A 57,671-nucleotide genomic window follows, 5' to 3' on the forward strand; every position below is an offset into this window, starting at 1 on the left:
GTCATCTTGATCATCGGATTAAGTTTGAGGTCAATACGGAGTTGCAAAAGGTTGTCAGCAGCATTAACGCGCTTGTTGATTCAACCGTCAATTCAATGGCCGAGGAACGGCGGATCGAACAGAGTAAAGATGAGCTGATTACTAATGTCAGCCATGATATTCGAACGCCGCTAACGTCCATTATCGGTTATCTTGGCCTGATTGAAGATCATCAATATCGCAGTGAAGAAGAGCTACTCAAGTACACGCACACGGCTTATTTGAAGGCTAAGCAGATGAAAGTACTGGTTGAGGACCTTTTTGAGTACACCAAGGTTAAATCGACCACGACCAAGCTGAATCCCGTACGTTTTAACATGATTGCGATGCTAGAGCAACTGGCAGCTAGTTTTGAGCTGGAGGCGCATAAGAAGCATATGCGGATTCTGGTCAGCGGGGAACCTGACCCGTTGATGATGGAAGCTGATACCGAAAAATTAGGCCGAGTGTTCAACAATTTAATTGTTAATGCGCTTAAGTACGGCCAAGGCGGGCGTCACATCTTTCTTGATGCACAACGTATCGGTAGTGAAGTCGTTGTTAAGGTCTCAAATGATGGCGCACAAATTCCGAATGATGCTTTGAGTCAGTTGTTTGATCGTTTTTATCGCGTTGAGGAAAGCCGATCGCAGGAAACTGGCGGGACTGGTCTTGGGTTAGCGATTGCCCAAAGTATCATCGCTTTGCATGGCGGGTATATTTATGCCGATTCTAGCCCGGAGATAACAAGCTTTGTGATTCATTTACCATTAAAAGTTGGCGCTTCGCTGACAGACAATAAAAATAAATCTAATGAGGAAGCAGGAAAGTCAAAATGAAGAAGTTGATGCGCGGGTTGATTGCCGCAGTGGTGGCGGTATTGATGATTGGGGGTGCTGCGCCAGCAATGTCTGTATCTGCGGCAGAGAGCAGCGATACCAATCTAGTTGACGCCAAGGCAGCAGTAGCCATTGAACCGACTACTGGCAAGATATTATATGCTAAGAATGCCAGCAGTGTTTTACCAATTGCATCTATGACCAAAATGTTGAGCATTGAGTTGGTGCTTGACGCAATTAAGTCCGGTAAGATCAATTGGGATGACAAAGTGACACTGAATAACGCAATCTGGGAACTCAGTCAGAATCGTGACCTTAGTAATGTACCGTTGCGGCGCGATGGCTCTTATTCAGTCCGCGAACTGTACGATGCTTCTTTAATTTATTCGGCGAATGCAGCGATGATGTTATTAGCTGAAAAAGTAGCGGGTAGTCAGGAGAAATTTGTCAGTCAGATGACTGCAAAACTCAATAGCTGGGGTATCACCGATGCAAAAATTGTCAACGTTACCGGTTTGAATAACAGCCAATTGAAAGATGCTAAGGTACCCGGTACAGATGATAACGCGGAGAACGAAATGTCCGCAAAAGATATGGCCCAGGTGGCACAACATTTACTGAAAGATCATCCAGAAGTCCTTAAGACCACGAGTATTGCTAAACAGACATTCCGTAAGGGAACCAGTGATGCGATCGATATGGAAAATTGGAACTGGATGCTCAAGGGCCTAGTGTCTTATGATAAGAACCTCCCAGTTGATGGCTTGAAGACAGGTACTTCTGATGCCGCTGGGGATTGTTTTACAGGGACGGTTGAGAAAAATGGCATGCGAATTATTACGGTTATCTTGCATGCAAATGGTGATGCTAAAACTCGCCGTTTTGATCAAACCAAAAAATTGATGACCAATGTTTTGGAAAATTGGAAAACGATGACGTTAGCTGAAGCTGGTCAGGGGATTAAAGGGTACGACAGCGTCAAGGTCAATCGTGGTCAATCACGGACAACGCCGATTGCGCCGTCAACCAAGGCTGTTGCTGTTGTGCCATCTAACAGCAGCAAACAATCACTTCAATATACTTACACGCCAGCAAAAGGCGTGAAGAAGAATACTGTCGAAGCACCAGTCAAAAAAGGTACCACGATTGCGCAGCTGGAAGTTAGCGCCAAAGGTGACAACCTTGGCTTTGTCGGCAGTTCAGCAAGCGAAGGCATTACCTTAAAGACCACCAAGACCGATAACAAAGCAAACTTCTTTGTCCTGATCTTCCGTGGCATTGGCGATTTCTTCAGCAATATTTTCTAGTCCAGCAGTTACCTCATTGATCCAAAAACGAAAAAGTGGTGAATGTCCTGAACTCTGAATGGAGATCATCACGTTCACCTTTTTTGCAACAAGTAGAGAGTTAGTTTTCAGATAAAAAAGAAGGCATTGAAATGGTCACCTATCACGAGATCACGCCAACAGGTTTGGCTAACTTGAAGCAGGAAGTTGAAGACCTTAAAACTATTCGGCCTGCAAAGATCAAGAACTTGGCCGATGCGGCAGCGTTGGGGGATCGCTCGGAAAATGCGGAATATAGCGCTGCTAAGCGTGAGTTGCGCCAGCTAGAAGGCCGATTGCGATATCTGGATAAACTCATTCGTTATGCTAAAGTCACGCACCCGGCCGCTAGTGATATTGCCGATATTGGCAATAGGATCACACTTAAGTTCGATGATGACGAGGACCAAGCGACTTATGAACTTGTCGGCCCTGCCGAAGCTGGGATGGGCCAAGACAAGCTTGCCATCAATTCTCCCTTGGGCGCCGCTATTCGGCAGCACCACGCAGGCGATACCGTCACGGTGACAGCGCCAAGCGGTTCGTATCAGGTGACGTTAATGAACATTGCATCTGCATAAAAAAAGATAATCAATGAACTTTGAGCATGAACCAAGACGGCACACAGATAGTCGTGACAGTCCGACTGGTTTAATGCCAGTACCGCGCTTATGCTATAATGAAGCTTGAATTCACGGCATATAAAAAGGAGTAGCAGCCCAATGGCACTATCACTTAGAGCATGTATCTTATTATTAAAGGAACATCATCTGCTAAAGAGTGCAGCAATTCAGAATACTGAAGATGTCGATATGACCGGCATCGCCTATGATTCACGCAAGGTCTCTGGACCAACGCTGTTTTTCTGCAAAGGCGATAAGTTCCGACCAATTTATCTTTCCATGGCCAAGGACAACGGTGCGCGAACTTATGTTGCCGAGAAACCTTACGTTGAAGGCAACGGCTTAAACGCCTTGATCGTGCGGAATATTACTAAAGCAATGGCGATTTTGAGCGCTGCTTTCTTTGATTATCCGCAAGATGATTTGTTTGTGATCGCTTATACAGGAACCAAGGGGAAAACCACAGCTTCCTATTTTACAGAAGCTATTTTAAATGAGGCTCGTCCACGACACATCGCGCTTTTTTCTACAATTGATACGGTTGTTGGTCCTGAGCCCGATCAGCGTTTCAAGTCTAATCTGACAACGCCAGAGAGCCTCGATCTTTTCCGCGATATGCGCGAGGCTGTCGAAAACGGTATGACCCATCTCGTGATGGAAGTGTCGAGTCAGGCATATTTGCGCAATCGCGTTTTTGGATTGACGTATGACGTCGGCTTCTTCCTGAACATTACGCCAGATCACATCGGACCGAATGAACATCCAACCTTTGCTAATTACTTACACAACAAGCTGCAATTGTTGGTCAATGCGCGCAAAGTGGTCATTAATGCCGAAACCGAGCATTTTGACCAGGTTTATGCTGCCGCAACGACCACCACTTATCCAGAAAGTATCTACCTGTTTGCCAGTGCTGGCTTCAGACCTAAACGCGATGATATCGATATTGATTTTCGCTTTGATAGTCAGGAAGCTGACGTTGCTGAGAGTCGTTTCACTTTAGTACCAGTCACGGAAAAAGCAGCAGCATTGAACATCGGCGGTCACTACTCGCTTGCTTTGATTGGTGATTTTAACGAAAGTAACGCGACGGCTGCTATTATTGGTGCTGGATTGGCTGGTGTGGATGCATCTGCCGCTGTTCCCGGTATTGCAAAAGTTAAAATCCCCGGTCGCATGGAGCATACGAAAGTTGCCGGACATGGTGCTGTCTATGTTGATTATGCGCACAATTACGCTAGTATGAAGGCGTTATTGTCGTTTTTGAAACACGCTTACAAGGATCCTCGATTACTGGTTGTGGTTGGATCCCCCGGTGATAAAGGTGTTTCTCGTCGTCCCGGATTTGCTAAGGTTCTCACTGAGTTTGCAACTGAGGCATTCTTGACTACCGACGATCCTGGGTACGAAGATCCAGCAAACATCATTGAGGAAATCGATAGTAAAATCGATCATAGCAAAGTTAAAGTACACAAAGTGCTTGATCGGCAAAGGGCCATTGCTGAAGCTATTAGCGACAGCAGACCAAATGATATCGTGGTGGTGGCTGGCAAAGGGGCCGACCCCTATCAAAAGGTACGCGGCGTCAACACACCATGGCCAACAGACATGGCTGTTGTAAAGCAAGTCGCTAAATCGCTACAGGAAGGCTGATACGAATGCGTCAATTTTTCACCGTTATTGGCGGCATGGGCACGCCGGCAACCGAGAGTTATGTCCGTTTGTTAAACCAGCGTACCCACGCGCACAGCGATCAGGAATATCTGAATTACATTCTGGTTAACGATGCGACTGTTCCTGACCGTACGGATTACATTTTGGATCATAGCAAGCCTAGCTTTTATCCGGATTTGTTGGAAGACATTCAAGATCAAAGTTTACTCAATCCGGAGTTCATGGTCATTGTCTGCAACACGGCTCATTATTTCTATGACCAATTAGCCGCAGCGACACCGATTCCATTGCTACACATGCCACATTTAGCCATCAGCGATATGTGTGAGCGTTTTCCAGATGAAAAGCGGGTGGGACTGATTGCGACCCAAGGGACGATCCAAGACGGCATTTACAGTCATGAAATCGAAACTAGCGGGCGTGAAGTCGTTCTTGGCGATCAGGCGCTGCAAGACATGGTCACTGAGTTGATTTATAAATACGTCAAGGAAAAGGGCGAAGTCAACGCGGCCCTGTATCATCGTATTCTTCAACGGATGCATGACGATTTTAATGTCAACGTTATTGTCCTTGGCTGTACTGAGCTATCGTTTGCACAGGAAAAAGCCGGTGATCATCCGTATCATGTGATTGATGCGCAAAGCATTATTGTTGATAAAACAATTGCGTTAGGCAAAGCTTTCCGTCAAAGTGAAGCAGCTGGAAAGGCATTGTTGAATCAAATGATGGCGCGTTAATAGCGTGTTAAAAGAAGGTGCTTGGTTTTGCTAGATGTCTTAGCAACCAAGCATTTTTTGAATGCTAAGAAAGACGACTGATCAGGATATCGCTATTTTTGACTGATGCAAGTGTGACGCTGGGCTGCTAACACATTCAATCAACTACTTACTTGTGGTAAGCTTATAGTAGTACCCAGTAAAGGAGATGCTCATTTTGGCACATTTAACCAAATTGACCGACACATATACATTAAGTAATGGTGTTAAGATTCCGATCGTCGGGTTCGGCACTTGGCAGACCCCTGATGGCGACGTTGCCAAGCATAGTGTCGAAGCGGCATTGGCTGCAGGCTATCGTCATATTGACACGGCGGCTGCTTACGGTAACGAAGAAAGCGTTGGTGCAGGTTTGCGCGCATCCGGCGTACCTCGCGATCAGATCTTCTTAACCACTAAGCTTTGGAATGGTGATCACGGTTACGAGGCGACTAAAGCAGCGCTAGATAAATCACTCAAGAAACTGGGCGTTGATTATGTGGATCTATATTTAATTCATTGGCCAAACCCGATTAAGTTCCGTGATAATTGGGAAGAAACTAATGCAGGGTCATGGAAGGCCATGGAAGAAGCCTACAAAGCCGGCAAAGTTCGAGCAATTGGGGTTTCAAACTTCCGCGCCAAGCACATTGACGCTTTGCTAAAAACAGCTACTGTTAAGCCAATGGTTAACCAGATTTTCTTGAATCCAAGTGATTTGCAGCCAGAAGTTGTGGCGTATAATGACGCCCATGATATTTTAAGTGAAGCGTACAGCCCACTTGGCACAGGCAAAATTTTCCAAGTTGATGCCTTAAGGAAAATTGCCGCACGCTATCACAAGAGTGTTGCTCAGATCGTCCTCCGCTGGTCATTGCAACATGGTTTCTTACCATTGCCAAAATCCGTTCATGACGATCGGATTAAGGAAAACACCGAGTTGTTCGATTTTGAACTGAGCCATCATGATATGACCTTGATTGATGCTTTGCACGGTGAAGCCGGCTTAGCAACTGACCCAGATACAACGGATTTCTAAGGCAAGCGTCTATATAAGGGGATTCAGTGTAACTGATTGCTTAATGATCAAGTATTCCTGATGAACTTATAAATAAAAAATGACTTCATTCCAAATTTTGGGGAATGAAGTCATTTTTGTTTTTATTGTGTGTCAGGTGAATGCCGCAACAGCTGATTGAGGCGTTCAACTAGATGAAAAGCGGGGTTATTTATCGGCTGACTCGGAAACGATGCTGCCTGTTTGTGCATTAATTAGCTGAACGTCATTTTCAGCAAGAAAGTCGATATACTTGGGCGCAATGTCGCCATAGGTGATAATGGCATCAATGTCCTTCAAAGTACCATAGGTCAGTAATGAAACACGATCAAACTTAGTGTGATCGATTAACAGTATTTTTTGATGCGCTTTTTTAAAAATCTCAGATTTAATCAAATATTCGTTATATTCAGAGTTTGACAGCCCTCTAGTAATAGAAATGCCTGTTGCTGCCATAAAGGCTTTGCCAATATTAAAGCGACTGAAAATATTCATATTGTCAATTCCTGTAAAGGACTGGGTTCGTCGATCAAAATTCATGCCAATAATGACCAACTTAATATTCCCAAGGGGAGCAGCTTTATTAATGATCTCTAAATTGTTAGTGACGAGTGTAAATGAAAACTCGGAAGGTAAATAGGCGCCCATTTCAGCCGTTGTTGTACCAGAGTCAATGAAAATCAAATCGTCTGGTTCGATTAATTGCGCAGCGGCTCGACCAATTTGACGTTTTTCGGAGGGAGCAGAAAGTTGCCGTTCACTATAGATGGTTAGCGCGTTGGGCTTCGCTCTGTTAAAGGTAGCAGTGACACCGCCGTATACTTTTTTGACAGTACCAGCATCGATTAAGTTAGCAAGATCTCTACGGAGTGTGCTAGGGGCTATAGAAAATTTGTCTTCGAGTTCCTTCATGGAAGCAGTTCTGACTTCGTTAATATAATGCTGCATCGCATCAATTCGTTCTTTTCTAAGCATGGATGTCACCTTCCTTTCTAAACAATTGGTCAACCTGATTATAGCATAAGGCGGTCAACTTAATGACCATATTTTGACTAAAAGAAGAACACCTATTTATTGATCAAGTGACTTTATCAATAAATTGAGAGTTTGGCTAATACAATCAAGCCTGAATGAATTCGACCGCGTGATTTTCGCCGTTGTCTCAGACATGATCAATAGCATCGATTAGAATCATGCGAAACCAAGTTCCTAAAAAATCTAGAAATCGTGATTCTTCGTAGGCAAGGGGATGGCCACAAATGAACGTTTAAACATACTGCATTTTGAGTGGTAGCATGCTGAATAACTGTTTGAACTGACTTAATCATACCATCGTGCGAATTCACATTTCATCTTTTAAGACGTATATAGATAAATGGTGAACATGTTGTGAACAAGTGTTGAGTACATTTTAGTTGACTTTGATCTGATTAAACTCTATGATGGCAATGTGATCATAAAGTAAGCGCTTAATTCGTTGCTCTTATAAAGCTTTAGTCAGTTTGGAGGGTTTAAGAAATGCGCAAAGAATTAGAAGCCGTTGCGAACAAAGCCGATGTTGCACTCGCTGCACAAAAAGAAGCGGCTATGCTTTCGGAAAAACTGCCTAAGTCAGCTCGTAAACGACTACGCATTATTTCAGTGATTGCCACTTTTGGCGGCATGCTGTTCGGGTATGATACGGGTGTGATTAATGGCGCACTACCATTTATGACGCGAGCAAGTGAACTTAACATGTCGCCTGGAATGGAAGGATTTGTTGCCAGCTCATTAACACTTGGTGCTGCATTCGGTGCAATGCTGACTGGGAGAATCTCTGATCGAAAAGGGCGCCATAAAGTCATCACTGGCTTAGCCATGTTGTTTGTCGTTTCAACCATTGCATCTGCGTTATCACCAAATGCCCCTATATTAGCTGGTGTTCGCTTTATTCTAGGGCTGGCAGTTGGCGGAGCTTCGGTGATCGTGCCAACATTCTTGGCTGAGGTGGCGCCATCGAACCTGCGCGGAAGAATTGTGACGCAAAATGAGTTCATGATTGTGTCAGGACAACTTTTGGCCTTTGTCTTTAATGCTATTTTGGGCACAACTTTGGGACACATTCCCGGCATTTGGCGTTGGATGCTCGTATTGGCGACCATACCGGCCATCATTTTATGGATAGGCATGAGCTTTGTGCCTGAGTCACCTCGATGGTTAGCAGCAAATGGTAAATTGGATCAAGCGTTAAAAGTATTGCGTGAAATCAGAACAGAAGCACAGGCTAAAGATGAAATGGAAAAAATCAAAATTTCATTGAAATCAGCGCAGGAAGTTGGAAATGCTTCGATTAAGGATTTAAAGATTTCCTGGATTCGGCGCTTGGTCTTAATCGGCATTGGGTTAGGCATCATGCAACAAATTGTCGGGATTAATGTCATGATGTATTACGGCACGACGATTTTGCAAACAACTGGTTTCGGACAAAATGCGGCATTAATTGCGAATATTTTAAATGGTGTTACGTCTGTCGTTGCAACCATTGTGACTATGCATTTGATGAGCAAGTTTAAACGGCGACAGATGCTTTTAACTGGTATCAGTGGAACGTTGTTTTCGCTGGTCGGCATTACGTTAACTAGCCATTTTCTAAATGGCAGTCCCTTGTTACCTTATGCGACAATTCTGTTGACCATCATTTATTTAGCCTTTTTCCAAGGAGCTTTAGGGCCGCTAACTTGGTTATTATTGTCAGAGATTTACCCAGCCCGTCTTCGTGGATTGGGCATGGGCTTTGCGACCTTCTTCTTGTGGATCAGTAACTTCTTTGTCGGTTATTTCTTCCCAGTTATGTTGGCAGGACTGGGCATGTCGAATACCTTCCTAGTTTTCGTTGGCGCCAATATTCTCTCATTGATCTTTGCTTGGAAATTTGCTCCGGAAACCGCAGGCAGATCTTTGGAAGAAATTGAACTGGATAATAAATACGATGACAAGTTTCCTGAAGAAAGTCAGATTAACAAGAACTAGCTAAGCATCATTTTCGGAATATTTGAAAGCGCTTTAATGAGTGCCGTTACTTCTGCATTGAAGGGAGAAACTCGAAATGGATACAACTAAGCAAAATGTTAAGACGCTAAAGAATTTTATCAATGGTAAATGGGTGGATGCAAAAACAGAAACTTTTGAGAATGTTTATAACCCGGCCACTGGAGATGTTTTGGCGCGAGTGCCACATTCGACTAGTGAAGACGTAGCAGATGCTGTTACGGCAGCAAAAGAGGCTTTTAAGATTTGGCAAAAGGTTTCAATTCCAAAGCGTGCGAAGATTCTTTTCAAATACCAACAATTATTGGTTGAGCACCAAGAAGAACTTGGGCGAATCGTCACTGAAGAGAACGGAAAAAGCCTTGACGAAGCAGTTGCTGAAGTTGGACGAGGTATTGAAAACGTTGAATTTGCTGCTGGTGTGCCGACTTTGATGATGGGAGATTCATTGTCATCAGTGGCCACTGATGTAGAAGCCACGAATTATCGTTATCCAATTGGGGTTGTTGGCGGCATTACGCCATTTAACTTTCCCATGATGGTGCCTTGCTGGATGTTTCCAATGGCTGTAGCAACTGGTAATACGTTTATTCTGAAACCATCTGAAAAAACACCGCTAACGAGTCAGCGGTTGGTTGAACTTTTTCAAGAAGCGGGCTTACCGGATGGCGTGCTCAACATCGTTAATGGTGCGGTTGATGTTGTTAATGGCATTTTAGATCATCCAGACATCAAGGCCATTAGTTTCGTTGGTTCTGAACGTGTCGGCGAGTACGTTTATAAACGAGGCAGTGACCATTTGAAGCGGGTTCAGGCTTTAACGGGAGCCAAGAATCATACGATTGTTCTGGCCGATGCCGATTTGGATGCAGCGGTTAAAGGCATTATTAGCTCCTCATTCGGCTCAGCTGGTGAACGATGCATGGCGACATCTGTCTTGGTCCTTCAAGATGAGATTGCTGACAAGTTTATGGCGAAGTTTACGCAAGCGGCAAAGGATATCAAGATTGGCAACGGCCTTGATAAAGGTGTCTTCTTGGGACCGGTTATTCGCAAAGAAAATCAAGAGCGAACATTGAACTACATCCAAACAGGGGTCAAAGAAGGCGCCAAGCTTGTGTTGGATGGTTCAGCAGAAGCCAAGAAACATGATGGGTATTTTGTCGGACCGACTATTTTTGAAGATGTCAAAACAGATATGACCATTTGGCATGATGAAATGTTTGCGCCGGTTCTCTCGGTTATACGGGCAAAGGACTTGCCACAAGCGGTTGCGATCGCCAACACGTCTGAATTGGCTAATGGGGCGTGCTTGTTTACAGATTCTGCAGCTTCCATCCGTTACTTTAGGGAAAATATTGATGCAGGCATGTTGGGTATCAATTTAGGTGTTCCTGCACCGATTGCAGTGTTCCCGTTCTCTGGCTGGAAACATTCTTTCTTTGGCACCTTACATGCTAATGGTAAAGACAGTGTGGACTTTTATACGCATAAGAAAGTTGTGACCGCTCGATATGATCAGCGGCGTTTCAAGTAGACGATGAACAGGATAAGGGTAAGACACTTACAAGGGGGATTATCATGAGCCTGTTATATCACAAGCAAAATCAGGAACTGTCTTCAGGTGTTCGGCTGATTCAGGATGTGAATGCAAGCAACTCACCGATGAAATATACAGCCGTCAAGGTTCTGGAATTTTCTGCAGATAGTTCGTATGAAGAAACCTTGGAAGCATTCGAAGCTGGCATTGTTGTGCTGGAAGGCAAAGTAACTATCACTGCTGACGATCAAACTTTTGAAGATGTTGGTCAACGAACTTCGATTTTTGACAAAATCCCCACAGACAGTGTGTATGTCAGCACGGGTTTAGCATTTGGTATTAGGGCCAAGCAGGCTGCCAAAATCTTGATTGCCTATGCACCAACGAATCAAACGTTTCCGGTTCGGCTAATTCGAGGGAATATTCATCAGGTTGAACATCGCGGGAAGTACAACAATAAACGGCTTGTGCAGAATATTTTGCCGGACAATCTTCCTTTTGCCGACAAGCTTTTATTAGTGGAAGTTTATACGGACTCGGCGAACTGGTCGAGTTACCCGCCTCACAGGCATGATCATGATGATTTGCCAGCAGAGTCACTGTTAGAGGAAATTTATTATCATGAAATGCGACCTAAACAAGGATTCGTTTTTCAGCGTGTGTACACGGATGATTTGAGTTTAGATGAAACGATGGCTGTGCAAAATCAAGATGTTGTTGTGGTGCCAAAGGGATATCACCCAGTGGGTGTACCTGACGGCTATGACAGTTATTATCTCAACGTCATGGCAGGCCCGACGCGTGTCTGGCATTTTCACAATGCGCCGGAACATGTGTGGATTATTGATCGGCAATAAGTAACCGAGATTATTTTTAAAGGAGGTAAACTTCAGATGCCACAAAAATTTGATTTGATTGCCATTGGACGTGCAGCTGTTGATCTGAATGCCGTTGAATATAATCGCCCTTTGGAAGATACGAAAACTTTTGCAAAATTTGTGGGTGGGTCACCTGCCAATATTGCGATAGGATCTGCCAAACTTGGACAAAAAGTTGGCTTTATTGGGAAAGTCTCTGACGATCAATTAGGCCATTATGTCACGCAATACATGGCTAGTGTGGGCATTGATACGTCCAACATGGTTAAAGATGACACAGGACACAAAATTGGACTAACCTTTACCGAAATTATCAGTCCTGAAGAAAGCGATATTTTAATGTATCGCAATGAAGCAGCTGACCTATATCTTAATGCGCATGAAGTTTCGAGGGCATATTTGGCTCAGACTAAAATGCTAGTCATTTCTGGAACTGGATTGGCACAAAGTCCTTCACGAGAAGCCATTCTTAAGGCATTGTTAATCGCTAAAGAGCTTGGAGTCGAAGTCATCTTCGAATTGGATTATCGGCCTTATACTTGGCAGAATGCCGAAGAAACATCTTTGTACTATCAACTTGTGGCTCAAAAAGCAGATGTCATCATAGGAACGCGTGATGAGTTTGACGTTTTGGAAAATCACCAAGGCCGGACAGATCAAGAAACCATTGCCACATTATTCCAATATGACGCGAACTTAATCGTCATTAAAAGTGGCATACAAGGATCCAATGCTTATACCAAGGCTGGCGAAACTTACCACTTCGGTGTCTTCAAGACAAAGGTATTAAAGAGCTTTGGGGCAGGCGATTCTTTTGCGGCGGGATTTCTGTACGCCTATCAGCATCAGTTAGGCCTTGAAACAGCGCTTAAATATGGCAGTGCAGCAGCCTCTATTGTCATTAGCCAGTTAAGTTCTTCAGAAGCAATGCCTAACTTAGACCAGCTAACAGCGTTCATCGAAAAGGCCGAAGCTCAGGAGGTGCATCAGTCATGACTGCGACGGAATTAAATGCACAAGTAGCTGCAGATGCTAAAAAAGAAACGATTCGACTGACTACAGCACAAGCCTTGGTTCGTTTTTTGAATCAACAATACATTGATGTCGATGGTCAAGTGACATCATTTGTTGAAGGCCTGTTTGCCATCTTTGGTCATGGTAATGTCTTGGGCTTGGGCGAGGCGTTGCAGGAAGATCCTGGTCATTTGAAGGTTTACCAAGGACACAATGAGCAAGGAATGGCTAGCACGGCAATCGCTTATAGTCGGCAATTATATCGCCACAAGATATTTGCAGTCACGGCTTCAGCAGGCCCCGGATCAGCTAACTTTGTGACGGCCGCCGGTAACGCATATGTCAATAGCATCCCAATTCTGTTTTTACCCGCAGACACATTTGCTACGCGCCAGCCAGATCCAGTTTTGCAACAAATTGAGGTTGACTACAGTGCAGATACGACAACGAATGATGTGTTGAAGCCAGTATCCAAATATTGGGATCGGATTGAACGTCCTGAGCAATTGATGAGTGCGCTGCTCAAAGCTTTTGAAGTTTTGACAAATCCAGCAACGGCCGGCCCCGTGACCATCGCCTTGCCTCAAGATGTCGAGGGCCAAGCCTATGATTATCCACTCAGCTTTTTCAAGAAGCGTGTTCATGTTGTTAAACGGGTTCAGCCTAGCTCAGCCGAGTTGGCTGGAGCAGTCGAACTGATTCAAGCAAGTCAAACGCCAGTCTTGATTGTAGGCGGCGGGGCAAAGTTTAGTGATGCTGGAGCTGCCATTGAAACATTTTCTGAGCGATTTAACATTCCGATTGTAGAAACACCCACCGGCAAATCAGCGATTTCTTCAGATTTTCCTAATAATATGGGAGGTACTGGTATCTTAGGCACTGCCGCTGCCAATGCAGTCATTACCAAAGCGGATTTGATTATTGGGGCTGGTACCCGGTATACGGATTTCACGACAGCTTCTAAGACAGCAATTCACCCGGGGAAAACGCAACTTATCAATATTAATTTGAATCGCATGCAATCGTATAAATTTGACGCTTTTCCAATTGTGGCAGATGTTCGGGATACGCTCAGTCAGCTGACAGAAAGTTTATCCGATTACCGAAGCCAGTTTACCGACCTAGCAACCATTAAAGAGGCGTGGCAAAAAGAGCGTCAACGTTTGGCACACACAAATTACGATGCTCCGGCATATGTACCTGAAGTCAAAAATCAATTTGATGCTAAAACGATGGCCGCTTATGCAGAGAAGTTGCAAACACACCTAACACAAACTGAGGCAGTTATTGCCGTTAACAATACGATTGATCCGACAAGTATCATCGTTGCAGCTGCAGGTTCCTTGCCGGGCGATGTGCAGCGGATTTGGGATCCAGTCGTACCAAATACGTATCACATGGAATACGGCTATTCCATGATGGGATACGAGGTGCCAGCTGCTTTGGGTATTAAGCTGGCCCAACCTGATCAAGAAAGTTACGCATTAGTCGGAGATGGCAGCTTTATGATGCTTCATTCCGAACTAGTGACAGCACTGCAATACCATAAGAAAATCAATATTCTAGTCTTTGATAATTCAGGCTTTGCTTCCATTAATAATTTGCAGATGGCGCAAGGGAGCAACAGTTATCTCACTGAATTTCGCACTGCGGACAACGATATTATGAAGACCGATTTTGCCAAAATTGCTGAAGGCTACGGGGCAAAAGCTTATCGCGCTAACGACCGTAAAAGCTTAATTGCGGCCATTGAGGACGCTAAAAAGCAAACAGTATCAACTTTGATCGATATCAAAGTCTTACCAAAAACAATGACTCAGGGTTATGGCCAAAGTTGGTGGCGCGTGGGAGTTTCAGAAATTTCCAATAATCCAAAAGTGCAAAAAGCGTATCAGGATATTCAAACGGGTATTGATAAAGCATTTAAATATTAAAGGAGTGACAAATATGGTTGTCAAAGTTGGTGTGATTGGAACAGGTGCTATGGGGCGCGCGCATATTGACCGACTGACAAATGTTCTCACTGGCGCAGAAGTTGTCGCTGTCACGGATATTGATCACGAGGCTGCAGAGGCCGCTGTGAGAGATTTTCATCTTAACGCTAAAGTGTACCCAGACGACACTAGTCTGCTACAAGATCCAGATATTGATGCAGTTTTCGTTGTTAGTTTTGGCGGGGCACATGAGGCGACTGTCCTGAAAGCGTTGGATACTGACAAATTTATTTTTACCGAAAAGCCGTTGGCAACCACATTAGAAGGTGCCAAACGGATTGTTGATAAAGAACTGACAAAGTCTAAAAAAGTGATTCAGGTTGGCTTCATGCGTCGGTATGATCAGGGCATTCGTGCACTTAAGGAAAAATTGGATACTGGGATCATCGGTGCGCCATTAGTTGTCCGAGCGAGTCATATTAATCCAAATGTAGCCAGCAATTATTCAAATGAAATGGCGATTACGGATACCTTGATTCACGAAATTGATGAAATGCATTGGCTGCTAGATGATGAATACACTTCTATTCAAATCACTTATCCAAGACAATCAGCAGAGGTTAGGAATGAAGGCTTGCACGATCCGCAGTTGGCAACTTTGACAACCAAAAAAGGGACAGTTATTCAGGTGTTGGTTCATGTAACGGCTCAGTATGGTTATGAAGTTAAGCTGGAAGTGATCGGCGAAACAGGCGAACTGCAGTTACCGAATTATGGCCTTGGACCGATTCTGCGCTCAAATGCTAATCAGCAAACGGCTGTTGAAATGAGTTGGATCAACCGATTTATTCAGGCATATAACACTGAAGTTCAAGAATTTATTGATCAGGTTGCTAAAAGCGAGCCACCGGTCGGACCGAGCGCATGGGATGGCTATATTGCCGCTATTACGGCCGCTGCTGCGAATCGGTCACAGAAAGATCAGGAAACTGTTCTCATCAATGTAGCCGGAACACCGACTTTTTACCAAAACAAAAACGCGATTCATGCTTAGTCTTGCTTAGACAAAATAGAAAGAGGTAATTGAAACGATGACTCAAAAAACGATTAAAATCGGCATTGTTGGTTTGGGACGGCTGGGTAAAATTCATGCGACAAACATTGCGACGAAGATTCAGCACGCCAAGCTGCAAGCGGCGACAAGTGTTGTACCCGCTGAACTGGACTGGGCAAAAAAGGAACTTGGCGTCGAAGAGGTCTTTGAAGATTTTGACGACATGGTACAACATGCGGACATCGATGCTGTCTTCATTGTTTCGCCGTCAGGATTTCATCTTCAGCAAATTGAAAGCGCTTTAAATGCTGGAAAGCATGTTTTCAGTGAAAAGCCAATTGGCCTAGATATTGAGGCAATTGAGCATACGCAACAGGTCATTGCGCAACATGCAAACTTGAAGTTTCAGTTAGGCTTTATGCGGCGGTTTGATGACTCCTATCGTTATGCGAAGCAGTTGGTAGATCAAGGTAAGATTGGTGATATTACCTTGATTCGCAGCTACAGCATTGATCCGGCGGCGGGGATGGCAAGTTTCGTTAAATTTGCAACATCTGCTAATAGTGGCGGGTTGTTCTTGGATATGTCGATTCACGACATTGATGTCATTCGTTGGTTTACCGGCAAAGAGATTGATAAAGTTTGGGCGATTGGTCTTAACCGTGCCTATCCTGTTCTGGATAAAGCCGGCGAGTTGGAAACAGGTGCAGCCTTAATGCAACTAGAGGACAAAACGATGGCCATTTTAGTGGCTGGGCGTAATGCCGCGCATGGCTACCACGTTGAAACTGAGATTATTGGGACTAAAGGGATGTTACGCATTGCTCAGGTGCCGGAGAAGAATCTTGTGACAGTCATGAATGAGGAAGGTATTATACGCCCGACTTCGCAAAACTTCCCGGAACGCTTTGCACAAGCCTTTTTAAGTGAAGAACAAGCTTTTGTGAATAGCATTTTGAATAATCAGGATGTCGGCATTACAGCAGAAGATGGCCTGCAAGGGACAAAGGCGGCATTAGCTTTGCAAGAAGCGTTTGAAAAGAATGACATTGTTCAAGTAGCGTCTGTAGACAAAAAGGTAGGTGCTTAAAGTGACGATTGAATTGGGTATTGCCCCAATCGGCTGGACAAATGATGATATGCCTGAATTAGGCAAAGAGGTTACATTTGAACAAGCCATTGATGAAATGACGTTGGCCGGCTATAAAGGGACAGAAGTCGGCAATAAATATCCTAAAGACCCGAAGGCTTTGAAACACTTTTTGGATCTTAGACATTTGAAAATTGCTAGTGCATGGTTCAGTGCTTTTTTAACCACTAAACCATACGAAGAAACAGAGGCCGCGTTTATTAAACACCGAGATTTTCTCCATGCCATGGGCGCTAAAGTGATTGTTGTCGCCGAACAAGGGCATAGTGTTCAAGGTTTATTAGACAAATCGGTTTTTGACGACAAACCTCACTTTACCGACGATGAATGGGAACGTTTAGCAACAGGATTGGAACGATTGGGTGATCGGGCCCGTGAAGTCGGGATGCAAATCGTTTATCACCATCACATGGGGACGGGGGTTCAAACAACTGCGGAAATCGACCGATTAATGACAATGACCGACCCGGACAAAGTATCGCTGCTATTCGATACAGGGCATTTGGTGCTTTCTGGTGAGGATCCATTGACCATCTTTAACCGGTACCAAGATCGGATTAAGCATATTCACTTCAAAGACGTTCGCCAACAGCAGGCAGACGAAGAGCATAAAGATCATTTGAGTTTTTTAGCAGGAGTTAAAAATGGGATGTTCACTGTGCCAGGGGATGGCATGATTGACTTCAAACCGATTTGGGAAGCTATTCAAGAAAGTGGTTATGATGGATGGATTATTGTTGAAGCTGAACAAGATCCAGCCAAAGCCAATCCTTTTGAATATGCATTAAAGGCGAAGAAATACCTGGATGCAACGATGAATATTCCTCAGTCAGCATAAGTGTAGAAAGGACATGGGGAAAATGGCATTAGTTTCTGCGACGTCATTAGTGGCACCGGCATTGGCAGATCGTTACGCAATTGGTCATTTCAATATTAATGGTGCTGATTGGTTAGAGACGTATCTGAAAGTTGCACAAACGACTAAGACACCGATCATTGTCGCCACTTCCGATCGTATCATTGACTTTCTAGGCGGCTTTGACTATATGGCTCGCTACGTACGGTTTATGATGCAAGCGCTCAGTGTGACAGTACCAGTTGCTTTGCATTTGGACCATGGGTTATCAGTTGACCATGTTTATCAAGCGATTGATGCTGGTTACACGTCGGTGATGTTTGATGGTTCAAAGTTGCCCATTGGCGAAAATGTGGCCTTAACTAAAGAAGTCGTAGCATATGCCCATGCACATCATGTTTCTGTCGAGGCCGAAGTTGGTAGCGTAGGTGGTAATGAGAATGGACTCGTCAATGGGATTCGATATGCAAGCGTTGCTGACGCTGTTGAGATGGCTTCAACAGGTATTGACGCATTAGCCGCGGCACTTGGATCCGTTCACGGTGATTACGTCGGTCGGCCAAATCTGAATTTTGAACGCATGGCCGAGATTGCAGCGGCTACTAAATTACCTTTAGTGCTTCATGGTGCGTCTGGCATTTTAGATGATCAGATCCAACAGGCGATTCAGTTAGGCACTGCAAAAATCAATATCAATACAGAAGTTAATACAGTTTGGACGAGTGCTGTGACCAAAGCCCTGCAAGCCAAACGTTCCAATCATGACCCGCAACCAATTTTAACTGCTGGTAAGCAAGCAATCGCGTATTTGGTAGAAGCGAAGATGAAGGCATTTCATGTGTTAGGGAAAAGTACTCGCCTATCTTCTATGAGTTGATGTGAACAACAAATTTATCCAAGAGGGAGAGATTAAGATGCCACTCATTCGTTTTGATATGATCAAAGGCCGATCACCTGAAGAGATTAAGGACATTTTACAAATTGCTCACGAGGTCATGGTAGCAGCTTTTGACGTGCCACCACGAGATCGTTATCAGATCGTTCATCAACATGAGCCTTATGAAATGGTCGTCGAGGACACAGGATTAGATATTCCAAGAACAGATAGGGTCATTGTCATATCGATTGTGAGTCGAGTCCGAACCATTCGACAGCTAAAGAAATTTTATCAAGATTTAGCAGATAAATTGGAAACTGCCGGATTAGTGGACAAGAATGACCTCATGATTAACGTTTCATTCAATGATGATCAAGGCTGGAGCTTCGGACAAGGGAAGGCACAGTTCCTTGAAGGTAGTCTGTAACGACAATTGAATTAGAAGCAAACGCAATATCGTTGACCACTTACGCAATAAATCTGAATTGGTTACGATCAGTGTTCAACGGATTTCTAAGGCAAAATCAGCGATATTAGGTTTTTAGTTTTTTCCATGAGAAAAGCATCTGCCATGAGGTTGCGGCAGATGCTTTTTTATATACTTTGAAAGATTGGGCAAGGGCAAGGCGGTGAGCTCAAGCGCTTAGTGCCGCGTTGCATCAATTGTTGCTCTTACTTGGCGGAAAAGCGGTGCTGTCTGACTATCGGTTTTGATGGCACTGATCATAAAGAGCGTGTCCATAATGCTGATTTCGGCAATCAGTGCATGAAGCGCCTCAGTGCGGTAGCGTGATTCTTCAGCAACTGCAACAAAGGCAGCATCTGCCATTTTGACTAAGCGCGAAGTTGGGGAACCGGTAATGACGATTAAAGGCACTTGTTGTTTCTTAGCTAGTTCAGCTAATGCAATGGCATCTTTGTCCTCTCCTGAATGCGATGTCAGGATCATCGCATCGCGCGGGCTAAGATGTGTGGCGGCCATTAGCTGCATGTGGTAGTCAGCCGCATAGGCCACGGGAATCGCCGTGCGCAAAAATTTATGGTAACCGTCTAGTGCAACAAGATTACTGGCACCTAGTCCAAAAAGTCCGAGATGCTCGGCATGGGTAATCCATTTAACAGCCTTGGTCAAAGCATCAGTATCTAGGTTTGCTAAGGTTGTTCTCAGTGCATCAATGTTGGAGGTGAAAATTTTTTGCGCTAGCGTATCAACGGAATCTTTGGGACTCAACTCAGCAAAAAGCGCATGATCATCCTCTGGTGAAGTCTGCGCCAACGCCATGCGTAAGGCCTGAAAGTTTGTGTAACCTAAGGCTTTAGCAAAGCGGGAAATCGTCGCTGTACTGACGCCGGTCAATTGGCTGAGTTCCGAGATGTTGGCCTGACTGGCATGGTCCGGGTGGGCTTGAAGATAGGCAGCTAGCTTTTTCTCCTGGCCACTTAGATTCGGTTTATAAATTTGCAGTTGTACCAGAAAGTCATGCATCTTGATCCCTCCTAAAAATACATTCACCAGAGCAGAAACGAGAATGTCAGAATTTTAAGTCGCATTGCCAGAGTGCGTTTATTGTCTAAGGCTGATGGTTAATTGCACCAAGCGAAACACCACTTTTCGAATTCAGTATAGCATGAATGATAGCGGTGTGAAAATAATTTACGGTCAAATTACTTGATTTTTGTAAACGATTTACATACAATGGCATCAGGATATAAGATAACCATCACAGAAGCGGTTTGTTTTTTTGAAAACGGATGGTCACAGGGTCAAATAACGAGGAGGCAGCAAACATGCATATTGGCATGGTTGGTTTAGGAAAAATGGGTATGAATCTGGTCGCAAATATGCGCGATCATGATATTGAAGTGACAGCATTTGATTTGAACGACAAAGCGCGAGAAGCGGTAGGGCAATATGGGGCCAAGGCAGTGGCAAGCCTGGATGCCTTGGTTATGAGCTTGGCATCTCCGCGGATCATCTGGAGCATGGTGCCTGCTGGCAAACCGACAGAAGCCACGATTAGTCAGCTAGCTAAACTGTTGCGGCCAGATGATATTGTGATTGATGGCGGCAACTCCTATTATCAGGATTCAATCGCACACGGAAAGCTGCTAGCTGCTGAGGGAATTCATTTCTTTGATGTCGGCACTTCAGGCGGCATGGCCGGTGCACGCGCCGATGGCAATTTCATGATTGGTGGCGACAAGGCGATCTTTAACAAGATTGAGCCGCTGTTCAAGGCGATCGCTGCAAAAGGTGGCTATCTGTATACTGGCCCAGCTGGATCTGGTCACTATTTGAAAATGGTTCACAACGGTATTGAATATGGGATGATGCAGGCGATTGGTGAAGGCTTCGATGTGTTAGCCCACAGTCCGTATGACTACGACAATGCGGCGGTTGCCAACATGTGGAACAATGGCTCGGTGATTCGCAGCTGGCTGATGGATTTGGCCGCCAATGCCTTTACCGAGGATGCGAACCTTGAAAAGATTCAGGGTATCATGCACAGCTCGGGTGAAGGTGCTTGGACCGTTGAAGAAGCCTTACGTCTACATGTTGCAACGCCGGTGATTGCCAGTTCGTTGATGATGCGCTATCGCTCTGAAGAAGCAGATACGATGACGGGTAAAGTGGTCGCTGCCTTGCGTAATCAGTTTGGCGGCCATGCGGTTGATCCAATTAAGTCAAAATAACTTGCAAAACCATCGTGATATCGCCATTTTAATAACTAAGTCAAAATTGATTAAGTAAAGGAGATAAGCATGGCAATCAAATATATGATTGGCGTTGATCTGGGCACTACTAGCACAAAGGTCGTTTTGTTTGATCTCAAGGGTCACGCAATTGCAACCGCTAACAATCCCTACCCGTTATATCAAGATACGCCCGACATGGCTGAGGAAGATCCGGAAGAGATTTTTGCAGCGACAGTTGGCGGTTTAACTGAAGTGATGCATCGCGGTAATGTCCAACCCGATGAACTTGGTGGGGTTTCCTTTTCCGCAGCGATGCACAGTCTGATTTTGATGGACGAAAATGATAAGCCGCTGACGCGCGTCATCACGTGGGCTGATAACCGAGCAGCAGCCTATGCAACGAAGCTGAAGCAAAGCGATTTAGGGATGACACTGTTTAAAAATACAGGTGTGCCGACGCACCCGATGTCCCCATTGGTTAAATTGCTTTGGTTGAGTGCCGAACATCCAGAATTGGTCGCTCAGACTTCCCACTTTATTGGCATTAAAGACTTTATTTTGTTCCGCTTCTTTGGCCGATATGTGCAGGATTACTCGCTGGCTAACGCAACTGGGCTCTTTAATATTCACACCATGGATTGGGATGACCGTGCACTTGATGTTGCCAATGTTCGGCGCGATCAATTGCCAGAACTGGTCGACACCAGTTATCAGTTGACAGGATTAAATGCCAACTATGCGGCGGTGACCGGTATTGATGCTAAAACGCCTTTCATTCTCGGTGCCAGTGATGGGACATTGAGCAACCTTGGCGTTGGCGCGATTGATCCTGGTGTCTTGGCGGTGACCATTGGTACGTCAGGTGCAGTACGGGTTGTGACTGACAAGCCGGTAGTTGATCCGCAAGGGCGCCTGTTCACTTACTACCTGTCACCGAATCACTGGGTTGTTGGCGGTCCAGTTAACAACGGTGGTATTGTCTTCCGCTGGGTTCGTGATCAACTTTTTGCACCAGAGAAATTAACGGCTGAGCAACTGCAAGTTGATTCCTATGAAATTCTGACAGAAATTGCCAGCAAGATACCCGCTGGTGCTGATGGCTTACTTTTCCATCCATATTTAGGCGGAGAACGGGCACCGATTTGGGATGCCAATGCACGTGGCAGTTTCTTTGGCTTAACCCGGCAGCATACACGTGCGCATATGGTGCGAGCAGCACTTGAAGGAATCGTTTACAACCTATATATGGTGATGCTGATGATCGAAGGTATCACTGGCAAACCAAAAGCCATCCAGGCTACTGGCGGATTTGCGCGCAGTGCACTGTGGCGCCAGATGTTGGCTGACGTTTTTGAACAGGAAGTCAATATTCCGGAAAGCTTTGAAAGTTCAGCCTTGGGAGCAGTTGTTTTGGGAATGAAGTCACTGGGACTGATTGACGATTTGAACGTGGTTAAAGATATGATTGGTGTCACCAATACCCATGAACCCAATGCTGACAATTTTCAAGCTTATCGTGAGTTGTTGCCAATCTGGATTCGATTGACGCGTAAACTTGGCAGCGAGTATCAAGCAATTGCCGACTATCAGCGGGCGCATCCAGATCCGAATGCCCATATAGCTGCTGAGGATTAGTCGCCAGCACTGCGCCTGTTGTCCGTGCTAAGACGGAATATGCTGGTTCGATGGGAAAATAGCGAGAATGAAGCAACTGGGTACACAGATCAAACGACATGTCTCGAGAAAAACGTCAATGAACGTTTTTCATAAATAAAATTGTAAGCGATTTCTTAATCTGTAAAATTTAGGGGGAATAGAAATGGATATACTCGTCCTGGTCTTAGGTATCCTGCTCTTGCTGGTGCTTATCATCAAGTTTAAGTTCAACACGTATGTTTCCTTGATCATCACAGCTGTCGTCGTTGCCCTTGGTTTGGGAATGGCGCCAGCCAAGATTGCGACCAGTATTCAAAATGGGATTGGCGCGCAACTAGGTGAGCTGGCCTTGGTCTTCGGCTTCGGTGCCATGCTTGGTCGATTGGTTGCTGATGCTGGTGGAGCTTACCGCATTGCGCATACCCTCATCAATGCCTTCGGTCGCCGCGGATTGCAACTTGCCGTTGTTTTGGCATCTTTCATTATCGGTATTGCTTTGTTCTTTGAAGTTGGGATTGTCTTGCTAGTTCCAATTGTTTTCGCCATTGCGGCTGAAGCAGGCGTTCCAATTCTGACACTTGGTATCCCGATGGCAGCGGCTTTGTCGGTGACCCATGGGTTCTTGCCGCCACATCCAGCTCCAACGGCGATCTCGACTGCATTAGGCGCTTCTGCTGGTCTGGTTTTGGCTTATGGCGTGATCATCGCCATTCCGACTGTTTATATTGCCGGACCGTTGTTTTCCAAACTTGCGCATCGCTTTGTGCCAGATGCTTTTGAAAGGCGCGGTAATTTGAAAGCATTGGGGCCGCAAAAAACCTTTAAATTGGAGGAAACACCAAGTTTTGGCATCTCCGTTCTCACATCACTTTTCCCAGTGATTTTGATGGCGATTGCCACGGTTTATGAATTGGTATTTCATGGTGGCAAACTTCCAAAGACACCAAATGGTCTTGATAACGTTATCGCATTCATTGGTTCACCAAGTATCGCCATGCTGATTTCATTGTTGTTCGCTATGTGGGCAATGGGCTATGCGCGCAAGCTGCCAGCCAAAGCCATTATGACAACCCTCGAGGACGCTGTGAAATCAATTGCGATGTTACTACTCGTCATTGGTGGCGGCGGTGCCTTCAAACAAGTCCTGATTGATGGTGGCGTCGGCGACTCAGTAAAAAATTTGTTCGTTGGCTCAGGCATTTCACCACTTATCTTGGGTTGGCTGATTGCGGTTGTCTTACGAATTGCACTGGGATCCGCGACTGTTGCGGCCATGACGGCCTCTGGACTGGTTCTGCCACTCATGCAAAGTGCTGGCATCCAGCCAGCTTTGATGGTACTGGCAATTGGTGCGGGTTCATTAGCTGCCAGTCACGTTAATGACGCTGGTTTCTGGATGTTTCGTGAGTACTTTGATTTGACCATTAAACAGACTTTGTTGACGTGGACGTTGTTAGAAACCATTATTTCAGTTGTTGGACTTGGTGGGGTGCTGTTGTTGAGTTTGGTGGTTTAAGTGAAGAAATTAAAAAACCGGCATTGCCGGTTTTTTTATCTGTTTCAAGATGAAATGAGGATGGATAAGTTCTTAGAGATACTGATGGTTTGGCACTATCCGACCCAACTTAGTAGACCGCGGTCACCGTTTTCCTGTCAAACCGGCCAGCATTCACGAAGATTAAAATGATCTCGATTCGCCCGACTGACCACAATATGATAAACTTACGCCATTCGCTAATACAGAAATGGAGATCGTTTACACATGTACGAACCAACAAAAAAACGCCGCGTTGCCGAAGACGTGGCCAAGGTTTTCCCTAAAGAAGTCACCAATCAGATTTTTGATGTGATCGCTGTGATGAATAAGGCTAAGCAAATTGTGACAGCACCAGTCGCCATTGCATTTTCGGATGATTATACCGATGATGAAATGTATGCCATGATCATTCAAGGCAATCTTGCACCAGCACAAGAGTTTCCGCTTACCTATGCTGGCGAAAAGCCATTTTTGGGTCATGGGTATATCCTTGTGGTCAAAGATAAGCCGAAAACAATTCGGCTGGATTTCAGTACGGCTAATCCGTTTAAGGCAGAAGAATCCAAATAAAACTGGCCTTTTCATGAAAAGTTCGATACAATAGTAAACCGTAATCGTTACCGTTTACTATTGGGAGGCAGCTATGAGCGAACCGATTTTGACCGTAAATCATCTCAGTTTTGGTTTTCGGGATCAACAGCTTTATCAGGATCTGAGTTTTCAGTTGAATGTGGGCTCAATGACAAGTCTTGTCGGTCCAAACGGGGTCGGCAAAACAACCTTAATTCGGTTACTAATGGCGCAACTAAAACCGCAAGCCGGAACGATTCGCTTTCGGCAACAGCCACCGGTTCGATTGGGTTATGTGCCCCAGTTCCGGAATGTTGATACGGAATTTCCGTTGTCGATCCGCAGTTTCATTCAACTCCGGCAGTTGGATCATCTCTTTTTCTGGCATACGGGTAAGGAGAAGGCTGCCTTGGATGCCGTGATTAAAGCGACTCACCTTGGTAAAATTGCTGACACGCGGCTTGGAATGGCGAGTGGCGGCGAAAAACAAAAGGCTTATCTGGCACAAGCTCTTTTAGATGATCCTAACTTTCTGATTCTGGATGAATCAACGGCCAGCTTAGATGTCAGCACGAAGCAGGAGTTGATGGATCTGGTGCAGGAGTTGAATCAAACGCGGCAATTAACGGTGCTATTTGTGACGCATGATCTGAGCTTAGCCAAAAAGTACACCCAACAATACTTACTACTGACCGGGTCAAGTTATGAGATGAAGCCAACAGCGCAAATGGATTTGAAAGCAATGCCAGAAGAATTACGCAATGATGCCGAGAATCGTGGGGTGATCGCATGAATTTATTTGCTTATGCATTCATGCAAAATGCATTCATGGCAAGTACGTTTATTGCCATTACCACAGGCATTGTCGGTGTGTTCGTCGTTGCGCGGAACATGTCGTTCTTAGCCCACACACTTTCTGAAGTTGGGTTTGCGGGCGCTGCGTTTGCGGTGTTTGCTGGCATCAGACCGTTAGACGGGATGTTGTTGTTCACAGCGATCAGTAGTATCAGTGTTGGCCGTATGTCCGTTCAAGCATCGCGGCGAGAAGCCTCAATTAGCGCGGTTTCTAGTTTGTTTATTGGCCTGGGGATTTTGTTTTTGTCACTTTCCAGCGCCAATGCCAGTTATGCAACTACCATTTTGTTTGGGAGCATTATCGGGATCTCCCGCGCCGATGTTTGGCAACTGGTAGCATTGGCGGCTGGCGTGCTGGTGACGTTGTATTTTGGCTATCGGCGACTCGCGTTTGATTCGTTCGATCCAGTTGGTTCAGCGGCACAGGGATTGAAAAGTAAATATATTTCCATTTACTTTCTGCTTATCCTTGCTGTTTCGGTTTCGATTGGAGCACAAATTGTCGGAAGTTTGTTAGTCTTTATCTTACTGACCTTACCGCCTAATGTCGCTAAGTATTTGGGTCGAACTTTACCGCAGATGATTGTGATTTCCGTCATTACCGCTTTAATCGGGGTTTGGAGCGGCTTGTATTTAGGCTTTTTGACGAACTGGCCGGTGACGTTTTTCATCGCTGCCATTGAATTTCTTTTTTATTTCTTGGCATTGTGGTACCATCACCGAACAAACTAAGCAATTGAAAAAGGACTCGCAACACAAACCGTATTGAGTAGCGGTTGTGTTGTGAGTCCTTTTTGACTTAGTAGTGTTGATGGCGATATTTGTGCAGAAATTCAGCAACTTCCTGTTGGTAATCGTGGCGCTGTTCGAATTGTTTGAGGTAAGCAGCATTGTGAGTGCTGGTGGCGCCAGTGTGGCGTAACTTCGTGTAAACCTCAGGATAAGGTAACTGCTGTTGCTTGGCTAGTGATAACTCTGCGGACACGTCGTAAGGCACCTGCCGCAGATCAAGATCGGTGATGGCACCATCATTGAGTTGCAGCAATGCATAGTCGGCGTAAGTGGTTGTTTGCAGGTGTGGCCGGGGTGAATAGGCTTGGCCAATAGAACCTGGATTGAGGATGACTTGACCGTTACTGGTGTAGCGCAGTAGCTGTTGGTGGGTATGCCCATAAACAGCTAGATCAATTTGCGAATCGGGGGCAATTTGGTCAAAGTTGAGTTGTGGTTGATCAGGATATAAGGCATGTCCTTGATTTTTGTCAGGAAGGTTATGTGCTAGACTGACGATCAAACCATCTTGCTCGAAAACTTCATGCAGCGGCCAATTTCGAATTGTTGCCAGATTTTCAGCCGTGAGGTGCGGCCACAGATAGGCAACCAGTCGACTAAAGTAAACATCTGTTGGCTGTGACAGATCAACTGGTCCATCCAGTACCCAGAATAAATCGTCATCCCAGTTGCCTTTAACGATATGTGTGGGTTTGAGTCCGTGCAGCGTCGCCCATAACTTATCAGAACCTGGACCGGGTAAAAACAGATCGCCTAGAAACCAGTATTCATCCGCCTGATGCGCCTTCGCATCCTGAATGACCGCTGAAAAGGCCGTCATATTGCCGTGAATATCCGATAAAATGGCGATTGTCGTCATACTTGATCCCACCTGTCGTTCATCGTAATCAACCCTTGCGTTCCGAGGTTGCCCTTACCAGTATTAACCATTTGTTCATACAGCTGTTTGGCCAATTGCGTGGCTGGCAGTTGTAAGTGCATGTTATCGGCTTCATCCAAAGCAATGCGCAGATCTTTTAGAAAATGTTTTGCAAAGAATCCCGGCGTATAGTCGCCTTGCAGGATACGTGGTCCGTAGTTGCTGAGACTCCAGTTGGCACCCGCACCACCGCCAACCACTTTAAGCGTTTCGTCAAGATCCAGGCCAGCAGCCTTAGCATAGACAAGCATTTCGGTAAGACCGGTCATAGTGCCAGCGATCATGATTTGATTGGCCATTTTGGCATGTTGCCCTGAGCCGGCCGGGCCAAAATAATTGACTGAGGCGGCGATGGGCGCGAAAAGTTGCTGCAATCGCGATAACAAAGTCTTGTCACCACCGACCATGATGGTTAGCGTGCCATTTTTGGCGCCGATATCACCACCAGAAACCGGCGCATCAACGGCTTGCAGGCCTTTCTCGGCAGCCTTAGCAGCAATTTTCTTCGCCAGAGTGGGGGTACTGGTTGTCATGTCAATGAGCAGTGCCCCTTTTCTTGCCCCAGCTAAAATGCCATCGCTACCAAAATAAATGGTTTCGACGTCTTGCGGAAATCCGACCATTGAGAGAACAATGTCGCACTGCGCAGCAACAGCGTGCGGCGATTCGGCCCAAGTAGCTCCAGCCTCAATGACTGGCTGGGCATGGGCCTGCGTTCGGTTAAAGACGACCACTTCTTGGCCATTCTTTAAAAAGTTCTTGATAATACCGGTGCCCATCACACCGGTGCCAATAAACCCAAGTTTCACACTGCTCATCCTTTCTGCAAAATTTTTTCTAATTCAGCGAGTCGTTGTTCAAATAGTGAGAAGGCGGCTTCTAAATAATCTGGCTTGGTCATATCAACGCCGGCCGCTTTCATTGTATCAATCGCATACTTGGAACTGCCAGATTTCAAGTAGCCGATATAGCGGGAAACCGCCTCTGGTTCGCCACCGCTGATGCCAGCGGCCAAAGTCGAGGCAGCGGCAAAACCAGTTGCGTACTGGTAAACATAATAATTGTAATAGAAATGTGGAATACGAGCCCATTCAAAGGCGATTTCAGGATCACGTGCAACATCTGGTCCGTAATAACGGGCATTGAGATCCGCATAATAGGAGGACATGCTGGTAGCCGTCAATGGTTCACCATGCTGGTCTTGTTGATGAATCCAATGTTCAAAGTCGGCAAATTGAGCCTGACGGAAGACCGTTCCTTTGAAGCCGTCTAGATAGTAATTCAAAATGTACGCCCGAACTTTAGGATCATTGGTGTTTTTTAGGAAGTAGTCCGTCAATAAATTTTCATTGGTTGTTGAGGCAATTTCTGCGACGAAGATTGGGTAGTCGCCATAAACGTAAGGCTGGTGATGACGAGTATACCAGCTGTGCACACTGTGACCAGTTTCGTGAACCAAAGTGTACAATTCATCAACGGCATCGTGCCAGTTCAGTAAAATGAACGGATTGGTGTCATACGCACCACCGGAATAAGCGCCGGACCGTTTGCCCTTATTTTCGACGACATCAATGTAACGATTATTAAAGATTTCCCGCATATGATCTAAATAATCATTTCCCAGCGGAGCCAATGCCTTTAAGGCTTCGTCTTTTGCCTGATCGAGGGTGAAACTCAATGGCGGACGTCCGGTCAGCGGTGTGTAGATATCATACATATGCAGTTGATCGACATTCAGAATCTTTTTACGTAAGGCAATATAGCGATGTAGTAATGGCAAGTGAGCGTTGACTTGATCAAGCAGTGTTGTGTAGACACTTTCGGGGATGTGGTTACTTGCCATTGCAGCAGCGCGAGCATCGGGATAATGATGCGCTAAAGCATTGAAGTTATGAGCTTTGATCTGGCCACTCAATGTTTGAGCAAAGGTATTCTTAAGACTTTCATATGCCCGTAGCAAAGCCTCAAACGCGTCTTTCCGCAGCTTGCGATTTGTTGACCGAATGAGTTGACCATACAAACCATTGCTGAGTTGCACGGTCTCACCGTCTTCATTTTCAACAAAGCCAAATTGCAGGTCGGAGTTGTTCAACACATTAAAGGTTGCATGACTGGCATTCAGCGCATCCCCAGCACTAGCAATTAATGACTCCGCCGCTGTGGTCAGGACGTGTTGGCGATTCACAGTGATGGCATCAATAAAGTGACCATAGGGTTTGAGGCTTTCGGTATCGCGCCAAGCGGTCAACTGATCGGCTGGAATCGCCAGAATTTCCGGATCCATGAAGGCTAATTGGCTGGCAAGATCAGCCGCCAGACTTTCTGCTTTGGCATTCATGGCTTGATACGCGGCATTGCCAGTGTCTTGATCACTTTTCAAGCTGGAATAGACATAAACCTTTTCAAAGCGTCTGAACACCGCGAGAACGGCTTTGATACCTGCGACGAGTGCTTCAGGCGACTTGCCCAATGTACCCTTAAGTGCTGCCGCTTCCTTTGCTTGCTGACGAATGGCTTCAAAGTCAACTTGCCAAGCCTTGTCATCTGGATAAATAGTCGTGAGATCCCATGTCAATTCGGTAGGGACTTCTGCGCGTGCCGGTAAATGTTGCATCTAATCAGCTCCAATTTCTAATATTTCTTTAATGTTACCATATTGAGGCGGCATTTGAGATAAATCCCTTTTTTCTTCATAATTATCTGCTAAACTACTCTGGAAACTAAAAGTGGAGTGAAGCTCGAATGGACAAGCAACCAGATTCAGATCAACAAACATTAAAACGCAAACCAAAACGACGTCATCCGATTCTTCGTGCATTGGCTATCATAGCTCTCGTTGCCCTTTTTCTCGCCGGTGGATATGCCGCTCGATTTTATTCTCAAGCCAAAAAAGCAGTTGCAAAAACGTATGATCCAGTTAGTACTAAGGCAGTCAGCTCAGATCTCGATGGCAAAAAACCGATCAGTATTCTTCTATTAGGAACCGATACCGGAGCCTTTGGTCGGAAAGATACCGGTCGATCTGACACCATGATGCTGGTCACAATCAATCCTAAAGAGAAGAAAACAACGATGACCAGCATTCCTCGTGACACGCTGGCAGAGATGGTCGGTACTGGAAGCGACTCGCCGACATACGAGAAGATTAATGCGGCGTATGCGTATGGCCAATCCGATGCAGCTATTAAAACAGTTGAGAAGTTATTAGATGTACCGATTAATTATTACGTCACGGTCAATATGGCAGGCTTATCAAAAATCGTTGATGCTGTCGGCGGTGTGGATGTCAATGTTCCGTTTAGTTGGACAGACTGGAATACCGGAGGCCAAACCTTTAAAAAAGGAAAGGCGCATCTCGATGGCGGGATGGCATTGGCATACGCCCGAATGCGTGACGAAGATCCTGAAGGCGACTATGGTCGACAAAAACGTCAGCAGGAAGTTATCAATCAAATCGTTAAACACCTTTTATCGGTCAAATCGTTGACAAATTACCAAAAGGTCATGGATTCCTTATCATCTAGCATGCGGACCAACCTAACATTTGATGATATGATGGCAATTGCGCAAAATTATCGCGCTTCAGCAACTACCATTGATCGTCAACAGCTTAAAGGGATTGGCGTTTATATTGATGAGGCTGCTTATCAGGTGATGACAACCGAAACGCTTCAAAAGATGTCCAATGAGCTGCGTGGGCAGTTAGGGCTTGAAAGCAAGACGCTAAGTAATTTTAATACTCAGCAAAATGAAATTAACAATGCGAATGGATTTGATTGGACAGCGAACAATCCGGTCTACACTGTGTCGCTCGATGGTGCGACAACCGGACCGTGATCAAAAAAACAGCAGCACTCTGGCTTCATTGCCAAGGCTGCTGTTTTTTTGTGAGCGCGAGTAGGAGCGCTCAGGCTTCTGCGACTGGGGGCGCGTCATGGTGAAGCGCTATACTGAATATTTTTTGCCTGATGAGAAATCAAGACGTTTTTAATCTGGATCAGGCAGATCCGGTGCCAATTTGTGACCGCTAAGTTTAGCGGCGATGAACCCGGTAAGAAAGCCGATGAGCAGAAATGGCACAAAATCCATCCCGATGCCGAACCAAGGAATATAGGTTGTAGCGAATTGTTGAATGCTACTGAAAATCGGTAGTTGTGCTAGCCCAGCTGGTAAGGCATGGATGGCATCTAAAAGCGCAGGGATCATCGTGAAGGCAACCGTAGTTTTATAGATTCGGGTATTTTTCCCAATCCAAGGATGCATGAGGCCGAGCATGATTAAGGCAATTGCCAGCGGATAGAGCAGCATTAAAATTGGCGTTGAATAAGCAATGATCTGATCCAACCCGAAATTGGCAATCAGGAAAGCACCAATTGTCGTCATTGGCAGGAAAAAGTGATAACCAAGTTTTGGAAAACGATGACCGAGATCTTGCGAGAAGGATGTCACAAGACCGATTGCGGTGGTTAAGCAGGCAAGCAGCGTCATCGCGCCTAACAAGGCCGTGCCAATCAAACCGGTATAATGTGTCATGATCTGGTTAAACGCCGTCCCACCGTTTGCTGTGAGCTTAGAGAAGCCAAGACTGATTGCTCCTAGCAAGATCAGGAGCATGTAGATCAAAGCTTCCAAGCCCATTGCCAAGGAGCCTACTTTCGCAACAGCCTTGGCGCGAGTGGATGCCTGGTGCAAGCCCATGAGTTTCAAGGCTGTGATGATCGTCACGCCAAAGCCTAACCCGGCCAGCGCGTCCATTGTGTTGTACCCTTGCAAAAAGCCGTTAATCAAGTTGCTACTCATGAGCTTAGGGCTGCTGGTAAAACTTATCGCACGAATATCACCTTTGATGACCAGTGCCCAAAAGAAGATTACTGCTAGCAAAATCAACAACAGCGGATTCAGCAGCTTGCCAATATAAGTCGTAATTTTACTTTCGTTGCGAGCAAGCAAGAAGGTTGTTAAAAAGAAAATAAACGAGAAAATCAAAAGGCCGATTTGTTGTTGATCTTTTCCTAAGAACGGCGCAATGCCAATTGAGTATGTGACAGTAGCGGTACGCGGGGACGCGATCAGCAGGCCTAGACTCGCATGAGTGGCCAGCAGAAAGAACAATGCGAAGCTATGTCCCGCCGGTCGAGCAAGATCGTACATACTACTCGCACGGGTTAGACTGATCGCCATGATTGACAGCAGCGGCAACAACACAGCAGATAGCAAAAAGCCAATTGCCGCTGGTAGCCAAGCTGAACCGGCCAGTTGACCCATGTGGATCGGAAAAATCAGATTGCCAGCGCCAAAAAACATACCGAACAAAAGTGACCCTAGTGTCAAATACTGGCGCTTTGTGAGTGTGGGTTGTGGTGACATTGATATCCCTCCATTTAATCAAAACGATTGCCGACAGCGTCTTGACTGTAAGAAGGTTTTCAAAGGAGTTGGCTAATTAACCAAAAGAAAAGCCCTTAACAGTCGAGACTGTTAAGGGCGCGAATCACGCTGTACCACCTTAATTTACCGCTACGTCACCGTAAGCGGCCTTACCGTGTACGGCCAGTTGCCTGGCGATACACGATTGCTATAATGGGCGCAATCCCAACCGAAGCTTCCAAAGTCACCTCGGCAACTCGTAGACTACTTTCCCAAAGCTACCAGAGGTCTCTTCCCACCAACCGAGACTCGCTGACACCGACAACTCAGGTACTCTTCTACTCATCGTTTTTAGTTGTTTGTTGAATTGTTGTTTATTTTACGAAAAAAACGACAGATGTCAACTAAAAAGTTCAGAGCGCAAACAGGCGCGTTTAGAAACCGGAGCATAAGCGGCCTCAAGCCTAAATGGCCGGGCCTTGGCCATTTAGACTTGGGGGTCCTTATGAGCAGGTTTCTGCGCCTGTTTGCGCGTTTCGAAAGTAGAGCATAAGCGGCCCCAAGCCTAAATGGCCGGGCTTTGGCATTTAGGCTTGGGGTCCTTATGAGCAGGTTTCTGCGCCTGTTTGCGCGTTTCGAAACCTCCGAGATCAAGTAGTCCCTTAGTAGTCAACACGGTTCTAAGCAAAATTTGCGCAAACAAAAACCCTCCGCACTGATGCGAAGGGTTAAAGCAATCTATTAACCTACGACTTCAACCGTCGCAGTCAAAACTCCAGCTGAAGGAATCTGTGAATTCGGCATTGCAACATCCAATTGATTAGGGTTGCCAGCTGCAAAACTACCAGTATCATTAACAGTCCGATACCAAACTGTGCCATCAGATAATGTAATCTTCAGACGGGTACCTTTCGGGAATACGGAGAGGTTAGCAGCAACGCCGCCGTAACCCAAACCAGACCCAAGCACGGACGGATCATAGAAACTTAACTTGAAAGTACCTTTGTTGGTGGTTGTTTCTGTCGAAGCTGTTGTAGCAGCGCTTGATGAAGCAGAAGCGGCTGAAGCAGCAGATGCTGCCGCAGCATTTTGAGCTGCTTGTTGTGCTTCCTGTTGTGCTTTTTCAGCAGCCGCCTGTTCAGCAGCCGCTTGTTCTGCTGCAGCCTGTTCAGCAGCTGCTTGTTCTTCGGCAGCTTTAGCAGCGGCAGCTTTTTGATCAGCAATCTGATGTGCTGCTTCGGCAATATCATTCGTGCCGACTGTGAAGGTGATTTCTTTTTTAGGATTGATCAGTGAATGTGCATTCGCCTGTTCAACTTTAGCCTCATTGCTTAACACAATTGACTTTGCGTTTACGTGACTACTATCGTTATCTGCATCGGCGTGATCGGCAATCGCTTCGACCTTTTGTGAATGGTTACTTGCCATCCCTAATAATGGTGCGACACTGAGTAACGCGATGATAGATAATTTAATTTGCTTAGTAAAGATAAATATTCACTCCTAATATTTTGAATAGTCGTCGTTTTGTTCCCCCGAGAACACAAGACGAAGTATATAGGGGTGGTATGTCAGTAAAATACCAACATCATTACAAATATACTCAATTCAGTAATATTGTTACGTTCGTGTAACAAACGGAATGTTAAAATTTTTCGTAACAATCAGTGAACTTTTCTCAAAAAAGTGGGTTGAGACCTTGAAGTTACTGTGATATTGGCCAATTTTCTACCACAATTTGTGAATTTTTTGGAAATTTATGGGAGCCTAAACTTTAACTCTGATCGTTCATGATACAATTCAATGACTGGCCTAAACGGTGCTTTTGAGAATCAGGTATAATGAAGCTGAACTGTCAAGGAGGCCGAATTCGTGGCAATGTATCGGGAAAAACGTTTTGAAGAGATAAAAAAACTGTTGGCAGCACGCAGCGAGTTGAGTATCGAGGATATTATGAAGGCGGTTGGTGTTTCACGAGATACCGCACGCCGAGATATTGTTGCGCTTGATGCGCAAGGCGTTGCGAGACGAACTCGTGGCGGGTTGGTGTCTCTTAGCTTTGGTCACACGATTCCCAGCTACTCTGCGCGGCTGAAACGATTTTCAACTCAGAAAACAAAGATGGCTAAGTCAGCATTGACGTTAATCAAACCTGGCGGCGTTTATTTCATTGATGATTCGACAACTTTATTAAAATTGTCGCAGTCCATTCGACAACCGGTGACAGTTTACACGCACAGTTTAGACAATGCGATCGCACTTTCAGTTGAAGAACGTGTTAATTTACATCTTTTTGGTGGCAAACTGGATCATCACGCCCGGTTCTTCTTTGAACCAACGATGCTTGAAACACTTCGCCGAATCGCCTTTGATGCGGCATTTATCGGTGCAACGGCTATTGCCGAAGATGGGGTTTACTTTTCCTATATGGAAGATGCTCAGGTGAAGCAGGCGGCGGCGTTATCAGCACGCCGGGTGGTCGTGGTTTCTGAAACCGAAAAGTTTCAGATTGAAGCGCCTTATCGCGGGCTGGAACTCGGCCAGATTACCACACTTATTACGGATAAAAAATTATCGCAGACGCACAAGCAATGGTTTGCCCCACAGACACAGTTTCTGCTCGGCGACTAACAACTGCTTGACTAAAAAGGGATTGATACCTATTCAACAGCTAATAAATGATCCGGGGATTCGCACGAGTGAGGAGGTGCGTTCATGGTAAAGCCACTCGTCACCATCATTGTGCCGGTTTATAATCTTGAAGCCTATGTGGCTCACGGCTTGAAAAGCTTAATTGAACAAACTTATTCTCATTTGCAAATCATTGTGATCGATGATGCCTCAAAAGATCATTCTCCGCAGATCATTGCGCATTTCGCAGAACTGGATTCGCGTATTCAACCGATTCTGAAGCAGGTGAATCATGGGGTTTCGGCTGCACGCAATAGCGGCTTGGCCCTAGCCAAAGGCGATTTAGTTGCTTTTATGGATGGCGATGACTGGTACGAGCCGGACTTTATTGCTCACGCCGTTGACATGATGGCGCGTGGCTGGGATCTCATTGCGATGCCGTTTTATCGGGATGATCCTGACCCGCGACCGGTGCATGAGGCTTTACGCAAGCCTAAGCAGCTCACGCGGGAAGGCCTAATTCGGCAAATGCTTCATCCAATTGGTTATATTCGCGGTTATTTATGGAATAAAGTTTTTCGACGTGATGTCATCGAGCAAGTCAGGCTACGTTTTGATGAAAGCATGACAATTATGGAAGATGAACTGTTCACGGCGACTTACGTGATGGCCACTCACCGGTTTCTTTACACCGGGCATCCAGCTTATCATCATGTTGTTCGTCGAGACTCAGCGACCCAATCGTTGGGGATCATCGGTGCGGTTCCGCAGCAGCTATATGCGCTTTGGCGGATTCATCAAGTTTTACGAGTCGCACGACGAACAGAAAAGGTCACTAAGAAAGAGGCAATTAAGATTGAACATTGATCATTGGAGGCGCGGGCGTTGACAGAACATTTAATGACTTATCGCCAGCTTAAGCAAAAAGCAAAAGGGCAATTAAAAGAAGGCACGAATCGGCGCGATTTGATGCTGGCTTATTTGTTACCGAGTTTAATTCAGGCAGCTGTCGCTATCATCACGTACTTGATGGTCTTCGCCTTAATTCAAAAATTCGGCATTGACAAAGCTTTGACTGATCCAGATGGATTCCAGAATTATCTGCAAAGTGGCAATCGTACCGGAAGTATGAATACGATTCAAAGCCTGGTCAATACGATGCTGATTCAAGGGGTCAATTTTGGCGTGCTAGATCTTGTACGCCGTAAAGAGCGAGTTCAACCACTGCATGCGCTGCTAGGCTTATTTAACGGTCAGTGGTTCTGGGGTGCCATCTCATTATGGATCTTTATGTATTTCTTGACGTTGATGGGGCTGTCATTTTTCTTGATTCCTGGAATACTACTTGCACTGGGCTGGCGCCAGGCCTTTTGGGTCTTTAAAGATGGTCATGAAACCAATCAGCGCTTTTCCTCGATATCGGCGTTGATCGGTTCCTGGCGACTGATGCGCGGCTTCAAAGGCGATTTGCTCGGCCTGTATGTTTCCATGATCGGTTGGTATCTTCTGGAAAACATCACGTTCCATTTATTTGACTGGGTGATCAATCCATACTTGCAATTGGTTCACGCTAACTATTATGAAAATCGGCGCGCCTACAAGATCGCGGCTCAAGCGGCTCAATCATGACTAAAGCTGAATCGTTGTCGCCAGCCGCGAGACGGGGTATACTGACCGCGATCTCAACAAAATGAATTGTATATCGGTATTAGCATTTTGAAGGTGAGGCAAAAGACGATGGAAACTGAAGCCTATATGACACTTGCCGAAGTGAAAGCTCGGCAAGCCGCCTTAAAAGATAAAGTACCGCTAGATCAGGCTATTGCTGAAAATATTCAAAACTGGGCTCAGTGGTTGCTTGATGAAGGTTTCGAGGGCAGTTACTTCACGGCTAAGATTGACGGTGATACTATCAACATTACCGATTTAGATGGCCACCCAGCCGCCAGCATCAGCACCGATGCGCCAAGTTACGTCGAAGCATTTAAAGACAGTGATCGCATGACGATGATGGCCATTCAAACCAAACTACGCAGGTTGATCGATCGGCAGGTTTTAAAGTCGCAGTGAGCGCGAGCCAGCGCGTTTAGAAACCGGAGCATAGGTGGCCTCGAACCTAAATGGCCATTTAGGTTCGAGGTTCTTATGTGTAGGTTTCTGCGATGGCGAGCGCGTTATAGACAGCAAGCCAAGCATCAAAAAGCGAAAACGACCGCAGATCAATCAAGCTCGTTTAGGCTCGAGTCACTTATGTATGAGCTCCGGTAGTGACAACCAAACAATGTTTCACTCAAAAGCACCGCCAGTCGCTAACCATTAAAAGGTTAACGACTGGCGGTGCTTTTGAGTGCTTTGTCAGACTAGTAAAGTTTCATCTGATTCAATGGCCAATAGCGCCAAACAACAACTGATTGAATTTTTGACTTATCAACAAATCCAAAATCGCGGCTGTCATGGGATACTAGCCGATTATCACCCATCACGAAGTATTTGCCGGCTGGTACCTTAGCAGATTTCGTTGAGGAAAGGGTTTTGATGTTGAAGTCATTGGTGAATTTAATCGTTGAAGCATCAAGTCCCTGCTGACTGGCCCATTTATTAATCTCGTCGGTGGCAAACTTTTTGTTCAAGTATGGTTCGGCAATCTTCTTGCCGTTCACTGACAATTGATTATCTTTTGAACTAACGGTGTCACCAGGCATGCCAATGACACGTTTAATATAGAGAGAACCAGGCCGATCAGGGGCATTAATAACCACGATATCGTTTCGCTTAGGCTTTTTGACGCGGATAGAATACAAACGATCGCCGTTTTCCAAAGTCGGTTGCATCGAAGTTCCTTGCACCACATCTTTGCTCAACACATAGCGCATCAGTAGTTGACTGGCAAAGAAGATAACGGCAAAAAGGACAAGGAATTCGAGCACCGTTTTTAAGGTGGAATGACTGTTATTTTTCACAATGACACCTTCCGGAACAGAATAACTTCAGTCTACCACAAGCCGAACGCTCGCGACTAGGAAGATCACCGGTCAATTTAGTCGTATTTTGGGAAAAAGCCGCTATTTTCAGCTTGCCGGCATAAGTCGACAATTTGCGCATATTCGGCTAACATCAGGCACCAACGATGCGGCAAACTTGTATACCCGTAGGCAAGTCCAGCTAAACCGCCAACAAGCGCGCCAGTTGTATCGGTAGCGCCACCTTGGTTCACGGTTTGTAAGACGGCATCGTGATAGTCCGGTTTACTTTGTAGTGCCTTAAGTGTACGTGCTAATAAACTGATCGGATCGGTAGCACTCTCATCGGGCCACTTATCATCTGCCAAGGCTGCTTGAAAAGCTTCAAAAATTGGCTGGTAAGGCTGCGTGGTTCCAAAATAACTACCTGCTTTGTCGGTACCAGTGGCAATGGCACTCGGTAAATCTGGCGTCGCGCCAAGTAATTCAACGGCAATTTGCATGTAAATGCCAGCAGCAACCAAGTTTTCAGCGTCTTGGTTAGTAATATGAACAAAAGTTTCAAGCACCTTAACACCTTCAGCTTTTTGAAAAAGACTCGTGTCAAAAGTTTGATAGGCGAAAAAGGCGAATGGCAAGATTCGAATGAGTGCCCCGGGTTCTTTGGGGGAGGCAACTGATTGGCCAGTTTTAAGTGCTGTTTCAATGCTTGGCCAGATATCCGGACTGCGTTTGCCATAAGGAGCATACTTACCCGCGGTGAACCAAGCTTGGTAAGCCTTGATTAAGGCTTGTTCATCAAAACCGTGTTGCAAGGCATCTAATCCGGCTAATGCGAGTCCAGTTTCGTCAGAGTAGGTGCCAGCAGGCTGGTTAAAGGTGCCATAACCCTTCATGGTGGTCACCGGTGCTGCGGTTAATTCAGCCGCATTTTGTCCCTTAACTGGCAATCCCAACGCATCACCGATCGCAAAACCAACGGTGCCGTGAATCAAGCGTGATTCCATGATACCCATTTAGGTTCCCCCTCTATAATATATGTCGTGTCGTGATTTTGACATTTTCTCAGGTCATTCGAAGCATACTTAACCTTGTCAAAGGGCAGACCACATATAAATTCTTTGATATTACTATGGAGCTATTATTTCGCTAGAACGCATAAAATTGCAAAAAATTTGCTCCGTTGTAAAAATAACCATGCTGTGATAGCCTAGCAAGCAGTGACTATTTTCAGAAAGAGCGTGAATAAGGGAGTTAGAGCCAGTGTCATCATTGTGTCAATTGGCATTGAGGCCACCCGCATGCAAACTGTCACAGCTTGCGAAGTGGTTTCAGCAAATGCTCTAAGCAACCAATCAGCTGTCGTTTTTTATACGTTTTAGTATAGGAGGAATCATGAGTGTTCTTACCGTAACCGGCCTGTCACAGCGCTTTTTAGACAAAGTGTTGTACCAAGATGCCAGTTTTCAAGTAAATATCGAAGACCACCTTGGCGTGATCGGGCAAAATGGGGTCGGCAAGAGTACCCTCATTAAGATTCTGACAGGGACACTGACGCCTGATGCAGGTAAAATCGTCTGGCAGAAGCACTTACATGTTGGCTATTTGGATCAGTATGCGAATCTTGTACCCGGCCAAACGGTTATTGAATTTTTGCGGACCGCGTTTAGTGATCTCTACCGTAAAGAAGCAAAAATGAATCAGATTTATGCCGACTATGCTAATCATCCCGATGACGATTTACTGGCCAAAGCAGGCGAGCTGCAACAAGAGCTTGAAGCGGGCGATTTTTATGATCTGGAAACAACGATTCAAACTGTTGCTGAAGGCCTTGGAATTACAGCAATGGGGATGGATCATCCTGTTGAAGCATTGTCTGGCGGCCAGCGATCGAAGTTAATCTTGGCAAAATTGTTACTTGAAAAGCCGGATATGTTGCTCCTGGACGAACCGACAAACTATCTTGATGTGTCGCATATTGCCTGGCTAACGGACTGGCTCCAAAATTTTGAGGGCGCGTTTATCGTGATCTCACATGATTTTGATTTTCTAGAAAATGTAACCAATGCTGTCTTAGATATTGAGTTCGGGCAAATCACAAAATATACCGGAACGTTAAAACAAGCCATGCGCCAAAAAGAGGCCGATCATGAGACTTATTTGAAGGCTTTTGCCAAGCAGCAAGAGACGATTAAGAAAACTGAGGCGTTTATTCGGAAGTTTAAGGCAGGCACGCGCGCCACGATGGCTAAAAGCCGTGAAAAGCAGCTGGCGCGAATGGACAAATTGACGCCTCCTGGGACGCGATCCAAGGCGCATTTGGCGTTTCCGTATGCGCCTGTTAATCGACAAATCTTGGTGGATGTTAACGATTTGGTTGTTGGCTATGACAAGCCATTATTACAACCAATGAACTTTTCAGTTGCAAAAGATCAGATCATTGCTTTCGAAGGCTTCAATGGTGTCGGAAAATCGACGTTGTTAAAAACATTGCTCGGCCTTTTACCGGCGATCAGTGGCAACGTTGAAATAGCCGACAATGTTGTTTTTGGCTACTATGAACAAGAGTTGCACTGGGATCAACCTAAACAAAGCCCAGTGCAGTATTTGGAGCAACGGTTCCCAGCGCTCACGCAGAAAACCGTTCGACAGGTCTTATCACGCACTGCACTGACCAGTGAAGAGGCGAACAATCCTCTGACGATGTTGTCAGGGGGCGAACAGGCTAAGGTCAAGTTGGCTGACCTAATGCTCCAAACGACTAATATTCTAGTGATGGACGAGCCGACGAATCATTTGGACGACGACACCAAAAACGCTTTGCGTGAAGGCTTGCAACAATATCCTGGCGCAGTTTTACTAGTTTCCCATGAAGCTGGCTTCTATGATAGTTCCTGGGTTGACACAGTTGTGAACGTTGAACAGTTGCAAGTTAAAGCTTAACGTTTCGAAAAAATCAACGGGGCATGACCATCAATGATGTTTATGCTGTTATCTATAAAAAGACTTGCTGCTGTATGAACGTTCATACAGCAGCAAGTCTTTTTTAGTCGAAATTCGGATAATTCGGTTTGTGTTTCGAGCATACTGAATGGGTGGTGATTAAACATGCCAGACCAGTTGGGTATAAGTATAAGTCAAGCGATCAGTCACATGAACGTGCGTATTCTCATGGCCGGTGATGGTCTTGGCAAGGCTGGCAGCAGTTTTAAGACCAATTGGTGTCGCCAGATCCGGTAACAAGTCGCTTAAAGTTGTTTGCTCTTCAATTTCGTATGTCAAAGAATGACTTTGAAAAGGTATCCGTTGGGCTGTCAGCCAAACTTTGAAGCTTGTCATCCGGGCGGGGTCCGCCTGATAAACTGGTGGTAGCTGCAATCCTAAAAGCGAGGCCGCTTGTTCAAGCAAAGCGTCAGACTGTGCAGTTTGAAAGTTAAGCACCACGGTTTGGTTAGCCCAGTTCATCAGCATTTTTAGGTCTTGAGGTTTAAGTGTCGGCAACTGGCTGACAAACAACATATCGGCATTAAGCGGCTTGTGTAATTTGCGCCAGTCAGCCACGATAAATTGAGCTTTAGTATCGGCTTGTTGATGCATGCGCTCTTTTGCAAAGGCGAGCATGGCAGACGACCAATCAATGAGCGTCAGTTCCTGAACCCATGGCATCATTTGAACAGCGTAGCGGCCAGTTCCGGCAGCTAAGTCGACTGCCGAATGCGCAGGCAGCAATTGCGTTGAACGCAGCCATGCGATGACATCGTGTGCGATAGGCAAACGCGACGCCTGCTCTGCCGCGGCATAATCAGGCGCAAATGCGTTCCAAAAAGCTTGATCCTCTGTCATAGTGCGTGCTTTTCCTTTCTTGAAAAACTTTTTTAAAAAAGTGGTTGACTTGAGTGAGCAAACTGCGTAGTATAGTACGAGTCGTCAGTCATAAAAACAGTTTAAACCGCACAGCGATTTAAAAAAAGATGTTGACAACGAGTTGCCAATTTGATATTCTTAGTAAGTTGTCGCTTGGCGACAAAGTGGTCCTTTGAAAACTGAACAAAGTTTCGTTTAAATGTGCAGGGTCCTTGGTACTTTGGTACCGAGGCAAGAAGTAACATTTGCGAAGTCAATTCGCTAGAACAACAAATCGAGCTATTCAAACAGCTCATATTTATATGAGAGTTTGATCCTGGCTCAGGATGAACGCTGGCGGCGTGCCTAATACATGCAAGTCGAACGAGTTCTCGTTGATGATCGGTGCTTGCACCGAGATTCAACATGGAACGAGTGGCGGACGGGTGAGTAACACGTGGGTAACCTGCCCTTAAGTGGGGGATAACATTTGGAAACAGATGCTAATACCGCATAGATCCAAGAACCGCATGGTTCTTGGCTGAAAGATGGCGTAAGCTATCGCTTTTGGATGGACCCGCGGCGTATTAGCTAGTTGGTGAGGTAATGGCTCACCAAGGCGATGATACGTAGCCGAACTGAGAGGTTGATCGGCCACATTGGGACTGAGACACGGCCCAAACTCCTACGGGAGGCAGCAGTAGGGAATCTTCCACAATGGACGCAAGTCTGATGGAGCAACGCCGCGTGAGTGAAGAAGGCTTTCGGGTCGTAAAACTCTGTTGTTGGAGAAGAATGGTCGGCAGAGTAACTGTTGTCGGCGTGACGGTATCCAACCAGAAAGCCACGGCTAACTACGTGCCAGCAGCCGCGGTAATACGTAGGTGGCAAGCGTTATCCGGATTTATTGGGCGTAAAGCGAGCGCAGGCGGTTTTTTAAGTCTGATGTGAAAGCCCTCGGCTTAACCGAGGAAGCGCATCGGAAACTGGGAAACTTGAGTGCAGAAGAGGACAGTGGAACTCCATGTGTAGCGGTGAAATGCGTAGATATATGGAAGAACACCAGTGGCGAAGGCGGCTGTCTGGTCTGTAACTGACGCTGAGGCTCGAAAGCATGGGTAGCGAACAGGATTAGATACCCTGGTAGTCCATGCCGTAAACGATGAATGCTAGGTGTTGGAGGGTTTCCGCCCTTCAGTGCCGCAGCTAACGCATTAAGCATTCCGCCTGGGGAGTACGACCGCAAGGTTGAAACTCAAAGGAATTGACGGGGGCCCGCACAAGCGGTGGAGCATGTGGTTTAATTCGAAGCAACGCGAAGAACCTTACCAGGTCTTGACATCTTTTGATCACCTGAGAGATCAGGTTTCCCCTTCGGGGGCAAAATGACAGGTGGTGCATGGTTGTCGTCAGCTCGTGTCGTGAGATGTTGGGTTAAGTCCCGCAACGAGCGCAACCCTTATGACTAGTTGCCAGCATTTAGTTGGGCACTCTAGTAAGACTGCCGGTGACAAACCGGAGGAAGGTGGGGATGACGTCAAATCATCATGCCCCTTATGACCTGGGCTACACACGTGCTACAATGGATGGTACAACGAGTTGCGAGACCGCGAGGTCAAGCTAATCTCTTAAAGCCATTCTCAGTTCGGACTGTAGGCTGCAACTCGCCTACACGAAGTCGGAATCGCTAGTAATCGCGGATCAGCACGCCGCGGTGAATACGTTCCCGGGCCTTGTACACACCGCCCGTCACACCATGAGAGTTTGTAACACCCGAAGCCGGTGGCGTAACCCTTTTAGGGAGCGAGCCGTCTAAGGTGGGACAAATGATTAGGGTGAAGTCGTAACAAGGTAGCCGTAGGAGAACCTGCGGCTGGATCACCTCCTTTCTAAGGAAACAGACTGAAAGTCTGACGGAAACCTGCACACACGAAACTTTGTTTAGTTTTGAGGGGATCACCCTCAAGCACCCTAACGGGTGCGACTTTGTTCTTTGAAAACTGGATATCATTGTATTAATTGTTTTAAATTGCCGAGAACACAGCGTATTTGTATGAGTTTCTGAAAAAGAAATTCGCATCGCATAACCGCTGACGCAAGTCAGTACAGGTTAAGTTACAAAGGGCGCACGGTGGATGCCTTGGCACTAGGAGCCGATGAAGGACGGAACTAATACCGATATGCTTCGGGGAGCTATAAGTAAGCTTTGATCCGGAGATTTCCGAATGGGGGAACCCAGTACACATCAGTGTATTGCTTGTCAGTGAATACATAGCTGGCCGGCGGCAGACGCGGGGAACTGAAACATCTCAGTACCCGCAGGAAGAGAAAGAAAACTCGATTCCCATAGTAGCGGCGAGCGAAGTGGGAAGAGCCCAAACCGAGAAGCTTGCTTCTCGGGGTTGTAGGACTGGACATTGGAGTTACCAAAGTCCGACGTAGTCGAAGTCAGCTGGAAAGCTGCGCCACAGAAGGTGAAAGCCCTGTAAGCGAAACGTCGAACCCTCCGTCCAGGATCCTGAGTACGGCGGAACACGTGAAATTCCGTCGGAATCCGGGAGGACCATCTCCCAAGGCTAAATACTCCCTAGTGACCGATAGTGAACCAGTACCGTGAGGGAAAGGTGAAAAGCACCCCGGAAGGGGAGTGAAACAGTTCCTGAAACCGTGTGCCTACAATTAGTCAAAGCCCGTTAATGGGTAATGGCGTGCCTTTTGTAGAATGAACCGGCGAGTTACGTTTGCTTGCGAGGTTAAGATGAAAAGTCGGAGCCGTAGCGAAAGCGAGTCTGAACAGGGCGAATGAGTAAGCAGATGTAGACCCGAAACCAAGTGACCTACCCATGACCAGGTTGAAGGTGTGGTGAAACACACTGGAGGACCGAACCCATGTATGTTGAAAAATGCTGGGATGAGTTGTGGGTAGCGGTGAAATTCCAAACGAACTTGGAGATAGCTGGTTCTCTCCGAAATAGCTTTAGGGTTAGCCTCGGAGGATGGATCATGGAGGTAGAGCACTGTTTGAACTAGGGGCCCATCAAGGGTTACTGAATTCAGATAAACTCCGAATACCATCGATCTTACTCCGGGAGTCAGACAGTGAGCGATAAGGTCCATTGTCGAAAGGGGAACAGCCCAGATCACCAGTTAAGGTCCCTAAATTTATGCTAAGTGGAAAAGGATGTGGCGTTGCACAGACAACTAGGATGTTGGCTCAGAAGCAGCCACCATTTAAAGAGTGCGTAATAGCTCACTAGTCGAGTGGCACTGCGCCGAAAATATACCGGGGCTAAGCATAATACCGAAACTGTGGGTGCACCCGTAAGGGTGCGCGGTAGGAGAGCGTTCTAAGGGCGTTGAAGGTCGATCGTGAGGACGGCTGGAGCGCTTAGAAGTGAGAATGCCGGCATGAGTAGCGAAAGATCAGTGAGAATCTGATCCACCGTATGACTAAGGTTTCCTGGGGAAGGCTCGTCCTCCCAGGGTTAGTCGGGATCTAAGGCGAGGCCGAGAGGCGTAGTCGATGACAAGCAGGTTGAGATTCCTGCACTAGTTTATTTTGTTTAAGCGATGGAGGGACGCAGGAGGCTAAGGAAAGCGCACGGCTGGAAATGTGCGCCCAAGCAGCAAGTCTGACAGCGAGTGAAATGCTTGCAGTCTTAAGGACAAGCTGTGATGGGGAGCGAAATTATAGTAGCGAAGTTCCTGATGTCACACTGCCAAGAAAAGCTTCTAGTGAGAAATAAACTACCCGTACCGCAAACCGACACAGGTAGTCGAGGAGAGTATCCTCAGGTGAGCGAGCGAACTCTCGTTAAGGAACTCGGCAAAATGACCCCGTAACTTCGGAAGAAGGGGTGCTGACCGCAAGGTCAGCCGCAGTGAATAGGCCCAAACAACTGTTTATCAAAAACACAGGTCTCTGCTAAATCGTAAGATGATGTATAGGGGCTGACGCCTGCCCGGTGCTGGAAGGTTAAGAGGATGAGTTAGCGCAAGCGAAGCCCAGAATTGAAGCCCCAGTAAACGGCGGCCGTAACTATAACGGTCCTAAGGTAGCGAAATTCCTTGTCGGGTAAGTTCCGACCCGCACGAAAGGCGTAATGATTTGGGCACTGTCTCAACGAGAGACTCGGTGAAATTATAGTACCCGTGAAGATGCGGGTTACCCGCGACAGGACGGAAAGACCCCATGGAGCTTTACTGTAGCTTGATATTGAGTGTTTGTACCGCTTGTACAGGATAGGTAGGAGCCGTAGAGATCGGAACGCTAGTTTCGATGGAGGCGTTGGTGGGATACTACCCTAGCTGTATGAACACTCTAACCCGCGCCACTAATCGTGGCGGGAGACAGTGTCAGGTAGGCAGTTTGACTGGGGCGGTCGCCTCCTAAAATGTAACGGAGGCGCCCAAAGGTTCCCTCAGAATGGTTGGAAATCATTCGCAGAGTGTAAAGGTATAAGGGAGCTTGACTGCGAGACTGACAAGTCGAGCAGGGACGAAAGTCGGGCTTAGTGATCCGGTGGTTCCGTATGGAAGGGCCATCGCTCAACGGATAAAAGCTACCCTGGGGATAACAGGCTTATCTCCCCCAAGAGTCCACATCGACGGGGAGGTTTGGCACCTCGATGTCGGCTCATCGCATCCTGGGGCTGTAGTCGGTCCCAAGGGTTGGGCTGTTCGCCCATTAAAGCGGTACGCGAGCTGGGTTCAGAACGTCGTGAGACAGTTCGGTCCCTATCCGTCGCGGGCGCAGGAAATTTGAGAGGAGCTGTCCTTAGTACGAGAGGACCGGGATGGACGTTCCGCTGGTGTACCAGTTGTGCCGCCAGGCGCATCGCTGGGTAGCTATGAACGGCAGGGATAAACGCTGAAAGCATCTAAGTGTGAAGCCCCCCTCGAGATGAGATTTCCCATTCCTATATGGAAGTAAGACCCCTGAGAGATGATCAGGTAGATAGGCTGGAAGTGGAAGTGCAGCGATGCATGGAGCGGACCAGTACTAATCGGTCGAGGACTTAACCAAGTAAGCGTGCAAGCAGGCGCAGGTTTCTGCGACTGCGAACACATTTCGATGACAAGTACGTTAGGTTCAAGGCAGCAATTAAACAATGATAGCCAGTTTTGAGAGCGCAAAGTTCTCATAAGTGTGGTGGCGATAGCAAGAAGGATACACCTGTTCCCATGCCGAACACAGAAGTTAAGCTTCTTCACGCCGAGAGTAGTTGGTGGGAAACTGCCTGCGAGGGTAGGAAGCTGCCACGCTAAGTTAGGATCTGGTCATTGACCGGATCTTTTTTTATACCTTGATAAGTAAGTGGCAGTCGTGCTAAATTGCAAGAGCAAGCATGGAAGGGGATCACATCATGGCAATTGAGGCAACGAAAGATAACTTGAAGGCATTGACAGCTGAAGGCACGGTTGTCGTCGATTTTTGGGCACCGTGGTGCGGCCCTTGTAAAGTGCTTGATCCGATGTTAACGGCCCTAGAGCAAGAACTGCCAGCGCTTAAAGTGGTTCGTTATAATGTTGAAAAAGATCATACGTTGCCGAGCACTATGGGCATTATGTCAGTACCCACCTTAGTCATTTATCAGCAAGGAGAGGCGCGCGAAAAAGTGACAGGTGTTTACCCTAAAGACAAACTTAAACGGTATTTTGAACAGAAACTTGAGGCGTAGGTATGACACATTCAGTTGAGCGTCAGGATACAGCAATCCAAAATCAAGTATTGGCAACATGCTTGCTTGCTGGACGCATTATGATTGAAGGCGGTTCGGAAATGTATCGCGTTGAAGATACGATGCGACGAATTGCTGTGAATGCCGGTGAGCCACAAACGTTGGTGTTTACGACGCCAACCGGTATATTTGCTAGCATCGAAAATCAGCCGTATATTCAGGAGCGGCCGATTAGCAAACGATCGATTGATATGGAAAAAGTGACGCGCGTGAATCAACTCTCTCGTTCGTTTGCGGCTGATCAGATTGATCTAGATGAATTGCACGCGGCATTGATCAAACTGGATCAGAACACCCCTTTTTTCCCGATTTGGTTGCAGGTGGTGAGCGCGGCAGTTGTCAGCATGACACTCATGGTGTTATTTGCTCAACAGTATGACTGGCTTGATATGCCTTTGGCAGCTGCGGTCGGTGCATTGGGCTTTCTAGTTGATATCAAAGTGAATGCAGTGACCAACATTCGGTTTATTAGTGAATTACTGGGCGCATTGGTCGTTGGCTTAACTGCGTGGCTTGGGGTCAGGTTAGGCCTAGGACACAACCTGGACTTTATTATTATTGGAGCGATTATGCCGCTTGTACCGGGGGTAGCGATTACCAATTCGATTCGCGATATGCTGGCGGGACATTTGCTGTCCGGTATGGCCCGCGGGATGGAAGCCATTTTGAGCGCTTGTGCTATCGGTGTTGGTATTGCTATGATCTTCCGGTTCTTCTAAAAACATAAAGGAGGCGGCATCTTGCAGTGGTGGTTTGCTTTATTAGTTCAACTTTTGTTCAGTTATTTGGCAACGGTCGCTTTTGCTATCATTATCAACGTGCCGCGCAAGGCGTTAAATTTGGCTGGTTGGGCCGGGATGATGGGCTGGTTGGCCTACTGGTTGTTGATGGAAGTCGGTAGTGGCCGGATGATGGCCAATTTAGTCGGAGCTTTTGTCATTGGCTTGTGTGGAATCTTTTTTGCGCGCTATAAGAAAATGCCGGTCATCATCTTCAACATTCCGGGATTTGTACCTTTGGTGCCAGGCGCTGTTGCTTACCAAGCAGTACGAGCAACTGTCTTAGGCGATCTGGACGGGGCCTTGCAGTATGTCAGTCGGGTGGTCATGATCGCTGGTGCCATTGCTGTCGGCTTTATGTTGGCGCAGCTGTTATCAGAAGTGTTGTATAAACGAGCTGTTTTAAAACCCAAAAAGTGATATAATCGTGTTATGCGATGAGTCGAGTAAGCACGCAACTTGTGCTGAAAGCTGCAGCTGACTGGTTAAAAGCCACCCGCCGGATTTGTGGGGTCAGCGATCTCAAGGTTGTGGAGCCAGCGAGATCCTATCCAAGTCAATTTGGGTACTGCAGAAAAAGGACGTTTTTGCCTTTAAGGGTAAGAACGTCCTTTTTTATGTGCGATTTAACTAGACTGACTACAAAGACAAACTCTTTTTGCTCTAATAACTTTATTAGAATAGAGGGTTGACTTAGACATGCATTTCCTCTAAGAAAGTTATTGCCAGGCGTTTGATTGTCATCAAAATAAACATTCAGCAAATTACCAATAAAAAATTCTGAGAAAATAAGTTGACTTTCCTTGGTAATCATATTAAGATTTTAACCAACCATTAATCTTAACTAGGAGGGCGTATTGATGTCATTGATGTGTATGCAAAGAAAAACAAATCGTAACTGTCATTACGCTCTTTTAGCCTTGTTGTTGATGCCAGGGACCCGACCGAATTGATCGTTTAAGATCAACGTGTTGAGCCCCGTTTTCGCATTGGCGATGGGGCGTACGATTAGCACCCATTCGTCTGAATGGGTGCTTTTTTCTGTTAAGAATCAATGAGATATAGTCATAAGCAATATAATGAGGGGGAACCAAGATGAAGAAGCAAATTGTCAAAGCAATTATGAGCGCTGGCGTCATCGCCGCTTCGATGCTGGCATTGGCAGGCTGTGCGACAAAGAGTGCCACGAGCAAAGGAAATACGGCAGGTAACACGATTAAAATCGGCGTGAACATGGAGTTGTCTGGCGCGGTTGCTGGTTACGGCGAACAGCAGAAACAAGGCATTGAATTGGCCGTGAAACAGATTAACGCTGCAGGTGGTATTAAGGTCGGAAATACTAAGAAAAAAATAACGGCGGTCTATCGTGACAACAAATCGTCAACGAGCGGCGCGGCTTCAGTAGCTGCACAGCTGGCGAATACTGACAAAGTGGTTGCGATCGTTGGACCGGCGACAACCAATGACGGAACAGCCTCTATTCCAAACGTGACCAAGGCGGCCGTACCAATGGTGAGTCCCAGTGCTACGGATCCAAACTTTACACTTCAGAAAAATGGCAGCGTGCAGCCTTACGTTTTCCGTGCTTGCTTCAATAACGATTTTCAAGGAGACCATGCGGCGATATTTGCCAACGATACCTTGAAGGCCAAAAACGTGGCGATTATTGCTGACAACTCGACTGATTACGGAACCGGGTTGGCTAAGGCATTCAAGAAGAAGTTTAAAGGTAATATCGTGACGACTCAGTATTATCAATCAGGTGATAAAGATTTCAATGCTATGCTGACAGCGATCAAAAGCAAGAAAATTGATGCCATCTATGCACCGGGCTATTATTCAGAATTAGGCCTCGTCATCAAGCAAGCGCGGCAGTCAGGCATCAAGGTACCGTTTATTGGTGCAGATGGCATGGCCGATCCTAAGTTGGCACAAATCGCCGGCGCTGCGAATGCAACTGATATTTATTACACCACGCCATTTTCGACGCTGAGTGCTAACAGCAGCAAGCTGGTGAAGAACTTTATGACCAGCTTTAAGAAGCAGTATCAAACAGAAGCACCAACGTTCTCAGCACTTGCCTACGATTCGGTTTACATGATCAAGCAAGCGATTGAAGATCAGAAGGCTGCTGATTCAGCCAGCATTGCCAAGGGCTTGGCCAAGATCAAAAAAATGCCTGCTGTGACAGGCACCACGACCATTGATAGTCACCATAATCCTGAGAAGCCGCTGGCGGTTGAGCAACTGACACAAGGCAAAATTGCCAAAGTCTATACCGTTAAGTAAATGACTGCGGAAGCTTTTTATGAGGAGATCATATTTTGCAAACCTTGATGCAACAAATCATTAATGGACTCTCACTTGGCAGTATTTACGCTTTACTCGCGCTAGGTTATACCATGGTTTATGGGATCATCAAGCTGATTAACTTTGCCCATGGTGATATCTATATGCTCGGCGCGTTTTGGGGCTATTATGCGATTAATTACCTGCACTTCAGTTTTGTTCCAGCATTGTTGTCGGCGATGGTGATGGCTGCGCTCTCAGGCGTCTTGATTGAATACTTGGCGTATCGTCCGTTGCGAAATTCACCGCGAATTGCGGCGTTAATCACTGCCATTGGCGTTTCCTTTTTCCTAGAAAATGGCATGTCGTTTCTATTCGGTGCTAATGCCCGGAACTTTCCACAGGTCATCACCACTAAAACCTACCAGATACTAGGGGTCGATGTTTCAAATGTGCAACTGCTTATTTTGTTCACATCCTTGGTACTGATGGTGATGCTGCAGTTCATTATCAAGCAAACAACGATGGGCAAGGCGATGCGGGCGGTGGCAGTTGATCCAGAAGCCGCGCAACTGGTGGGGATCAATCCCGATCACGTCATTTCCTTCACCTTCGCATTAGGATCAGCACTGGCTGGTGCAGCGGGTGTCATGATCGGCTTGTATTACAATTCGATTGATCCATTAATGGGAATGGTGCCGGGAATCAAGGCGTTTGTCGCCGCGGTTGTTGGTGGGATCGGATCGGTCCCAGGAGCGGCTGTAGGGGGCTTCTTGATTGGCTTGCTAGAAACTGGTGTTCAGGCTGTGGGCTTATCGGCCTACAAAGATGCGGCGGTTTACCTTGTTTTGATCATCATGCTGGTCGTGTTACCTGCTGGATTATTCGGCAAACGTCAACGGGAGAAGGTGTGAGCCTATGTTTAAAAATATGCGCAGTAAGCTCATTTGGCTCGCGACGATGATTGCTGGCTTTGTCTTGATCGACATTGGTGAATTAACCGGCGTCATTAACGGGTTTATCGAAAATGCGCTGGTCACAATCGGCATTAACATTATTTTGGCAGTCGGTTTGAATCTTATTATCGGATTTTCCGGTCAGTTTTCGCTTGGTCATGCTGGCTTCATGGCGATTGGCGCTTATGCCACGGCGATCATCACACAAAACATCTCAACGCCGCTTGGGTTTTACCTTGCTATGCTGGTCGGCATGATCGTTGCGATCATTGCCGCTTTGATTGTCGGAATCCCCACGTTGCGGCTGCGAGGTGACTATTTAGCGATTGCCACGATGGGCGCCGCTGAGATTATCCGAGTCATTATTAATAATTTGAAAATCACCAATGGCCCTGCTGGTATGTTTAATATTCCGCCTTTGGCTTCGTGGCCAACGGTCTATATCTTAATGTGTGTCACTACTGTGATCGTTGTGAACTTCATTCACAGTCGGGCGGGCCGCGCGGTGATGGCCATTCGTGATGATGACATTGCCGCTGAGTCGATTGGCATCAATCCGACCAAATGGAAACTGGCAGCTTTCGTGCTCGGCGCTGCCACGGCAGCCATTGGCGGTTCACTCCATGCGAGTTACTTGCAAACGATTGCTCCCGGAGATTTTGGCATCATGAATTCGATTGCTTTGCTGATTATCGTCGTTTTAGGCGGGGTCGGTAGTATCACTGGCACTTTTGTCGCGGCGGTTGTGTTGGGCATCATCGATACAGTGCTGCAGAACTTTGGCACTTTGCGAATGGTTATCTATGCGCTGGCACTCATTTTGCTAATGGTTTTCAAACCAGCTGGCTTATTAGGCCATTATGAGTTGTCGTTCAAGCGCAAGCGCCAGATTCGGAAAGGAGCAGCATCATGACGCAACAATTGGTAATTGATCACGTCAGTAAAGTTTTTGGCGGTTTAAAAGCCGTCGCGGATGTCACGATGACGATCGAACAAGGGACACTGATTGCCTTGATCGGGCCAAATGGTGCTGGGAAAACAACATTGTTCAATATGTTGACTGGCGAATCTGGGCCGTCGTCTGGCACGATTACCTTGTATACGGCTGATGGACCAGTTGATATTACGAAAAAGAAAGCCTATCAGGTGGCGAAGCTCGGTGTTGCTCGAACTTTTCAAAATATTCGCTTGTTTGACGCCATGACGGTCAAAGAAAATGTTTTAGTGGCCCGGACACATCTTTATCGTGAAAGTTTCATTGGCACGATGCTGCGGTTGCCGCAGTTTTATCAACAGGAGGCAGCCGTAGCAACTGCAGCCGACGAATTGTTAGATTTTTTTGAGCTTGCTGATGTAGCCGATGAACCGACTGCTAGTTTGCCATATGGTACGCAACGGCGGGTGGAGATAGTGCGGGCAGTGGCCACGAAGCCGCAACTGCTGTTTCTGGATGAACCAGCTGCCGGGATGAATCCAGAAGAAACGGCAGATCTGGGGCGTTTGATTACTCGGATTCGTGAGCATTTTGGCATCACGGTGGTTTTGATTGAACATGACATGTCGCTGGTGATGAAATTGGCTGAGTCAATTTATGTACTCGACCATGGCGCCATGATTGCTTCTGGAACCCCTAATGAGATTCAAACTAACGCGCAGGTCATTAGTGCTTATCTGGGAGGTGAAAACCATGCTTGAGGTTAAACATCTCGTTGTGAACTATGGTGGCATTCAAGCTGTCAAAGACGTCAGTTTTAGCGTTCAAACAGGTGAGATTGTTGCCTTGATTGGCGCAAATGGTGCTGGTAAAAGTACGATTCTGAAAACAATCTCCGGTTTGTTGCGACCACGTTCCGGTATCATTGACTATGAAGGGCAGAAAATCAATGGCATGGCGGCAGCCAAAATTGTGAAGCAAGGCATCTCGCAAGTGCCGGAAGGTCGACATATTTTTGCTGGTTTGACGGTAGCCGAAAACCTGCAAATGGGTGCGTTTGGACTGAAGGATAAGCAAGCTGCTGGCGAACAAATAACGATGGTCTATGATCGTTTTCCGGTGTTGAAGGAGCGGCAACATCAAGATGCCGCAACACTTTCCGGTGGTGAACAGCAGATGTTAGCCATGGGGCGAGCTTTGATGGCAAAGCCCAAATTGCTGTTACTCGATGAGCCTTCGATGGGCTTGGCGCCGATTTTCATTCAAGAGATTTTTGACATTATCACGAAAATCAACGCGCAGGGAACAACAGTGTTGCTGATTGAGCAAAATGCACGCCAAGCGTTGGCCATCGCCGATCGCGGTTACGTTTTGGCCAGCGGCACGGTCAAGCTGACCGGGACAGGCGAAGAGCTGCTTGCCGATCCGGCTGTGCAGGCAACTTATCTGGGGATGCAAGTGCCTTAGATAAGTGAACAGTTAACAAGCGTCAAAAAGCCAAGCCACAATATTTAGGGCTTGGCTTTTTGTTGTTATTGGTGACAAAGGATCGGTACAAAGACAAATAAACAGGCACTGACAGATGCGTCAGTGTCTGTTTATTTTTTGTCTGTATCAGTTAAGTGAGGTTGGACGGCCCTTTTGTCTTACGATCGTTTAAGGATTCTGTCCGGTATCGCCTGGTGCTTGTCCGACGCCTCGACCACTACCGCCTTGCCCTGGCCGAATGCCCTGTTGGTTCGGTGTAGCGACCATGTATTGACTGATCAAGTTCACAATCTGTCGATTTTGCGGGAGTGAGCTGTGACCCGCTTCGTCGCCGGAAACGGTGATCTGGGTGTAGTGCGCGACCTGGTTTTGGAAAATATATTTACCAGCTTCCACACTTTCGATTGGGACGGTGCCATCGCCGTCCAGATTTTCGGTACCAGCAATTGAGTAGACAGTCAAGCTGCTAGGCAACTTGTTGCGGCTAGTAATGAGATCGTTCAGCATTTGTGTTCGATTGTCAGGATTGCTTTCTTCAAGGTTGTACGGCGTTCCAATGGTCATGAGTCGTGTCATCCGCACATCAGAATCGCTGTAATACTTTTCGAGAAAAAGGGTGAAGATCAAGCCGCCATTACTGTGACCAATACCACGAAAACGATTGAAATTATAGGTTTTCGCCAATTGCTTAAAGGCAATGTTGAACCACGCCGCCTGTTTCTTGATGTTGTTATAACCATCTTTATTGTTTTCGAATGCGACAACGATGTACGGCTCGGTATCACGTGCTGCGATTTTGCCACTGTAAGTTAGTGTACCATTAGTTTTGACCGTAATTTTCAACAAACTATGGCCCGTTGTTTGGGCGTTTAGCTGGGTGATCAACGTGTTGAACCGATCTTCTGTTGCTGAACTCCCAGGAATCAAAATAATCGGTTGCATACGGGAGTTGTGAACAACGCGAGCAGATTTAACGTTTTGTTCCATCCAGCTGGTAGCGGGGAGCATGATAGCCGTTACCGCCAAGACACTGACCAGTAATAACAGCCATTTTCGCCAGTGTTTAATCATGATGACCACCGACCTTTGCTGATTCAAGATTGATTGTTTCTGCTAGTCGCACAAATGGGATATAGATAAGAACCGAGATTGCTAAGCAGAGGATAGCCACGAGAAGCGATACCCAATTACCATTGGTGCCTAGGAAGGCTGCCAACGGTCCGGGCGTTGTCGTTGGAATCGTATAAACTGACGGCGGCATAAGACGCAAGCGGATAGCTGCCCATGCAATCGTCATATTAACTAGCGGTGCAATCAAGAACGGCACAAGCAAAATAGGGTTTAACATGACTGGCCAGCCAATCATGATTGGTGAGCTGATATTGACCAAGCTCGGCAAAAGCGACATGCCAGCTATTCGGCGTAATGGCCGGGTTTTGGCAACCCAAAGTGTCGCAATGATGAGGGCTAAGGTCATCCCAACGCCACCGAAACTCGCGAAGGGATGGTAAATGGTGCCAATGGTGATCGGGTTGGGCACGTTGAACAAATTGTTGTGCTCAAGCGCATAATTCAAATTGGCAGTGCTGGTCGTGCTACCGGCTTGCACTGTTAACGGATTAATCGGACCTTCAATACCAGCCCACCACATGAGGGCATTAATGGTGGTGACCAAGGCCAATCGAATCGACACGTGACTGAGGCTGGAGGCAGGTATCTGAAATGGAATGTAGAAAAGCCCGATGAAACCTTCTGTCGAGATGCGGCTGAGGCTGTAATTGATCGCCACACTGATCACCAGGATCACGACAGTAAGCCAGGTGCCACGCAGCCCACGGTCAACCAAGGCAGCGATTGTATACCGATGCGTTGGTTCTTCGAGGTTCGCACGTGTGAAGCGGAAGAGCCAACCGATAAGCAAGCCGAAAAAGATAGCAATAAACAAACCACGATAACCAAAATTATTCATTTGGAAAGGTGATTGGCCATTGCGTCGTGAATCCAAATTAAGAATCATAAATGCCCCGACACTCGTTAAGGCTGCCAAAGAATCATCTTTGCCATAAGATCGGGCAATAAATTTGGCAACGAAAAACGCCGCCATAACCGCCATCAGATCGAGTGTCACTGTTTGAATCGACATCAAAATGGTGCGGATCTGGCTATAGTAAGGAATGACGGTGTCAAGATGATAAATGACTGCAAAAAAGCCATTTCGTGAAAACACACTCTGCGTCAACATTTGAGCCCAAGCACCGACCAGAATAAACGGGAAAATGACGGCAAGGGTTTGTTGGAGCGCGCGATAAATGCGGGTGTGTCGCAACCGAACGCTATTGTTAACGAGCACGGGCAGCAATCTCTGCATCAGATTGCTCATGGCTGCCATCTCCCTTTTCAATTTTTTTAATGGCGCATTATCAATGCTATTCTAACAAATATTAATATCGCCGAGTAGTTTTCGTATTGAAAAGAAAGTTAAAACAATGATGAGACGCCTTATGAAAGGTCGAGTTTTACGATTTCTGCTTTCGATAGGCCTCCATCTTGGCGTGGAAAGTCGCTTCCGTCACGCCATAGGCCGCAAATGTTACCGCATTAGCGCCAGCTTCGATCGTGGCAGTGATCTGCTCATCGGTTTTACCGCCAGAAGCAATAATCGGGAAATTCGGGTGCTTGCTGTCAATGGCCGCACGAACTTCGGCCACAAGATTGGCGGTTTCTTTGCCACCAGCAATGTTAAAAGCCGCGACACCGGCATCAATTCGGGCGTTAAGATCATCCATATGACGGACAATGGTATAGATCGTTGGAACGTCCACCACACGATTGACATTGATGAGCGTTTCAATCGGAGTTGGCGCATTTAACACAACGGCCTGGGCACCGCTTTCTTCTGCAAAAGCGCCAATGGTTGCGGCTCGCAAGCCCTTGGTTAGCCCGCCGCCGATGCCAGCCAGAATCGGCACGTTAGCCACCGTTGCTACAGCTTGGAGAATGCGCGTATTAGGTGTCCACGGATAGACAGCCAGAATC

Annotated in this window: 50 protein-coding genes and 3 rRNA genes (2 of these 53 running past the window's edge); 39 read left to right on the plus strand and 14 right to left on the minus strand. The window is 46.4% G+C overall.

Annotated features, from left to right (window positions below; genetic code table 11):
- The 6 genes from AC07KQ_RS01155 to AC07KQ_RS01180 all read left to right on the plus strand — a co-directional run.
- Positions 1-857: the 3' portion of a sensor histidine kinase gene (locus AC07KQ_RS01155; RefSeq protein WP_003562959.1), read on the plus strand. It extends 334 nt beyond the left edge of the window; 857 of the gene's 1,191 nt are visible here — the last part of the coding sequence; its start codon lies off the left edge, out of view; the stop codon is at positions 855-857.
- Positions 854-2,164, plus strand: a complete 1,311-nt coding sequence (locus AC07KQ_RS01160; RefSeq protein ID WP_003562961.1) for a D-alanyl-D-alanine carboxypeptidase family protein — start codon at positions 854-856, stop codon at positions 2,162-2,164. Before AC07KQ_RS01155 ends, AC07KQ_RS01160 begins: the two co-directional genes overlap by 4 nt.
- Before the next feature lie 131 nt (positions 2,165-2,295).
- Entirely contained in the window at positions 2,296-2,763 is a 468-nt protein-coding gene (gene greA, locus AC07KQ_RS01165; RefSeq protein WP_003562963.1) for a transcription elongation factor GreA, read from the plus strand.
- A gap of 141 nt (positions 2,764-2,904) precedes the next feature.
- Entirely contained in the window at positions 2,905-4,458 is a 1,554-nt protein-coding gene (locus AC07KQ_RS01170) for a UDP-N-acetylmuramoyl-L-alanyl-D-glutamate--2,6-diaminopimelate ligase (RefSeq protein WP_013245366.1), read from the plus strand.
- Positions 4,459-4,463: 5 nt separating this feature from the next.
- Positions 4,464-5,216 carry an aspartate/glutamate racemase family protein gene (locus AC07KQ_RS01175; RefSeq protein WP_003562967.1) on the plus strand — a complete coding sequence of 251 codons (753 nt, stop codon included), beginning with the start codon at positions 4,464-4,466 and terminating at the stop codon, positions 5,214-5,216.
- Positions 5,217-5,412: 196 nt separating this feature from the next.
- Positions 5,413-6,273 (plus strand): aldo/keto reductase, encoded by an 861-nt coding sequence (locus AC07KQ_RS01180; RefSeq protein ID WP_003562970.1) that lies wholly within the window; start codon positions 5,413-5,415, stop codon positions 6,271-6,273.
- A 186-nt stretch (positions 6,274-6,459) separates the two neighbouring features.
- Here AC07KQ_RS01180 and AC07KQ_RS01185 read toward each other — a convergent pair whose 3' ends face one another.
- On the minus strand, positions 6,460-7,266 hold the full coding sequence (locus tag AC07KQ_RS01185; RefSeq protein WP_003562974.1) for a DeoR/GlpR family DNA-binding transcription regulator: 807 nt from the start codon (positions 7,264-7,266) through the stop codon (positions 6,460-6,462).
- Between the two features lie 543 nt (positions 7,267-7,809).
- On the opposite strand from AC07KQ_RS01185, the gene AC07KQ_RS01190 reads away from it, so the two are divergent.
- The 10 genes from AC07KQ_RS01190 to AC07KQ_RS01235 all read left to right on the plus strand — a co-directional run bounded on the left by AC07KQ_RS01190 (position 7,810) and on the right by AC07KQ_RS01235 (position 19,048).
- Positions 7,810-9,300 carry a sugar porter family MFS transporter gene (locus AC07KQ_RS01190; RefSeq protein ID WP_013245367.1) on the plus strand — a complete coding sequence of 497 codons (1,491 nt, stop codon included), beginning with the start codon at positions 7,810-7,812 and terminating at the stop codon, positions 9,298-9,300.
- 76 nt (positions 9,301-9,376) lie between these two features.
- Complete coding sequence (locus tag AC07KQ_RS01195) at positions 9,377-10,855, plus strand: CoA-acylating methylmalonate-semialdehyde dehydrogenase (RefSeq protein WP_003577405.1); 1,479 nt, start codon at positions 9,377-9,379, stop codon at positions 10,853-10,855.
- 44 nt (positions 10,856-10,899) lie between these two features.
- Positions 10,900-11,715 (plus strand): 5-deoxy-glucuronate isomerase, encoded by an 816-nt coding sequence (gene iolB / locus AC07KQ_RS01200; protein ID WP_003562980.1) that lies wholly within the window; start codon positions 10,900-10,902, stop codon positions 11,713-11,715.
- A 36-nt stretch (positions 11,716-11,751) separates the two neighbouring features.
- Positions 11,752-12,732 (plus strand): 5-dehydro-2-deoxygluconokinase, encoded by a 981-nt coding sequence (gene iolC, locus AC07KQ_RS01205; protein ID WP_003568831.1) that lies wholly within the window; start codon positions 11,752-11,754, stop codon positions 12,730-12,732.
- Positions 12,729-14,684 (plus strand): 3D-(3,5/4)-trihydroxycyclohexane-1,2-dione acylhydrolase (decyclizing), encoded by a 1,956-nt coding sequence (gene iolD, locus AC07KQ_RS01210; protein WP_003562985.1) that lies wholly within the window; start codon positions 12,729-12,731, stop codon positions 14,682-14,684. Before iolC ends, iolD begins: the two co-directional genes overlap by 4 nt.
- Positions 14,685-14,697: 13 nt before the next feature.
- Positions 14,698-15,738, plus strand: coding sequence for a Gfo/Idh/MocA family protein (locus tag AC07KQ_RS01215; RefSeq protein ID WP_003562987.1), 1,041 nt, complete (start codon positions 14,698-14,700; stop codon positions 15,736-15,738).
- A gap of 37 nt (positions 15,739-15,775) precedes the next feature.
- Positions 15,776-16,828, plus strand: a complete 1,053-nt coding sequence (gene iolG, locus AC07KQ_RS01220; protein WP_003568835.1) for an inositol 2-dehydrogenase — start codon at positions 15,776-15,778, stop codon at positions 16,826-16,828.
- Position 16,829: 1 nt separating this feature from the next.
- Entirely contained in the window at positions 16,830-17,726 is an 897-nt protein-coding gene (gene iolE / locus AC07KQ_RS01225) for a myo-inosose-2 dehydratase (protein WP_003562991.1), read from the plus strand.
- Positions 17,727-17,748: 22 nt separating this feature from the next.
- Complete coding sequence (locus tag AC07KQ_RS01230; protein WP_003659199.1) at positions 17,749-18,621, plus strand: class II fructose-bisphosphate aldolase; 873 nt, start codon at positions 17,749-17,751, stop codon at positions 18,619-18,621.
- 37 nt (positions 18,622-18,658) lie between these two features.
- Complete coding sequence (locus tag AC07KQ_RS01235; protein WP_003562995.1) at positions 18,659-19,048, plus strand: tautomerase family protein; 390 nt, start codon at positions 18,659-18,661, stop codon at positions 19,046-19,048.
- A 216-nt stretch (positions 19,049-19,264) separates the two neighbouring features.
- Here the strand turns inward: AC07KQ_RS01235 and AC07KQ_RS01240 are convergent, their stop codons facing one another.
- On the minus strand, positions 19,265-20,107 hold the full coding sequence (locus AC07KQ_RS01240) for a MurR/RpiR family transcriptional regulator (protein WP_003562997.1): 843 nt from the start codon (positions 20,105-20,107) through the stop codon (positions 19,265-19,267).
- 302 nt (positions 20,108-20,409) lie between these two features.
- On the opposite strand from AC07KQ_RS01240, the gene gnd reads away from it, so the two are divergent.
- The 6 genes from gnd to AC07KQ_RS01270 all read left to right on the plus strand — a co-directional run bounded on the left by gnd (position 20,410) and on the right by AC07KQ_RS01270 (position 26,668).
- A complete protein-coding gene (gnd, locus tag AC07KQ_RS01245) occupies positions 20,410-21,315 on the plus strand; it encodes a phosphogluconate dehydrogenase (NAD(+)-dependent, decarboxylating) (protein ID WP_003562999.1) in 906 nt (301 codons plus the stop codon).
- A 69-nt stretch (positions 21,316-21,384) separates the two neighbouring features.
- A complete protein-coding gene (gene gntK / locus AC07KQ_RS01250) occupies positions 21,385-22,953 on the plus strand; it encodes a gluconokinase (RefSeq protein WP_003563002.1) in 1,569 nt (522 codons plus the stop codon).
- A 184-nt stretch (positions 22,954-23,137) separates the two neighbouring features.
- Positions 23,138-24,490 carry a gluconate:H+ symporter gene (locus AC07KQ_RS01255; RefSeq protein ID WP_003568836.1) on the plus strand — a complete coding sequence of 451 codons (1,353 nt, stop codon included), beginning with the start codon at positions 23,138-23,140 and terminating at the stop codon, positions 24,488-24,490.
- A gap of 246 nt (positions 24,491-24,736) precedes the next feature.
- Entirely contained in the window at positions 24,737-25,081 is a 345-nt protein-coding gene (locus tag AC07KQ_RS01260; protein WP_003563007.1) for a hypothetical protein, read from the plus strand.
- 73 nt (positions 25,082-25,154) lie between these two features.
- Positions 25,155-25,874: a metal ABC transporter ATP-binding protein gene (locus AC07KQ_RS01265; protein ID WP_274991064.1), complete on the plus strand. Its 720-nt coding sequence runs from the start codon at positions 25,155-25,157 to the stop codon at positions 25,872-25,874.
- Entirely contained in the window at positions 25,871-26,668 is a 798-nt protein-coding gene (locus AC07KQ_RS01270; RefSeq protein WP_003563011.1) for a metal ABC transporter permease, read from the plus strand. Before AC07KQ_RS01265 ends, AC07KQ_RS01270 begins: the two co-directional genes overlap by 4 nt.
- 67 nt (positions 26,669-26,735) lie before the next feature.
- On the opposite strand, the gene AC07KQ_RS01275 is transcribed toward AC07KQ_RS01270, so the two are convergent.
- The 3 genes from AC07KQ_RS01275 to pepF are packed head-to-tail and all read right to left on the minus strand — an operon-like array spanning position 26,736 to position 30,261.
- Positions 26,736-27,587, minus strand: coding sequence for a metallophosphoesterase family protein (locus AC07KQ_RS01275; RefSeq protein ID WP_003563013.1), 852 nt, complete (start codon positions 27,585-27,587; stop codon positions 26,736-26,738).
- Positions 27,584-28,465, minus strand: a complete 882-nt coding sequence (locus tag AC07KQ_RS01280; protein WP_274991062.1) for an NAD(P)-dependent oxidoreductase — start codon at positions 28,463-28,465, stop codon at positions 27,584-27,586. Before AC07KQ_RS01280 ends, AC07KQ_RS01275 begins: the two co-directional genes overlap by 4 nt.
- Positions 28,462-30,261 (minus strand): oligoendopeptidase F, encoded by a 1,800-nt coding sequence (gene pepF, locus AC07KQ_RS01285; RefSeq protein ID WP_480156576.1) that lies wholly within the window; start codon positions 30,259-30,261, stop codon positions 28,462-28,464. The genes AC07KQ_RS01280 and pepF overlap by 4 nt, the downstream gene beginning before the upstream one ends.
- Positions 30,262-30,389: 128 nt before the next feature.
- On the opposite strand from pepF, the gene AC07KQ_RS01290 reads away from it, so the two are divergent.
- A complete protein-coding gene (locus AC07KQ_RS01290) occupies positions 30,390-31,484 on the plus strand; it encodes an LCP family protein (protein WP_003563019.1) in 1,095 nt (364 codons plus the stop codon).
- 150 nt (positions 31,485-31,634) lie between these two features.
- Here the strand turns inward: AC07KQ_RS01290 and brnQ are convergent, their stop codons facing one another.
- Together brnQ and AC07KQ_RS01300 are read right to left on the minus strand one after the other, a co-directional pair.
- On the minus strand, positions 31,635-33,014 hold the full coding sequence (brnQ, locus tag AC07KQ_RS01295) for a branched-chain amino acid transport system II carrier protein (RefSeq protein WP_003563021.1): 1,380 nt from the start codon (positions 33,012-33,014) through the stop codon (positions 31,635-31,637).
- A 741-nt stretch (positions 33,015-33,755) separates the two neighbouring features.
- A complete protein-coding gene (locus AC07KQ_RS01300) occupies positions 33,756-34,442 on the minus strand; it encodes a hydrolase (RefSeq protein ID WP_003563024.1) in 687 nt (228 codons plus the stop codon).
- Between the two features lie 444 nt (positions 34,443-34,886).
- Between AC07KQ_RS01300 and AC07KQ_RS01305 the strand changes: the two genes are divergently transcribed.
- The 4 genes from AC07KQ_RS01305 (at position 34,887) to AC07KQ_RS01320 (ending at position 37,715) form a co-directional block, all read left to right on the plus strand.
- Positions 34,887-35,645, plus strand: coding sequence for a DeoR/GlpR family DNA-binding transcription regulator (locus AC07KQ_RS01305; protein ID WP_003563026.1), 759 nt, complete (start codon positions 34,887-34,889; stop codon positions 35,643-35,645).
- Positions 35,646-35,729: 84 nt separating this feature from the next.
- The gene (locus tag AC07KQ_RS01310) at positions 35,730-36,512 is read left to right on the plus strand and encodes a glycosyltransferase family 2 protein (RefSeq protein ID WP_003563028.1); all 783 of its coding nucleotides are present in this window, start codon (positions 35,730-35,732) and stop codon (positions 36,510-36,512) included.
- An 18-nt stretch (positions 36,513-36,530) separates the two neighbouring features.
- Entirely contained in the window at positions 36,531-37,274 is a 744-nt protein-coding gene (locus AC07KQ_RS01315) for a DUF975 family protein (RefSeq protein ID WP_003563030.1), read from the plus strand.
- Positions 37,275-37,382: 108 nt separating this feature from the next.
- The gene (locus AC07KQ_RS01320; protein ID WP_003568838.1) at positions 37,383-37,715 is read left to right on the plus strand and encodes a hypothetical protein; all 333 of its coding nucleotides are present in this window, start codon (positions 37,383-37,385) and stop codon (positions 37,713-37,715) included.
- A gap of 290 nt (positions 37,716-38,005) precedes the next feature.
- On the opposite strand, the gene lepB is transcribed toward AC07KQ_RS01320, so the two are convergent.
- Both lepB and AC07KQ_RS01330 read right to left on the minus strand, forming a co-directional pair.
- Entirely contained in the window at positions 38,006-38,605 is a 600-nt protein-coding gene (gene lepB / locus AC07KQ_RS01325; protein ID WP_003563036.1) for a signal peptidase I, read from the minus strand.
- 77 nt (positions 38,606-38,682) lie between these two features.
- Entirely contained in the window at positions 38,683-39,621 is a 939-nt protein-coding gene (locus AC07KQ_RS01330; protein ID WP_013245369.1) for an ADP-ribosylglycohydrolase family protein, read from the minus strand.
- A gap of 379 nt (positions 39,622-40,000) precedes the next feature.
- On the opposite strand from AC07KQ_RS01330, the gene AC07KQ_RS01335 reads away from it, so the two are divergent.
- Entirely contained in the window at positions 40,001-41,548 is a 1,548-nt protein-coding gene (locus AC07KQ_RS01335) for an ABC-F family ATP-binding cassette domain-containing protein (protein ID WP_003563040.1), read from the plus strand.
- 159 nt (positions 41,549-41,707) lie between these two features.
- Here the strand turns inward: AC07KQ_RS01335 and AC07KQ_RS01340 are convergent, their stop codons facing one another.
- Positions 41,708-42,448 carry a class I SAM-dependent methyltransferase gene (locus AC07KQ_RS01340; protein WP_480156577.1) on the minus strand — a complete coding sequence of 247 codons (741 nt, stop codon included), beginning with the start codon at positions 42,446-42,448 and terminating at the stop codon, positions 41,708-41,710.
- A gap of 319 nt (positions 42,449-42,767) precedes the next feature.
- Here AC07KQ_RS01340 and AC07KQ_RS01345 point away from each other — a divergent pair.
- The 6 genes from AC07KQ_RS01345 to AC07KQ_RS01370 all read left to right on the plus strand — a co-directional run bounded on the left by AC07KQ_RS01345 (position 42,768) and on the right by AC07KQ_RS01370 (position 49,388).
- Positions 42,768-44,337 (plus strand): 16S ribosomal RNA (locus AC07KQ_RS01345).
- A gap of 219 nt (positions 44,338-44,556) precedes the next feature.
- A 23S ribosomal RNA gene (locus AC07KQ_RS01350) occupies positions 44,557-47,474 on the plus strand.
- Between the two features lie 122 nt (positions 47,475-47,596).
- Positions 47,597-47,713, plus strand: a 5S ribosomal RNA gene (gene rrf, locus AC07KQ_RS01355).
- The 16S, 23S and 5S rRNA genes sit together here, the layout of an rRNA operon.
- A gap of 101 nt (positions 47,714-47,814) precedes the next feature.
- Entirely contained in the window at positions 47,815-48,129 is a 315-nt protein-coding gene (locus AC07KQ_RS01360) for a thioredoxin family protein (RefSeq protein WP_003568841.1), read from the plus strand.
- Between the two features lie 2 nt (positions 48,130-48,131).
- Positions 48,132-48,908, plus strand: a complete 777-nt coding sequence (locus tag AC07KQ_RS01365; protein WP_003563076.1) for a threonine/serine exporter family protein — start codon at positions 48,132-48,134, stop codon at positions 48,906-48,908.
- A 21-nt stretch (positions 48,909-48,929) separates the two neighbouring features.
- Complete coding sequence (locus tag AC07KQ_RS01370) at positions 48,930-49,388, plus strand: threonine/serine exporter family protein (protein ID WP_003563079.1); 459 nt, start codon at positions 48,930-48,932, stop codon at positions 49,386-49,388.
- 136 nt (positions 49,389-49,524) lie between these two features.
- Here AC07KQ_RS01370 and AC07KQ_RS01375 read toward each other — a convergent pair whose 3' ends face one another.
- Positions 49,525-49,782, minus strand: coding sequence for a hypothetical protein (locus AC07KQ_RS01375; protein WP_003659682.1), 258 nt, complete (start codon positions 49,780-49,782; stop codon positions 49,525-49,527).
- Between the two features lie 281 nt (positions 49,783-50,063).
- Here AC07KQ_RS01375 and AC07KQ_RS01380 point away from each other — a divergent pair, with 281 nt between their 5' ends.
- Genes AC07KQ_RS01380 through AC07KQ_RS01400 form a run of 5 tightly spaced genes read left to right on the plus strand, consistent with a single transcriptional unit; the run spans position 50,064 to position 54,614 of the window.
- The gene (locus AC07KQ_RS01380; RefSeq protein ID WP_003577424.1) at positions 50,064-51,257 is read left to right on the plus strand and encodes an ABC transporter substrate-binding protein; all 1,194 of its coding nucleotides are present in this window, start codon (positions 50,064-50,066) and stop codon (positions 51,255-51,257) included.
- A 35-nt stretch (positions 51,258-51,292) separates the two neighbouring features.
- Positions 51,293-52,171 carry a branched-chain amino acid ABC transporter permease gene (locus AC07KQ_RS01385; RefSeq protein ID WP_003563083.1) on the plus strand — a complete coding sequence of 293 codons (879 nt, stop codon included), beginning with the start codon at positions 51,293-51,295 and terminating at the stop codon, positions 52,169-52,171.
- A gap of 4 nt (positions 52,172-52,175) precedes the next feature.
- Positions 52,176-53,126, plus strand: a complete 951-nt coding sequence (locus AC07KQ_RS01390) for a branched-chain amino acid ABC transporter permease (RefSeq protein ID WP_003563086.1) — start codon at positions 52,176-52,178, stop codon at positions 53,124-53,126.
- Positions 53,123-53,908: an ABC transporter ATP-binding protein gene (locus AC07KQ_RS01395; RefSeq protein WP_003563087.1), complete on the plus strand. Its 786-nt coding sequence runs from the start codon at positions 53,123-53,125 to the stop codon at positions 53,906-53,908. The genes AC07KQ_RS01390 and AC07KQ_RS01395 overlap by 4 nt, the downstream gene beginning before the upstream one ends.
- Complete coding sequence (locus AC07KQ_RS01400) at positions 53,901-54,614, plus strand: ABC transporter ATP-binding protein (protein WP_003563089.1); 714 nt, start codon at positions 53,901-53,903, stop codon at positions 54,612-54,614. Before AC07KQ_RS01395 ends, AC07KQ_RS01400 begins: the two co-directional genes overlap by 8 nt.
- Positions 54,615-54,803: 189 nt before the next feature.
- Here the strand turns inward: AC07KQ_RS01400 and AC07KQ_RS01405 are convergent, their stop codons facing one another.
- The 3 genes from AC07KQ_RS01405 to AC07KQ_RS01415 form a co-directional block, all read right to left on the minus strand.
- On the minus strand, positions 54,804-55,706 hold the full coding sequence (locus tag AC07KQ_RS01405) for an alpha/beta hydrolase (protein WP_003563091.1): 903 nt from the start codon (positions 55,704-55,706) through the stop codon (positions 54,804-54,806).
- Positions 55,699-57,015 (minus strand): PTS sugar transporter subunit IIC, encoded by a 1,317-nt coding sequence (locus AC07KQ_RS01410; RefSeq protein ID WP_013245370.1) that lies wholly within the window; start codon positions 57,013-57,015, stop codon positions 55,699-55,701. The genes AC07KQ_RS01405 and AC07KQ_RS01410 overlap by 8 nt, the downstream gene beginning before the upstream one ends.
- 136 nt (positions 57,016-57,151) lie before the next feature.
- A protein-coding gene (locus AC07KQ_RS01415) for a beta/alpha barrel domain-containing protein (RefSeq protein ID WP_003563095.1) crosses the window boundary here: on the minus strand, positions 57,152-57,671 show its 3' portion. 164 nt of this gene lie beyond the right edge of the window; 520 of the gene's 684 nt are visible here — the last part of the coding sequence; its start codon lies off the right edge, out of view; its stop codon occupies positions 57,152-57,154.

The sequence above is a fragment of the Lacticaseibacillus sp. YLM2-1 genome, from assembly GCF_056583465.1.

Bases quoted from the DNA above. Each gene is read 5' to 3' on its own strand.
- AC07KQ_RS01160 (WP_003562961.1), top strand. From the start codon at position 854: ATGAAGAAGTTGATGCGCGGGTTGATTGCCGCAGTGGTGGCGGTATTG.
- greA (WP_003562963.1), top strand. From the start codon at position 2,296: ATGGTCACCTATCACGAGATCACGCCAACAGGTTTGGCTAACTTGAAG.
- AC07KQ_RS01170 (WP_013245366.1), top strand. From the start codon at position 2,905: ATGGCACTATCACTTAGAGCATGTATCTTATTATTAAAGGAACATCAT.
- AC07KQ_RS01175 (WP_003562967.1), top strand. From the start codon at position 4,464: ATGCGTCAATTTTTCACCGTTATTGGCGGCATGGGCACGCCGGCAACC.
- AC07KQ_RS01185 (WP_003562974.1), bottom strand. From the start codon at position 7,266: ATGCTTAGAAAAGAACGAATTGATGCGATGCAGCATTATATTAACGAA.
- AC07KQ_RS01190 (WP_013245367.1), top strand. From the start codon at position 7,810: ATGCGCAAAGAATTAGAAGCCGTTGCGAACAAAGCCGATGTTGCACTC.
- AC07KQ_RS01195 (WP_003577405.1), top strand. From the start codon at position 9,377: ATGGATACAACTAAGCAAAATGTTAAGACGCTAAAGAATTTTATCAAT.
- iolB (WP_003562980.1), top strand. From the start codon at position 10,900: ATGAGCCTGTTATATCACAAGCAAAATCAGGAACTGTCTTCAGGTGTT.
- iolC (WP_003568831.1), top strand. From the start codon at position 11,752: ATGCCACAAAAATTTGATTTGATTGCCATTGGACGTGCAGCTGTTGAT.
- iolD (WP_003562985.1), top strand. From the start codon at position 12,729: ATGACTGCGACGGAATTAAATGCACAAGTAGCTGCAGATGCTAAAAAA.
- AC07KQ_RS01215 (WP_003562987.1), top strand. From the start codon at position 14,698: ATGGTTGTCAAAGTTGGTGTGATTGGAACAGGTGCTATGGGGCGCGCG.
- iolG (WP_003568835.1), top strand. From the start codon at position 15,776: ATGACTCAAAAAACGATTAAAATCGGCATTGTTGGTTTGGGACGGCTG.
- AC07KQ_RS01230 (WP_003659199.1), top strand. From the start codon at position 17,749: ATGGCATTAGTTTCTGCGACGTCATTAGTGGCACCGGCATTGGCAGAT.
- AC07KQ_RS01235 (WP_003562995.1), top strand. From the start codon at position 18,659: ATGCCACTCATTCGTTTTGATATGATCAAAGGCCGATCACCTGAAGAG.
- AC07KQ_RS01240 (WP_003562997.1), bottom strand. From the start codon at position 20,107: ATGCATGACTTTCTGGTACAACTGCAAATTTATAAACCGAATCTAAGT.
- gnd (WP_003562999.1), top strand. From the start codon at position 20,410: ATGCATATTGGCATGGTTGGTTTAGGAAAAATGGGTATGAATCTGGTC.
- gntK (WP_003563002.1), top strand. From the start codon at position 21,385: ATGGCAATCAAATATATGATTGGCGTTGATCTGGGCACTACTAGCACA.
- AC07KQ_RS01255 (WP_003568836.1), top strand. From the start codon at position 23,138: ATGGATATACTCGTCCTGGTCTTAGGTATCCTGCTCTTGCTGGTGCTT.
- AC07KQ_RS01260 (WP_003563007.1), top strand. From the start codon at position 24,737: ATGTACGAACCAACAAAAAAACGCCGCGTTGCCGAAGACGTGGCCAAG.
- AC07KQ_RS01265 (WP_274991064.1), top strand. From the start codon at position 25,155: ATGAGCGAACCGATTTTGACCGTAAATCATCTCAGTTTTGGTTTTCGG.
- AC07KQ_RS01270 (WP_003563011.1), top strand. From the start codon at position 25,871: ATGAATTTATTTGCTTATGCATTCATGCAAAATGCATTCATGGCAAGT.
- AC07KQ_RS01275 (WP_003563013.1), bottom strand. From the start codon at position 27,587: ATGACGACAATCGCCATTTTATCGGATATTCACGGCAATATGACGGCC.
- AC07KQ_RS01280 (WP_274991062.1), bottom strand. From the start codon at position 28,465: ATGAGCAGTGTGAAACTTGGGTTTATTGGCACCGGTGTGATGGGCACC.
- pepF (WP_480156576.1), bottom strand. From the start codon at position 30,261: ATGCAACATTTACCGGCACGCGCAGAAGTCCCTACCGAATTGACATGG.
- AC07KQ_RS01290 (WP_003563019.1), top strand. From the start codon at position 30,390: ATGGACAAGCAACCAGATTCAGATCAACAAACATTAAAACGCAAACCA.
- brnQ (WP_003563021.1), bottom strand. From the start codon at position 33,014: ATGTCACCACAACCCACACTCACAAAGCGCCAGTATTTGACACTAGGG.
- AC07KQ_RS01300 (WP_003563024.1), bottom strand. From the start codon at position 34,442: ATGGCAAGTAACCATTCACAAAAGGTCGAAGCGATTGCCGATCACGCC.
- AC07KQ_RS01310 (WP_003563028.1), top strand. From the start codon at position 35,730: ATGGTAAAGCCACTCGTCACCATCATTGTGCCGGTTTATAATCTTGAA.
- AC07KQ_RS01320 (WP_003568838.1), top strand. From the start codon at position 37,383: ATGGAAACTGAAGCCTATATGACACTTGCCGAAGTGAAAGCTCGGCAA.
- AC07KQ_RS01330 (WP_013245369.1), bottom strand. From the start codon at position 39,621: ATGGGTATCATGGAATCACGCTTGATTCACGGCACCGTTGGTTTTGCG.
- AC07KQ_RS01335 (WP_003563040.1), top strand. From the start codon at position 40,001: ATGAGTGTTCTTACCGTAACCGGCCTGTCACAGCGCTTTTTAGACAAA.
- AC07KQ_RS01340 (WP_480156577.1), bottom strand. From the start codon at position 42,448: ATGACAGAGGATCAAGCTTTTTGGAACGCATTTGCGCCTGATTATGCC.
- AC07KQ_RS01360 (WP_003568841.1), top strand. From the start codon at position 47,815: ATGGCAATTGAGGCAACGAAAGATAACTTGAAGGCATTGACAGCTGAA.
- AC07KQ_RS01365 (WP_003563076.1), top strand. From the start codon at position 48,132: ATGACACATTCAGTTGAGCGTCAGGATACAGCAATCCAAAATCAAGTA.
- AC07KQ_RS01375 (WP_003659682.1), bottom strand. From the start codon at position 49,782: ATGATTACCAAGGAAAGTCAACTTATTTTCTCAGAATTTTTTATTGGT.
- AC07KQ_RS01380 (WP_003577424.1), top strand. From the start codon at position 50,064: ATGAAGAAGCAAATTGTCAAAGCAATTATGAGCGCTGGCGTCATCGCC.
- AC07KQ_RS01390 (WP_003563086.1), top strand. From the start codon at position 52,176: ATGTTTAAAAATATGCGCAGTAAGCTCATTTGGCTCGCGACGATGATT.
- AC07KQ_RS01395 (WP_003563087.1), top strand. From the start codon at position 53,123: ATGACGCAACAATTGGTAATTGATCACGTCAGTAAAGTTTTTGGCGGT.
- AC07KQ_RS01400 (WP_003563089.1), top strand. From the start codon at position 53,901: ATGCTTGAGGTTAAACATCTCGTTGTGAACTATGGTGGCATTCAAGCT.
- AC07KQ_RS01405 (WP_003563091.1), bottom strand. From the start codon at position 55,706: ATGATTAAACACTGGCGAAAATGGCTGTTATTACTGGTCAGTGTCTTG.
- AC07KQ_RS01410 (WP_013245370.1), bottom strand. From the start codon at position 57,015: ATGAGCAATCTGATGCAGAGATTGCTGCCCGTGCTCGTTAACAATAGC.